This is a genomic window from Thauera sp. (assembly GCF_034003485.1).
GTDB lineage: Bacteria > Pseudomonadota > Gammaproteobacteria > Burkholderiales > Rhodocyclaceae > Thauera.
This window is the reverse complement of the sequence record NZ_JAVEYL010000012.1, coordinates 56,137-113,807: the sequence shown is the minus strand read 5'-3', so window position 1 is coordinate 113,807 and position 57,671 is coordinate 56,137. Positions and strand designations below refer to the sequence as shown.

The window sequence follows — 57,671 nt, the reverse complement described above, 5'->3', positions numbered from 1 at the left end:
GCCCAGAAACTGCACCGGGGTCGCCTCGCCGAGGTCGATGCCGTTCTCGAACAGGGCCATCAACTGGGCCTGATAGCCGCCGAGCGATGAGGGGGCGGGCGCGGCAATGCGCGCGCCGCGCAGCGCGTTCAGCTCGCGAAGCTCGGTGCGGTCGCTGCGCGCGAAGATGACGCCGCCGGTGCCGATCACACGGTTGCCGTGGGCGCGCGGGACGATGGTCGCGAGCGGGCTGGTCAGCGGATTGTGGCGGCGCAGCAGCACGTAGTCGCCTGCGTCGGTGATCACGATATCGACGGTCTGGCGCGCAAGGTGATCACGCAAGTCGGCGGGGCGCAGGGCGAGCAGGCTGACCCGGGTGTCGCCCAGGTGCTGCTCGAGGTAGGCGGTGAGCGGCTCCCATCGTTGCAGCATCTGTTCGGGCGTTCGCTGTGCGCTCACCGCGAGCACCAGCGTGTGGGCCGCGAGCGCGGCGCCCGGCCCGAGGCACAGCAGCAGCCCGCACAGCAGGCGCGCGCAGCGGCCCTGCCATGATCGTGAGGCGACAGGGCATGCGCCGCTCATCGGGCAGGCACCTCCGCGTGCGGCAGCAGGCTGGCGTCGATGAGGCGATCGAGTTGGGGAGCGCGGGCGATCTGGCCCCACTCGAGCATCATCGCGGACAGGGTCTTCACCGACTGGTGCAGTTGTCCCTGCGCATCGAGCAGGCGACGGTTTGCGTGTTCGTCGGGCAGGATCAGGCCGCGATAGCTTTGCAGTGCTGCGGGGCCGCTGTCACCGAGGCGCACCGCCAGTCGGTAGGCGGCATCGGCCGGGTTCGTGCGCAGGTGACGAAGGGCGAGGAAGTGCCCGTCGATGAGCAGGCGAAGCGCGCGCCGCTTGTTCTTGTCAGCCATCGTCTGCGCGCTCACGGCTAGGACGTCGATGATCGTGTCGGGGAGGCCGGTGCTGTCGAACAGCACCCGACCGTGCTTGCGCAGGAGCATGCCGCGCACCGGCTCGAAGCTCACCACTGCATCCACCTTGCCTTGCGTCCAGGCCGCAAGGTGCTGGTCGAAGGTCAGGGGGGTGGCGATGACGTCCGAACGGCTCATGCCTGCCGTTGCGAGCGCAGCGTGCAGCATCAGCGCGCCGACCGCGCTGTCTTCCACGCCCACGCGCCTGCCCCTCAGATCCTGCAGGCTCCTGACGTGCGGCTTGGCGACGAGGGCGTCGGCGCCGGATGAAACATTGAAAACGAGCACGACGCGCAGATCCACGCCTTCGGCGAGCAGCGTGATCGTCTCGTCCAGCGTCAGCGCCGCCGCGTCGATCGTGCCTGCACGCAGGCGCTGCATCGACTCGGTGGCCGACACCGACTCGCGCAATTGCACCGAGCGCTCGTCGATCCAGCCCTCGCGCGCGGCGAGGAACATCAACTCGTAACCCGGCCACGGATGAGCCGACACCGATAGCGGTGCAGCCGGCGGACTGCAGGCGGCCAGGGCGGGAAGACAGAGCAGGGAAAGCAGTGTGCGGAGGCTTTCGCGTCTGTTGAAGAGGGTGTGCGGCATGGGGTGTCGTGCGACGGCGCGGCTGGTCGAGTCAGCTCGACCCGGGTGCTGAGCATATAGCAGGCGCCTGCGAACGGCTGTGAATCCGTTCGCGAAGTCCGGCGTGATGAAGTTGTCGGGATAGGGGAAGTGTATCGAGACATCGCTGCCCGTTTCGGGCACCCTGTCCTGGCGTCCGCTTGAAGACACTTTCCATTACAGGAACCCGAGGCTCTCCGCTCCCGCTGACGATGCTGCGCAATTCGCTGAACCTTCGACTCTGGCTGACGATCGCGATCGCGGTACTCCCGATCCTGCTCTTCACGCTCATCGATTACGGCGAGCGCAGGGAGCAGGCGCTGGCCGCCATCCACACCGAAGTGAGCGATCGCCTGGCCGGTGCGCACCGTGAGGCGCAAGCGGCGCACCGTGCGGTTGCGCTCGCCCTGCGGATCATGGCCCGCTCCGGTGATCTGCAGTCGATGGACCCGGGCGCGTGCACCGGGATCGCACGCAGGCTGATCGGCTCGCTCGAAGGTTTCGCCAACATCGGCGCGGCCCACCCCGATGGGGCGGTGTTCTGCAGTGCCCAAGCCTCGACGGCCGCGGTCAGTGTCGCCGATCGTGCGTGGTTCCGTAATGCGATGCGGGCCGAGGGGATTTCTGCCGGCGAGTTCATCATCGGGCGCATCACCGGCAAGCCGGGGATCGTGTTCGGCTATCCGCTCAAGGACCCGTCCGGGGAGTTGCGTGCCGTGCTGTTCGCCTCGATCACGATGACCTGGTTCGACCGGTTGATCGAGGGCTTCGACCTCCCGCCCGACTGGGAGGCGAGCGTGATCAGCGCGGGCGGGTACGTGCTTGCACACCAGCCTGGTCCACTGGAGCGGCCCGATGGCGTGGTGCCCGCCGGGATGCTGGAGCGCATGTCGGAAGTGACACAGGCGGGGGGGGTCGGGCAGCTACGCGGGCTCGATGGTATGTCGCGCCTGTATGGCGTGACTTCGCCCGATTTCGCGCCCGAAAGTGGGTTCATCGCCATCGGCGCGCCGCTCGAGCGTTCGCTCGGTGCGGTGCAGGACCGCCTGTTCGTGCAACTGGCGGTGATTGCGGCAATCGCCCTGGCGTCGGCCCTGCTCGCGCGGTTTCACATCTACCGCTTCATCGAGGTGTGGGCCGCGCAGGTGCGCGGTGCGCTGGCTCGCATTGCGGCAGGACAGCTCGACACGCGTGTCGGCCACACTTCCGGGGTCAGCGAGCTCGACGAACTCTCCCTGGGGGTCGACAACATGGCGACCCAGATCGCGAAGCGGGACGCCGAGCTGCGGCGACTGTCGACCGTCATCGAGCAGAGTCCGGAGTCCATCGTCATCACCGACACCTCGGCGCGCATCATTTACGTCAACGAAGCCTTCACGCGCACCACCGGCTATTCGAGCGCGGACGTGGTCGGCAACAACCCACGCATCCTCAACGCCGGGCTGACGCCGGGTGCGACCTATGAACAGATGTGGGCCGCCCTCTGTCGTGGCGAGGTCTGGCGCGGCGAGTTCCACAACACGCGCAAGGACGGTTCGACCTACCTCGAGCTGGCGACGATCGCGCCGATCAAGGGTGCCGGCGGCGAGGTCACGCACTACGTTGCGGTCAAGGAAGACATCACGCAGCGCAAGCAGTCCGAGGCCTTGCTGCACCGTCTCGCCTACTACGACGCCCTCACCGGGCTGCCCAATCGCGCCTTGCTCCACGACCGCATCGCCCAGGCGATCCGCAGCAACTCGCGCCGAGAGTCGCACGGCATGCTGATCCTGGTCGACGTCGATCGCTTCCGGCAACTCAACGATACGCTCGGCCATGCAGCGGGCGACCGGCTTCTGCGCGCGGTGGCAGAACGCCTGCGTGGCGGTGTGCGGGATGAAGACACCGTCGCCCGCCACGGCGACGACGACTTCGCCGTGCTGATCGAGTGCATCGGCGGCACCGAAGCCGAGGCGCTCGCCCATGCCGAGCACGTTGCGCGCAAATTGCAGTGCGAACTCGAGGCGCCCTACGTCCTCGGCGAGGGCGAGGACGATCGACACCTGGTCACCTTGAGCATCGGCGTCAGCCTGTTTTTCGACGGCGAAAGCTCGCTCGAGACCTTGCTCAAGCAGGCCGAAGTGGCCCTCTACCGGGCGAAGCAGGACGGTCGCAACACCGTCTGTTTCTTCAACCCGAGCATGCAGGCCATGGTCGATGCGCATGCGCGCCTTGAGGCCAGCCTCAACAAGGCCATCGAAGCGGAGGAGTTCTGCCTGTTCTTCCAGCCCCAACTGGACCACGGCGGCAGGGTGATCGGTGCCGAAGCGCTCATTCGCTGGCCGCAGGCGGGCGGGGGGATGGTGTCGCCGGCGGCGTTCATCCCGCTCGCCGAGGACACCGGCCAGATCGTGCCGATCGGATTGTGGGTGCTCAAGGCGGCCTGTGCCCAACTGGCGCGGTGGCAGGCGAATGTGCAGACACGCCACCTGACGATCGCGGTCAATGTCAGCGCCCGTCAGTTCCACCGCCCCGACTTCGTCGCCAGCGTCGAGCGCACGGTCATGGCGGCCGGGATCGATGCCACCCGGCTCAAGCTGGAGCTGACCGAAAGCGCGATCCTTGCCGATCTGGACGAAACCGTGGGCCGCATGAACCAGTTGCGCGAGCTTGGAATCCAGTTCGCGCTCGACGACTTCGGCACCGGGTATTCATCGCTGTCCTACCTCAAGCGCCTGCCGTTCGCCCAGTTGAAGATCGATCAGTCCTTTGTCCGCGACATGGCGCAGGACGCGGGCAGCGAGGCGATCGTACTCGCCGTGCTGTCGCTGAGCCACGCCCTGGGTCTGGAAGTGATCGCCGAAGGGGTGGAGACCGCCGTCCAGCGCGAGTTCCTCCGGGAGCACGGCTGCGAGTTCTACCAGGGCTACCTGTTTGGCAAGCCCGCGCCGATCGAGGCGTGGGACGAGTTTGTCGCCATGGTGTGAGGCGGCCCCTCGCCCCTGCCCCTTAGCTGCGGGGGGCTTTCGCCGTCGCGCGGGTGACCGGCCAAGCGGCTTGGCCCATCAGGTGCGTCGCCGCCACCGCGCGATCGTCGCCGAGCATCATCAGCACGAATAGGCGCTCTGCGAGCGTGGAGCAGGCGGCCCTGCGGCGCTCGAGGAGCGGGGTGGCTTGCGGGTCGAGGACGACGAAGTCGGCTTCCTTGCCCGCGGTGAAGTTGCCGATGCGATCGTCCAGGTACAGGCTGTGCGCGCCGCCCAGGGTGGCGAGGTGGAAGGCGCTCTCCGCCGACAGTGACTGGCCGGCGAGGTGCAGCACCTTGTAGGCCTCGTTCATGGTCTGCAGCATCGAGAAGCTGGTGCCGGCGCCGACGTCGGTGCCCAGGCCGACGCGCACGCCCACTTCGCGTGCGCGCTGCAGGTCGAAGAGCCCGGAGCCGAGGAACAGGTTCGAGGTCGGGCAGAAGCTCATCGCAGTGCCGGTGTCGGCCATGCGCCGGCGGTCTTCATCGTCGACCCAGAGGCAGTGCGCGTATACCGCGCGCATGCCGAGCTGGCCGAAGCGTGCATAGACGTCGAGGTAGCTGCGCGCCTCGGGGTAGAGCTGCGCCGCCCAGGCCACCTCACCGCGGTTCTCCGCCAGATGCGACTGCAGGAACACGCCCGCATGCTCGGCGAACAGCCGGCCGGCGAGCTGCATCTGCTCGGGGCTCGAGGTGGGCGCGAAGCGCGGGGTGATCGCATAGAGCAGGCGGCCGCGGCCGTGCCAGCGTTCGATCAGCGCCTTCGATTCGGCGTAGCCGCTGGCGGCGGTGTCGCACAGGAATTCGGGGCAGTTGCGGTCCATCAGCACCTTGCCGGTGATCAGCCGCATGTGGCGCGCGCGCGCGGCTTCGAACAGCGCGTCGACCGATCCAGCATGCACGGTGGCGAAGGCGGCCGCGGTGGTGGTGCCGTTGCGCAGCAGTTCGTCGCAGAAGAAGTTCGCCACCTCGGCGGCGTGGACCGGATCGGCAAAGCGGCGCTCGGCGGGGAAGGTGTATTTCTCCAGCCATTCGAGCAACTGCTCGCCGTGGCTGGCGATGATGTCGGTCTGCGGGTAATGGATGTGGGTGTCGACGAAGCCGGGCAGGATCAGCTTGCCGCGGTAGTCGGTGATCGGCGTGCCGGCCGGCAGCTTGGCCAGCAGCGCGGGTGCCGGGCCGCATTCGGCGATGTGGCCGGCGCGCACGATCAGCGCGCCGTCGGCGAAGTGCTCGAGCGCGCGGGCGTCGTGCGCCGGGTCGGCGAGGAAGTGCAGGATTTCGCCGCGGATGACGGTCAGGCGGGTGTCGGTCATGGCGGTCGGGCGCCTCCTTTCAGGCCAGGGCGCGCCGCGCGGGGGGAGCGGCCGGCGTGGCGGCGCGCAACTGCAGCAGCGCGGCGGCGATTGCAATTGCGATCACCTCGGGTTCCTTGCCAGGCACCCCGCTCAGGCCGAGCGGGCAGTGCAGGCGGGCGATGGCGTGCTCGGCGAGGCCGCGTGCGCGCAGGCGCTGGACGAAGCGTGCGCGCTTGGCCCGCGAGCCGAGCAGCCCACACAGGCGGAAGTCGTCGCGCCCGAGGATCTGCCGCACCAGTTCGAAGTCGAGCGCATGGCTGTGGGTGAGCACCAGAAAGAGGGTGTCGGCCGGGGCCCGGCGCACCTCGGCCTCGGGGGTGTCGGTGCAGCAGACCTCGATATTGGTCCCCACGGTGGCGGGGAATTCTTCCGCGCGCGAATCGACCCAGCGCACGCGTATCGGCAGCCGCCCAAGAACCTCTGCGAGTGCGCGGCCGACGTGGCCGGCGCCGAACAGCACCACCCTCAGCGCGGGCGGCGGGCTGGCGTCGAGCACCATGGTCATGCCGTCGTCGGCGGCGCCCCTGAGCGATTCCGATGGGGCCAGGCCTGTGAGCAGCACGGCGTCGTCGGTGCCGCCGATGAGCAGCCTGCGGGCCTGCTCGACATGTACCGGATCGGTCAAGACGTGCTCGAGCGAATCCGCGTCGAAGACCTGCACGTCGGCCGCACGGTCGCAGCCAAAGCGCAGGCTTCGCCCCCAGGCACGCCCGGCGCCGGCGAGTGCGGCCGCGCGCTCTACCCAGGGCTGTCGGGTGGCGTCCACCGGCTCGAACAGCAGATGGACGACGCCACCGCAGCATTGGCCGAGGCTGGCGCCGAGGGCGACGCGCTCGAGCCGGGGGGCGGGGTCGCCAGTGCTCAGCAACGCGTGCGCAATCTCGGTCGCGCGCTGCTCCAGCCGGCCGCCGCCAATGCTGCCGTGGCTGCCGTCAGCGGCGACGATCATGCGTGCGCCGGGTGCGCGCGGCGCCGAGCCGCGGGTGGCGACAACGCTGACCAGCACGACCCGCGTGCCCGCGCGCATGAGCTCGGCGAGCGTTCCGATCCAGGCGTTCACCGTGCCGGCCTCGGGTGCCCGGCAGCATGGGCGCTCACCCAGGCTTCGAAGGCGTCGGCCGGCATCGGGCGGGCGAAGTGATAGCCCTGCGCCTCGTCACATTCGAGTCGGTGCAGATGCGCGGCCACGTTCGCGTCCTCCACCCCTTCGGCGATGGTCTTGAGGCCGAGGTTGTGCGCCATCTGCACGATGGTGTGCACCAGGGTCGCGTTGTCGGCATCCCGATCCATCTCGCGCACGAAGGACTGGTCGATCTTCAGCTTGTCGACCGCGAAGCGCTTCAGGTAGGACAGGCTGGAGTAGCCGGTGCCGAAGTCGTCGATCGACAGGTGCAGGCCGAGCGCATGGAGTTGGCGCGCTGTTTCGAGGGCCAGCTCGGAGTCGTCGATCAGCAGCGATTCGGTGAGCTCGAGCTCGAGACAGGATGCGGGCAGGCCGGATCGGGCGAGGGCATCGGCCACCGTGGCCAGCAGGTCGGGGCGGCGGAACTGCACGGCCGACATATTGACGGCCATCACCATGGGCGGCAGCCCCTGGCGCTGCCAGTCTGCCGCCTGGCGACAGGCCTCGCGCAACACCCAGGCGCCGATCGGGACGATCAGGCCGCTGTCTTCGGCGAGCGGGATGAAGCGATCGGGCGCAATCATCTGCCCGTCGGCGCGCTGCCAGCGCAGCAGCGCCTCGGCGCCGATGAGGGCACCCGTGCTCAGGTCCACCTGGGGCTGGTAATGCAGGCGCAACTCGTCGCGCTCGAGCGCAAGGCGCAGCTCGGCAAGCAGTCCGAGACGCTCGAGCGCCTCGGCGTGCATCGCCTCGTCGAAGAAGCGAAAGGCGTTGCGGCCGGCTGCCTTGGCCTGGAACATCGCGGTGTCGGCCTTCTTGTACAGGGTGTCGAAGTCCTTGCCGTCCTTGGGGTACATGGCCAGGCCGAGTGAGGCGGTCCCGGTCAGCTCATGGCCGTCGATGTTCATCGGCAGGGCGAGCGCGGCGAGTACCTGCTCGGCCAGGCTGCGGACCATGGCTTCGTCGGCGAAGTCGCACAGGAGCAGGAATTCGTCGCCGCTGACCCGGCACAGCGCGTGATGCTCGCCCAGCAGGCCTTGCAGGCGGCCGGCGACCTGGCGCAGCAGGTTGTCGCCGAGGACGTGACCGAGGGTGTCGTTGACGACCTTGAAGTTGTCGAGATCGAGGTAAGCCAGCGCGCATTCGTACGGGGCGTCGCGCGCCTGGCCGAGTCGCTGCTCGAACGTTTTCTGGAACAGCAGCTTGTTCGGCAGACCGGTCAGCACGTCGTGGTGGGCGAGGTAGTCGATGTGCGTCTCCGAACGTTTGCGCTCGGTGATGTCACGGATGAAGCAGAAGTAGCGCGGATCCACGATGTGCTTGAGGCACTTGATGCTGGCCTCGATGTCGCGTAGCTCGCCGTTCCTGCAGCGCCACACGCTGTCGAAACGCACGGCGCCCTCGCGGCGCACGCGGGCCAGGGTGTTCCGGACGCCCTGAATGTCCCCCTCTGCCTTGAGGGCGTCGACCGACAGGGTGAGCAACTGCTCGCGGCTGTAGCCGGTAAGCGTGCACGCCGCGTCGTTGACTTCGAGGATGCGGGCTTCCGAATCGATGAGCACGAAGGCGTCCATCGAGGTGTGAATCATCAGGCGGTAGCGCTCATCGGCGAGGCGATGCTCGGTGATGTCGGTGGCGATGCCGCCGGCGCCGACCAGGGTGCCGTTGTCGTCGACCAGCGGAAAATGGACCGACTCGAAGAGGCGGGTGCCCGTGCCGGCGCCGACGACCTCGGTCATCAAGTGTGGCGTGCGGCTGTTGAGCACCTTGTGGTTGTTGCGCTCGAGTTCCTCGGCGATCTCCGCTGGCCACAGGTCGAAAGCCGTGCAGCCGAGGATCTGATCGCGCGGCCGATCCACCATGCGCTCGAAGGTGGCATTGGCCAGCGTGTAGCGGCAGCGGGTGTCGATCAGGTAGATGACGCTGGGCGAGTTGTCCAGGAAGGCCGTATTCAGCGCCTGAGCCTCGCTCAGTGCGCGCGTGCGTTCGACGACCTTGCCCTCGAGCTCGGCTTCGTTCTGCTTGAGATTGCGAAAGAGCAGATCGAAGGGGGCTGCAATGCCGGTGACCAGCATGGCGCGGTACAGGAGGTAGGTGGACACCAGCAGCAGGTAATGGCCGACCTCGTTGGCGTAGTCGAACACGCCGACGTAGCGAGTGAAGGCGAACTCCGACAACACGGCGAAGAGGATCGCGCCGACGATCAGCGTGAGCACGCTGCGTTCGAAGTGCTCGCGCCGAGCCAGCAGGGCGACGAGGCTGAGGGCGAACAGGCCGATGATGACGAACTCGCTCGTCACCTTGAAGTCGGTCAGCCCCTGGCCCTCGATGAAACAGTCGGGGAAGTGGCCGGGGAACACGGCCAGTCCCAGCGTGACGGTGACCAGCGTGTAGGTGGCGACCAGCCTGTGCGCCGAGTCGCTGCGCCGGATCGAAAGTGCCGCGAACAGGAAGGAGGCGCTTTCAAGATAGCGGAAGGCGATCCACAACTGGGTTGGCAGATTGGCGTCGTAGCCGGGGAAGAGGCCCAGTCCCTTGTAGGACAGCGTGTGCAGTACCACCAGTGCGGCGACGAAGATCGAGCTGATGCCGACGATGAGCAGAAAGTTGTTCGCGCTCCAGCGCCGCGAGTGCCAGGCCAGAACGAAGATGCCACCCAGCACCACGATGCGGAAGATCTCGATCAGGGTGTGAAAGAGCAGGAAACTGTAGTTTGCGGTCAGGTGCAGGGACGCGATGACGGCGATCAGTCCGCCCAACTGGGCGGGACTCAGCACGGGCGTTTCGTCGGCAGGTGCGTGGTGTTCGAGGGCAATGGCAAGAGAAGGCATGGCTTCGCGGGTGGATCGTGCCCATGGGCCTTATGGAAGGGGGGCGAGCGCCAGGCGGTTCCGTCCGCTGCGCTTGGCTTCGTAGAGTGCAGCATCGGCACGCCCGATCAGCGCCTCCATCGACTCGCCCGGCATGCGTGTCGCCAGCCCTATCGACAAGCTTACCTGGCCGACTTCGACATGCCGGTGCTGGTGGATACGCAGCCGGATGCGTTCGGCCAGTTCGACGGCGGGGCCCCGCGGGCAGGCGTCGAGCAGGATCACGAATTCTTCGCCGCCCCATCGAATCACCGCGTCGCGGCTGCGTACCGACTGGCTCAGGATGCGCGCGGTGTCCCGAAGCACCTGATCGCCGGTCGGGTGGCCGAAACCGTCGTTGATGCGCTTGAAGTGGTCGATGTCGCACACCAGCAGGGTGAGCGGCTCGCCCGAGGTGTCGGCCCTGGTCAGCGCGTCTTCGATCAGATGCTCGCCATAGCGGCGGTTGTAGAGCCCGGTGAGCGTGTCGCGGGTGGCGGCGTGGCGCAGCGCCTGCTCCATGTCGACACGCTCGGAGATGTCCTTGCTGACGCTCACATAGTGGGTGACGCGCCCCTTCTCGTCGTAGATCGGAGAAATGCTTTGCTCGGCGTGGTAGAGCGAGCCATCGCGCCGCTGGTTGATGAAGGTGGCGCGAAAGTCGGCGCCGCGGGCCAGCGACTCACGCAGGTCGGCGTAAAAGGCCGTGTCGTGCTTGCCCGAACGGAACAGCGCCGGCGTCTTTCCCAGAAGCTCTTCGGGGGCATAGCCGGTCACCGCGGCGAAGGCGGTGTTGGCGAAGATGATGCGCTCGCGCGCGTCGGTGACCAGGATCGGGTCGCTGGCGGCGTCGAGCGCACGCGCGAGCAGGCGGATTTCGCGTTCGGCGCGCACGGATTCCGAGATGTCCCGCTGCACCGAGATGAAGTGCGTGAGCACGCCGTCGTCGTCGCGAACCGGCGTGATGTTCCAGCGCACGACATAGGTCGAACCGTCCTTGCGGTAGTTGATCGCCGTGCCTTCGAAGAAGCGGGCCTCCTTCAGGCACGCGCGCAACTCGGCGATCACCGCAGGATCCGTTTCTGGCCCCTGAAGCATCGTCAGCGGGCGGCCGTGCAGTTCGTCCGGGGAGTAGCCGGTCATGGCGCAGAACGCGGGGTTTGCGATCTGCACCCGACAGCCCGCAGCGAGGTCTGCGTCGGTGATCACGATCGCGTTCCAGGACTGCATGACCGCTGCCTGAAAGAGTCTCGACTCGGGGGGGCTCATGAGAGGGCTAGGCAGAAAAGTGCCCAATCCTAGCAGTCCGGTGCCTGGCGGCCGCAGGTTTCGCGTCCAGCGTGTGTGCCAGGTCACATCTGCGCAGGAGGATGGTGTCGTGGAGGCTCGCCCCCGGCGGCCAGTTCGGTGTCGCACTGCGTGCGCAGCGCATCGACCGCATCGAGGATGGCCTCGGGCGTGGCGGGCGCGCGCAGCGGCGGATTGGTGCGCCCGTCGCCGACCGCGGCGATGGCGTCGCGGATCGCGAACCACACCGAGAACGCGAGCAGCAGCGGTGGCTCGCCCACCGCCTTGGAGCGCAGGATGGTGTCCGCGCGGTTGGGGTTGGGGAAGAGGCGCACGTGGAACCCGGCCGGGCAGTCGTGCGCGGCCGGGATCTTGTAGGTGGAGGGCGCGTGCGTCATCAGCCGGCCGTCGGCGTTCCACCACAGCTCTTCCATCGTCAGCCAGCCCATGCCCTGGATGAAGCCGCCTTCGACCTGGCCGCGGTCGAGCGCCGGGTTGATCGAGTCGCCGGCGTCGTGCACCAGGTCGGCGCGCAGCAGCCGCCACTCGCCGGTCAGGGTGTCGATCAGCACCTCGGACACCGCCGCGCCATAGGCGAAGTAGTAGAACGGGTGGCCGGTCAGCGTCGTCGCGTCCCAGTGCAGGCCGGGCGTGGCGTAGAAGCCCTCGGACCAGAGCTGCACGCGGGCGAGGTAGGCCTGCTGCACCAGCTCGGCGAAGGCGATCGTGCGCCCGCCGACATGGACGTGGTCGTCGGCGAAGCGCACGTCGGCCCCGGCTGCGCCATCTCCCCAGGTGCGTGCGGCGAAGTCCGCCAGGCGCAGGCGGATGCGGCGGGCGGCGTCCTCGGCGGCCTTGCCGTTGAGGTCGGCGCCGGTCGAGGCCGCGGTGGCCGAGGTGTTGGCGACCTTGCTGGTGTCGGTGGCGGTGGCGCGCACGCGGGCAAGGTCGATGCCGAGCTCGTGCGCCACCACCTGGCAGACCTTGGTGTTCACCCCCTGGCCCATCTCGGTGCCGCCGTGGTTCACCAGCACCGAGCCATCGGTATACACATGCACCAGCGCGCCGGCCTGGTTGAGGTGGGTGAGGTTGAAGGAGATGCCGAACTTCACCGGGGTGAGCGCGAGCCCCTTCTTCAGCACCGGGCTCGCCGCGTTGAAGGCGGCGATCGCGCTGCGGCGGGCGCGGTAGTCGCTGTCGGTTTCCAGCTCGGCGACCAGATCAAAGATCACGTTGTCGGCGACGGTCTGGCCGTAGGGCGTGGTGTCGCGGCCAGCGCCGCCGTAGAAGTTGAGCTTGCGCACATCGAGCGGGTCGCGCCCGAGCTGGCGGGCGATGCTGTCGAGCGCGTGTTCGATCGCGATCGCGCCCTGCGGCCCGCCGAAGCCGCGAAACGCGGTGTTGGACTGGGTGTTGGTGCGCGCGAGCAGGGCGCGGATGTCGACATCCGCGAGGTAATAGGCGTTGTCGACATGGCACACCGCGCGCGTGGCGACCGGGCCGGACAGGTCGGCGGAGAAGCCGGCGCGCGCGATCATCTCGATGCGCAGCGCGAGCACGCGGCCGTCGTCGTCGAAGCCGACCTCGTAGTCGTAGTGGAAGTCGTGGCGCTTGCCGGTGATCAGCATGTCGTCGTCGCGGTCGGGGCGCAGCTTGACCGGGCGGCCGAATTTTGCCGCCGCCAGCGCCGCGACGCAGGCGAACAGCGCCGACTGCGATTCCTTGCCGCCGAAGCCGCCGCCCATGCGCCGCGTCTCGACCACCACGCGGTTGGCGGCCAGCCCGAGCGCCTGCGCGACGACGTGCTGCATCTCGCTGGGATGCTGTGTGGAGCACCACAACTGCATGCCGCCGTCCTCGCGCGGCGCGGCGCAGGCCACCTGGCCTTCAAGGTAGAAGTGCTCCTGACCGCCGACCTGCCAGCGCCCCTGCAGCCGGTGCGGGGCGGCGGCCAGGCGTGCTGCGGGGTCGCCGCGCACGAGCTGCAGCGGCGGCAGCACCAGGGACTGCTGGCGGGCGGCTTCGAGCGGATCGAGCAGGGCGGGCAGCGGCGCGTAGTCGATCACCGCGGCGCGCGCGGCGCGGCGCGCGGCGTCGTGGTGGTCGGCGATCACGGCGAAGATCGGCTGGCCGACGTAGCACACCTCGTCGCCGGCGAGGATCGGGTCGTCGTGCACGATCGGGCCGCAGTCGTTGGCGCCGGGGATGTCGGCGGCGGTGAGCACGCCGATGACGCCGGGCATCGCGCGCACCGCGTCGAGATCGAGCCGGGCGATGCGGGCGTGCGCCTGCGTGGACAGGCCGAGCGCGGCGTGCACGGTGCGGGCGAGTTCGGGCAGGTCGTCCACGTACATCGCCTCGCCGCTGACGTGCAGGTGGGCGGATTCGTGCGGGTGGGGGTGGCGCGCGGCGGGGGGGCGGTGCCCGAGGTCGGGGGCGGGGACGGGGCCGGGGCCGGGGCGGGGTGCGATCATGGCGGCGACCTCAGGCGTCCGGCGCGCGCAGGTCCGCGGCGCGGGGGTCGAAGGCGGCGAAGACCCGGGTCTGCGCCGACGCAAGCGGCGCATCGGCACGCGTCTCGAGGTGGAAGCGGCGCAGCAGGCCGGCGGCGGCGCGGCGGCGGTAGCTGGCGCTGGCGCGCAGGTCGGTGAGCGGGTCGAAGTCTGTGGCGAGGGCCTGCAGCGCGAGGGCGAGCGTCGCCTCGTTCCACGGCTTGCCTTCGAGCGCGGCCTCGGTGCGCGGCGCACGGCGCGGGGTGGCGGCCATGCCGCCGAAGGCGATGCGCGGCGCGCGCACCACGCCGTCTTCGAGGTGCAGTGCGAAGGCGCCGCACAGCGCCGAGATGTCCGAGTCGAAGCGCTTCGACAGCTTCCAGCTCCGCAAGCGCAGCCCGGCAGTGGGCAGCGGCAGCTCGATCGCGGCGACGATCTCGTCGGCGGCGAGGTCCTTCTTCATGTAGTCGAGGTAGAAATCCTCGAGCGCCAGGCTGCGCCAACCGCGCACGCCGGCGAGCACGACCCGGCTGCCGAGCGCGATCAGCGCCGGCATCGTGTCGCCGATCGGCGAGCCGTTGGCGACGTTGCCGCCGAGGGTGCCGGCGTTGCGCACCGGCGGCGAGGCGAAGCGTTCCCACAGTTCGCCGAGCTCGGGGATGGGGCCGGCGAGCGCCGCGAAGGCGTCGGTGAGGCTGAGCGCGGCGCCGATGTGCAGCACGCCCTCTTCCTCCCGCAGCCGGTGCAGTTCGGCGACTTCGCCGAGGTAAAGGATGGGGCCGAGCGCGCGGAATTGCTTGTTTGCCCACACGCCGACATCGGTGCCGCCGGCCAGCAGCGTCGCCTCCGGATGGCGCCGGCGCAGTTCGAGCAGCTCGGCGAGCGTGCGCGGGGCGAGAAAGCGTGCGCCGTCGTGCGTGTAGTCCAGGGTGGTGGCGCGTTGCAGGGTGAGCAACTGCCGGCGCAGCGCGTCGCGGTCGAGCGCCAGCGCGGGGAACTCGAACATCCGCGTCCCGGCCTCGATGATCGGCCGGTAGCCGGTGCACCGGCACAGGTTGCCGGCGAGCGCGTTGCCGATGCGGTCGGCGTCGGGCCGGCTGCCCTCTGCCGCACTGGCGTTGTAGACATCCCACAGCGACATCGCGAAGCCCGGCGTGCAGAAGCCGCATTGCGAGCCGTGACAGTCGACCAGGGCCTGCTGCACCGGGTGCAGCGCACCGCCGGCCTGGCGGCGAAGGTATTCGACGGTGAACACCGCCTTGCCGTCGAGCGTGGGGACGAAGCACAGGCAGGCGTTGATGGTGGCCAGATGCAGCACCGCGCCCTCGCCGGCGCGTTCGCCACGCAGCTCGCCCACGACCACGGTGCACGCGCCGCAGTCGCCTTCGTTGCAGCCCTCCTTGGTGCCGGTGAGGCCGCGCGCGCCGCGCAGCCACGCGAGCAGGCTGGTGGTGGGGGCGACGTCGGCGATGTCGACCGGCTCGCCGTTGAGCAGGATGCGTATCGTCTGGCTGTCCATCTTCGGATCCCGGGCTGGCGGCTCGAAGATGGTAGCGCGTTCGGTCGCCGCGCGGAGCGTCGGGGAGCGCTTTCCGGACCGACCGCTCGAATGGACAGCCAGGCTCGTGCGGCCCACGTGGGAGCAACTGTCTGTGGGAGGTCTGTGGGAGCGGGCGACGCGCGCACGCTTCGCCTTCATGCGATCACCATGGGGCGATTGCTGTGGTCACGATGCGCTAACGGTTCGGTCCTCACACGCCGTCGATCACATCTCGATCACCCCCTGGCGCTCGAGCTGCACCTCTTCGCAGTTGTGCCCCGGCCCGCTGCGGTCGATGACGATGAAGTCGCACACGCCTTCGAGCGCGAGCAGCGGGTGGTGCCAGACGCCGGTGGCGTAATTCACGCCCTGGTCACCGCGGGCGAGGAAGACCTTGAGGTCCTCGACCTTTGGCGCCTCGCCCGCGGGCGCTACCACCACCAGGTAGGGCTTGCCCGACATCGGGACGAAGGCCTGCGAGGCGAGCGGGTGGCGCTCCATCATGTTCACGGTGAAGGGCAGGGTGCGTGGCTGGCCGCGGAAGATGGAAACGATGACGCGGCCATCGGTTCCGGGCTCGATGCGGGCGAGGTCGTGGTAACGCTCGGTGTTGCCGGCGTTGATGGTGAAGTGCTGGGCGGCGGCGCTGGCCTCGATGACCTCGCCGAAGGGGGCGAAGGCTTCGCGGGTGAGCGGTTCGACGCGGAGGGTAAGGAGCTTGTGGGCGGACATGGCAAGTCTCGATAAGGCGGCGGATGTGCCGTGGGAGCAACTGTCTGTGGGAGCGGGCACGACTGGGGGTTTAGCGCGCCTCCACCTTGCCCCACAGGCGCAGGCGCGAGACGCCGCCGTCGGGGAAGATGTTGAAGCGGACGTGGGTGATCGGGCCGAGCTTGGCGAGCTCGTCGGTGAAGCTTTGGATCGTGTCCATCTCCAGCTTCTGCTCGGGCAGCAGGGTCTGCCAGAACATCGACTGGGTGGTGATCGAACGGTCGGTTCCGCCGCTCACATATGCCGCCTGCAGCGAGCAGCGATCGGGGTAGTTGCCCTTGAAGAAGGCGGTGTCGACCTCGATGCGCTCGACCGTGCCCGGCGCGCCGAGCTCGATCACGCACCAGTCGTTGCCGGGCTCGCGGCGGCGGCGGGTCTCCCAGCCGTCGCCCATGTTCATGCCGCGGCCGGGCAGCAGAAGCGCCGAGGCCGAGGAGCCGAAGCTGGCGTCGTTCCACGACACCGCGCGGCCGCCGTTCTCCATCGCGATCAGGTCGACCGCCTCGCCCGCGGCGGCCCTGGCGGCGAGCGTGCCGACCGGGCTGCCATACACGCGCAGGCGCGCGATGCCGCCGTCCGGATACATGTTCACGCGCAGGTGGGTCCACGCCGCAGTGCTGGCGCATTCGAGGATGTGATGGGTATTCGGGCCCATCGGCGAGGCGGGCAGGATCTCGGTCCAGGTCGCGGCCTTGAGTGCCTCGACGTCATCGGTGTCCGACACGCAGGCCTCGATCGACACCGCCGGGGGGTGGTTGCCGGTGAAGTGGCTGGTGTCGACGTCGAAGCCGCGGATCACACCCTTGACGCCGAGCCTGACCAGCGCCCAGTCGTGGCCGGCGACGCGCTTGCGGCGCGACTCCCAGCCGTCCATCCACTTGCCGTTGGTGTCGAACTTGCCGGGTACGAACTGGGCGGGTTCGGGGTTGAGCATGCGCGCGACCGCGGCGAAGAAGTCGTCCGAGGCGGCGAGCGCCTTCGCGCCCAGGCGCGGGTTGGCGAGGTCGACCGAGCGCTGCGCCCAGTCGGGCAGTTCGGCAGCGGGGGCGAAGACGGCGGCGCCGGGGGTGTGGCTGGCCATGGGGGTTCTCCTTTTAGGGGGGTGTTATTTCGGGTTGTAGGGGTGGCGCTCGATCCAGTGGCGGGCGACGTCGACGCGACGGCACACCCACACCCGGTCGTGCTTCTCGATGTGGTCGAGAAAGCGCTGCAGCGCGCGGAAGCGGCCCGGGCGGCCGAGCAGGCGGCAGTGCATGCCGATCGACATCATCGCCGGGCGCTCTTCGCCCTCGGCGTACATCAGGTCGAAGGCGTCACGCAGGTACGCGAAGAACTCGTCGCCGTGCGAGAAGCCCTGCGGCAGCGCGAAGCGCATGTCGTTGGTGTCGAGCGTGTAGGGCACGATCAGGTGCGGCACGGTCTCGCCATTGGTCTTCTGCACCTCGGTCCACAGCGGCAGGTCGTCGCCGTAGTAGTCGGAGTCGTACAGGAAGCCGCCGTAGTCGGCGACCAGGCGGCGGGTGTTGGGCGAGTCGCGGCCGGTGTACCAGCCCAGCGCGCGCGCGCCGGTCAGGCGCTCGATGAGCTCCATGCCGATCTTCATGTGCTCGCGCTCGACGTCCTCGGGCACGTTCTGGTAGTGGATCCAGCGCCAGCCGTGGCAGGCGATCTCGTGGCCGAGCTCCTTGAATGCGGCGGTGAGCTCGGGGTGGCGCTCGAGCGCCATCGACACGCCGAAGATGGTCAGCGGCAGGCCGCGGCGTTCGAACTCGCGCAGGAAGCGCCACACGCCCACGCGCGCGCCGTACTCGTAGATGCCTTCCATCGACAGGTGGCGGTCGGGGTAGCTGGCGGCGTTGAAGAGCTCGGAGAGGAACTGCTCGCTGCCGGCGTCGCCATGGAGCACGCAGCTCTCGCCGCCTTCCTCGTAGTTGAGGACGAACTGCACTGCGATGCGGGCGCGGCCGGGCCAGTCGGCGTGCGGCGGGGTGCGACCGTAGCCGACGAGGTCGCGGGGATAGGCGGGGTTCGAGGTCATGGTGTCGTTCCGGAAAAAGGCTGGGGTCCGAGGGGCTGGCCTGTCGAGGTGGCGTGGGAGCAACTGTCTGTGGGAGCCTCCCCGTCGGGGCCTGTCCCACAATCGGACTCATCCGGCCTGGTCGAACAGCGCATCCAGCCGGAAGCGGGCGATCTTGCCGATCTCGGCGAGGCAGGTGCGGAATTCGGTGTCGCGGTCGTTGGCCAGGCGCGCCTCGACGCGGTCCATGATCTGGTGCCGGGTGAGGCCCTTGACCGCGATCACGAAGGGAAAGCCGAAGCGCGCGCGGTAGTCCTTGTTGAGCTGGCGCAGGCGCTGGAGTTCTTCCTTGCTGCACTGGTCGAGCCCGGCGCCGCGCTGCTCGCCGGTGGATGCGGTGGTCAGTGTGCCGGCCTCGGCTTCCTTGCCGGCGAGTTCCGGGTGGGCGCAGATCAGGGCGAGCTGGTCCTTCGGGTCGGCGGTGTCGACCACCCGGCACATCGCGGCATGCAGCGCGTCGATGCTGGCGAAGGGGCCGGCGCGCCAGGCGCGCTCGGCGATCCACGGCGAGTGCTCGAAGATGCCCTCGAGGCGGGCGACGAAGGCGTCCTGCGCCAGGCGCGAGAGTTCGGCCAGCGCGGCCGTGGCGGGGGCGTTGGTGGGGCTGCTCATCGTTGTCTCCTCCTGTCGCGGTCGATGTTGCGCTGGATGTCGCAGTCGCGCTCTTGGGACGCGCCTGGGGTTCTGGTGGCGCTCAGTCCGCGGTGCGCGCGCCCTGGGCGAACCAGATGGCGATCGCTTCGCGTTCCTGCGCGGTGATGCCGGTGAGGTTGCCGAGCGGCATGTAGCCGCTGGCCACGGTCTCGGCGACCTTGGCGGCGTGCTGGGCAAGCTGCTCCGGGGTCTGCAGCAGCACGCCCTTGGGGGCCTGGGCGAAACCTTCATGGGTCGGCTTGTCGGCGTGGCAGCTCACGCAGCGCTGCGCCATGATCGACTGGATGGTGGCGAAGCTCACCTTGTCGCCGCTGGCGTCGACCTGCCTGGGCGCCATCAGCACCACCAGCAGCGCGATCAGCGCCACGCCCGCCGCCGGCAGCCACCACCTGAGCTGGCCGCGGTGGCGCAGCACGAAGAACTGGCGGATCAGCACGCCGGCCACCATCAGCACGCCCAGCACCAGCCAGCCGTTGGCGTTGGCATAGGTCATCGGGTAGTGGTTGCTGATCATGATGAACAGCACCGGCAGGGTGAAGTAGGTGTTGTGCACCGAGCGCTGCTTGCCGACGATGCCGGGCAGGGTGTCGACCGGCTCGCCGCGGCGGATCTGCCCGACCATCTTCTTCTGGCCGGGAATGATGTGGAAGAACACGTTGGCCGCCATCATCGTGCCGAGCATGGCGCCGACGTGGATGTAGGCGCCGCGGGCCGAGAACACCTGGTGCAGCACGTAGTTGGCGACCATCACGAACACGAACACGATGGCTGCGAGCAGGCCGTCCTTGCCGATCATGTTGCGGCACAGGACGTCGTAGAACACCCAGCCGGCGACCAGGAAGGCGATCGAGAGGCCGATGGCTGCCGCCGGCGACAGCGCCATCACGCGGCTGTCGATCAGGTAGCTCGAGGCGCTGATCCAGTAGATGATCGCCAGCATGCCCATGCCCGACAGCCAGGTGGTATAGGCCTCCCACTTCGACCAGTGCAGGTCCCGGGTGAGCGCTTCGCCCTTGGGGCCGGTGAGGTATTTCTGGCTGTGATAGAAGCCGCCGCCGTGCACCGCCCACAGCTCGCCAAACACGCCGCGCTGCGCGTCTTCGGGCTTTTTCGGGGCCTTGAGCGCGTTGTCCAGCATCACGAAATGGAACGACGCGCCGATCCAGGCGATGCCCGCGATCAGGTGCAGCCAGCGGACCAGCAGGTTGGCCCAGTCGAGCAGGTAGGCTTCCATGTTCTCGTCCCTGTTTCCGGGGGCATCAGCTACCGCGGTAGGTGGAATAGCTCCACGGCGACACCAGCAGCGGCACGTGGTAATGCTGGTCGGCGTCGGCGATGCCGAAGCGCAGCACGACCTCGTCGACGAACATCGGCTCGGGCAGGTTCAGGCCGAGGGCGCGGAAGTAGTCGCCGGCGGCAAACACGATCTCGTATTTGCCGGCCTCGAGTGCAGCGCCCTCGAGCAGCGGCGCATCGCAACGGCCGTCATGGTTGGTGACCGTGCGCGCGACTTCGCGGCGCTCGCCGTCGAGGCGATGGACGGTGAGCGCGATGCCGACGCCGGGCTTGCCGTGGGCGGTGTCGAGTACGTGGGTGGTGAGGCGTCCCATGTCGTTGTCTCCTTGTGCTGTCCGCGCATGCGGGCATGCGGTGAGGCGCAGTGTAAGCCGGCGCCGACGGTCGCCGGCTTGCGTCCGCTGCGGCATGAACCGATCATGCCCCATCTGCCTGCGGCGCCGGCCCCGTCCGGCTCGCCCCACCGTGCCTGTCTTCAAGGAGGACACCGATGATCGACCTGTACACCGCCGCCACCCCCAACGGGCACAAGGTCTCGATTGCGCTAGAGGAACTCGGCCTGCCGTATTCGCTGCACGTGCTCGAGCTCTCGGCCAACGAGCAGAAGGAGCCCTGGTTCCTCGCCCTCAACCCCAACGGCCGCATCCCGGCCATCGTCGACCGTGACGAGGACGACTTCGCGGTGTTCGAGTCGGGTGCCATCCTGATCTACCTCGCCGAGAAGACCGGCCGGCTGATGCCGCACGACGCCAAGGGGCGTTCGCGCGTGCTGCAATGGCTGATGTTCCAGATGGGCGGCATCGGGCCGATGATGGGCCAGGCCAACGTTTTCTATCGCTACTTCCCGGAAAAGATCCAGCCCGCGATCGACCGCTATCAGGGCGAGGTCAGGCGCCTGTTCCGCGTGCTCGACGGCCACCTCGCGAAGCACGAATACCTCGCCGGCGACTACTCGATCGCGGACATCGCCAACTGGGCCTGGGTACGCACCCACAGCTGGTCGGGGGTGGCGATCGACGATCTGACCAACCTCACGCGCTGGCGTGACCAGATCCGTGCGCGGCCGGCGGTGCAGCGCGGCATCGAGATGCCGCCTTCGAGCTTCGACCGCGATGGCGACAGCGAGGAACAGGCGAAGGCGTTTTCCGACAAGGCGCGCAACATGATCGAGACCGGGCAGTCGCGCGCCGGCGGGGTTTGAGCCCCGTGGGAGCAACTGTCTGTGGGAGCGGGCTTGCCCGCGAATGCAGCAGTTCAACGCGGGACATTCGCGGGCAAGCCCGCTCCCACGGTCCAGTGCCCACAAGGCCTGGCCAATACATGACACTTGAGGAGGTTGCATGAAGCTCTACGTTTCACCCCGCGCGCCCAACCCGCGTCGCGTGCAGATGTTCATCGCCGAGAAGGGCATCACCGGCATCGAGGAAGTGGTGGTCGAGATCGGCAAGGACGAACACCGCAGCTCCAACTACCGCGCCAAGAGCCCGCTCGCCAAGGTGCCGGTGCTCGAACTCGACGACGGCAGGTTCCTCGGCGAGACGCGCGCGATCTGCAGCTACCTCGAAGGCCGCTACCCCGAGCCCAACCTGATGGGCGAGAGCTTCGAGGACCGCGCCTTCATCGAGATGACCGACCGCCGCATGGAGCTCTACCTCTTCGGCACCATCGCCAACTGCATCCGCCACACCCACCCCGGGCTGGCGCCGCTCGAGCAGCCGCAGTTTCCCGACTTTGGCCACTCGCAAGGGCAGAAGGTGCGCGAGGTGGCGCGCTGGCTGGACGGCGAGCTCGCCAGCCAGCCCTTCGTCGCCGGCGAGCGCTTCACCATCGCCGACATCACCGCCTTCTGCGCGATCGAATTCGCACGTGGGCTGATGAAGTTCAGGCCGGGGGCAGAGGGCATGGCGCACCTGCAGGCCTGGCGCGACCGTATCGCCGAGCGGCCGAGCGCGAAGGCGTAGGCGGGCGGGGCCGCTATTGCCGGGTTGTGGCGGACCGGCCGCGGTCCAGCCAGTGCAGCAGCCTGGCGTAGAGCAGCACCGGGGTGATGGGCTTGGTGACGAAGTCGTCCATGCCCGCCTCGAGGCAGCGCGTACGGTCCTCGGCAAAGGCGTTGGCCGTCAGCGCGATGATCGGCACGGCTTGTCCCCAAGCCTGCGCGCGGATCTGGCGCGTCGCCTCGATGCCGTCGAGCACCGGCATCCGCATGTCCATCAGGATCAGGCCTGGCTTGCAGCGTTCGGCCAGCGTCACGGCTTCGCCGCCGTTGGTCGCACATTCGGCCTTGAGTCCGGCGCGTGACAGCAGGACCTGGACGATTGCGCGATTGATGCTGTCGTCCTCGGCGAGCACGATGCGGCAGCCCGCGTGGCGGGTGGCAAGGGTGTCGCGGACCTGTTCGAGGTCGGTGACCGGCGGTGGCGCCATATTGCGCGGGGCCTTGCGCAGCCTTGCGGTAAACCAGAAGCGGCTGCCGCGGCCGGGTGCGCTTTCTGCACCGGCCTCGCCGCCCATCATCGTCGCCAGGCGCGCGGTGATGGTCAGCCCGAGCCCGGTGCCGCCATGCATGCGCGAGGTCGATGCCTGGCCCTGCTCGAAGGGCTGGAACAGCCGCGCCACGTCGGCCGGCGTGATGCCGGGGCCGGTGTCCTCGACTTCGAATCGCACCCCGATCAGGCCGCCGCTTTCCTCTGCTGCTCGGCAACGTACCGTGACCTGGCCGCGGCTGGTGAATTTCACCGCGTTGACCAGATAGTTGATCAGCGCCTGGCGCAGCCGGGTCGCGTCGCCGATGACGGTGATCGCCGGCATGTCGAGTTCGGTGTGCAGGCTCAGGCCCTTTGCTTCGGCCTGGTGGGCAAGCATCGCGCTGGCCTCGCTGACCAGCTCGCGCAGATCGAACGCGGCTTCTTCGAGGGTGAGTTTGCCGGCCTCGATCTTGGACAGGTCGAGAATGCTGTTGATGACCGCAAGCAGGTGGTTACCGGCATCCTCGATGTGCTTCAGGCGCTGGCCCTGTGTCGGCGACAGGGTGTCCTGCTGCATCAGGTCCACCATGCCGAGAATGGCGCTCATCGGCGTGCTGATCTCGTGGCTCATGTTGGCCAGGAAGATCGACTTGGCCTTGCTGGAGCTCTCGGCGGTTTCCTTTGCGAGCCGGAGCTCCTCGTGTGCCCTGTGCAGCTGGCTTTCGACCTGGTGACGCCGGTTGATCTCGCGCGTCATCTGCACCGTGCGGTTGGCGAGCTTGTCGTACATCGACAGCACCGTCTCGATCAGGACCCGCATCGAACCCGACATGGTTTCGTCGGCCTCCAGCCTGGCCTGCTCGAGCGTCAGGCCGCGCTCGAGTCCATGCACGACCAGTGCCAGGCGGCGGTCTGCTTCCAGGATGTGCAGCGCAAGCCAGCGCGTCAGGAAGTTGACGATGTTCTCGATGACGGTTTCGAACGGCTTGGTGGCCTCCTCCGCCTTCAGGCGCAGGATCTCATCGATGAAGCTGGCGTGCGCATCGTGATGGCCGGCGACGCTGGGGTGGTCGCCCAGATGAGCCTGCCACACGCGTTCTTCGGTGGTGAAGTGCACTTCGACGTAATCGCGCAGCTGATCGAACACCGTATTGAGCGTCGGTGCGTCGGACTGGTACGCGAGATGGCTGACGAGGCAGTTCAGCAGGTCGACGAGTTGCTTGTGTTGCGCGTCGATGACAGCGATGCCAGTGTCGAAATTGCTGTCCCACGGGAAGATTTCCACCTTGGTGAACATTGCTGCGGTGCTCGGCAAAGGGATAAACCCTTCTGAAATGAATGGTTTAAGGTGTGCGTGGCGTTGTTGATGAGTATATGTGCAGCCACGAGGACGGGTGAGGATTCGATGTCATCGCGTGCCTTTGATCACGCGTGCTCGGCCATCGTGCCCTCGAGGCTCATTGAGCGAGGTGGCGCAAGATCTTGTTCAGGAGCACCTCGCGGTCGAAGGGCTTCACCAGGAAATCGACAGCGCCAGCCTTGAGGCTGGCCGCCAACACCTGGCGTTCGCTGTGGCCGGTGATCATCACGATCGGGATGTTGGCCATCGTGGGGCTGGCCTTGATGCGGCGGGTGAGTTCGACGCCGTTGAGATCCGGAAGTCCGACGTCCATCAGGATCAGGTCCGGTTGCTGACGGCCGAGCAGCGCGAGTGCGTCGGTACCCGACTGGGCGACGATCGAGCGATAGCCGGCATTGCTGAGCAGGCGCTCGAGCAGCTTGCACTGGAAGGTGTCGTCATCCACGACCAGGATCTTGGGCTGCGTATTGCCGGCCAGTTCGCCGAGCTGGCGGGCGGCATCAAGCTGTGGCTTGACGTCTTTCTTGAGGCCACCGATCCATTCGGTGAGCGGTACCACCGTCTTCTTCGCGTCATCGACACGTAACTGCACCTCGCGGATCACATCTTCGCGCGGCGTCGTGGCAAGCGGGGCTTGGAAGTCGGTGCCCGCGGGCACGCCATCGAGGTCGAGGTCGAAGGTGTCCGTCAGGGGAAATGCGTCCGTGACCGGGGCGAGCGGGGCGGCGGACTGGGCCGCCGCGGGGGCGGCACTCGGCGTCGTCACGGTGGCAGGTGCAGACAGGTAGGTCTCTGCGGTCGGGGTCGGGATCTGTGCGTCGGGGATGGGTGGTGGAGCAGGGTTGGTGGTGGCTGGCTGGGCGGCGACTTCCGCTTCCACCGCCTGAAGCGCCTGACTCACCGCTTCTGCATGCTGCCGACCGACCGTGATGTGATCGTCGAGCACGGCTTCCAGCTGGCTCACCGAGCGCGCGTGCGCAGCCACTTGCCGTGCGGGCGGGGCATCGCGCTGGGCCTGCAGCGAGCGACCTGCGATCAGGATCGACATGGCCAGCCGTGGGGTGTCATGGACCAGCGGCCAGTACATGACGTAGTCGTCGAAGTACTCCTTGCGGCACAACTCGAAGGCGCGGTGCACGTTGTCCTTGTTGCACAGCACGATGCTGCGGTGCGATACGGTGTGCACAATCTCGCTGTGCCGGTACAGGCCAAGCGAATAGCGTTCAGCACGCTCGAGGGTGGTGAAGGCCAGCACGACGACGTCCGGTTTGATGCGCTCGAAATCGGCGACAAAGCGGCTTTCGATGGTCGATGTATGAAGCTGCTCGAAGTGGTCCTCGAGCAGATGCACGATCTGCGCCGCATCGGCGGAGACTTCGGTGACGATCAGGACCTTCAGTGACTCGGGCTTCATGCGGGCAAGCTCGCTTGACGGGACTGCGGCGTCTCGAGGAGGTGGGGAGAGGACAACATCTTCATCGGGTACCGGGCTTCGTCTGATCAGGGGGCATGGCATTCATCAAGGCGTCCAGCGCTGTCTCCAGGCCCTTCACCAGGCACAGGATAAGGTCGCTATCGCCGTTACGGCCGGCCAACTCGATCTCCGCGCAGATTTCGCCCAGGCACATGGCGCCGACCGAACGGGAGGAAGATTTCAGGCGATGGGCGAGTTCGCCCGCCTGATGCCAGTCGCCGTCAGCGCAAGCCTGCCGGATGGATTGCACCGTGCCGACTGCCGAGACCCGGTATTCGGCAAGGAACTCTCCGATCAGTGCATCGTCCTCGCCGATCAGGCCTGGCAGGACCAGCGGATCGAACACCGGGAGTGAGGCCGGGGCGCTGGCTGGCGCCGGCGAGACCGGCAGGCCGACGTCGCTTGCCGGCATCCAGCGCGCAAGCACCTGGCGCAGTATCTCGACCTGTACGGGCTTGGTGATGTAGGCGTCCATCCCGGCGTCGATGCAGCGCTGATCCTCGCCGCGCAAGGCATTGGCGGTGACGGCGATGATGGGAAGGCGCTCGCCGTGCGCCTCCTCGCCGCGAATACGCGCTGTGAGCTCGTAGCCATCCATCTCGGGCATGTGCAGGTCGGTCAGCAGCAGGGCGTACTGCCCGTTGCGCCAGCGTGCAAGTGCCTCGCGGCCGTTCTCGGCCATGTCGCACTGCAGGCCAAGCAAGGCGAGCTGGCGCTCGATCACGCGGCGATTGATCTCGTTGTCCTCGGCGACGAGGATCGGGCCGCGTGGCGGCAGTCTGGAGGGGCATGTGGCCGAATCGACCGGCGCAGCCGGTGACCTGGCCATAGGCGGCCTGGCGCCGTATTTTGCCGCGGGGGCGTTGATGGCGCTCAGCGGCAGGGTGACGACGAAGCGCGTGCCGCGCCCGGGCAGGCTGCGGACCTCGATCTTGCCCTTGAGCATCTGTACCAGGCGGGACGAGATCGACAGCCCAAGTCCGGTGCCGCCGAAGCGGCGGGTGGTGGACGACTCGGCTTGGGAGAAGGGCTGGAAAATCTTCCCGAGGACCTCGGGTGCCATGCCGATTCCGTTGTCGGTGACCATGAAACGGATCAGCCCTTCACCGGCAATGCTGGCGCGAATCTCGACGCGACCGGGGCGTTCCAGGCCCGAGGAGAACTTCACCGCGTTACTGACCAGGTTGAGCAGGATCTGCTGCAGGCGCAGCGCATCGGCGCTGACGACTGCGGGCACGTCGTCCTCAATGCGTATGCTCAGCTTGACGGCCTTGCGCTCGGCCACCGGCTGCATGATGTCGGTGATGCCGGCGATGAAGGCGTGAACCGGCACCGGACCGATATCGAGTTCGAGATTCCCCTCTTCGATCTTGGAGAAGTCGAGAATGTCGTCGATCAGGCGCAGCAGCGTGGTGGCCGACTCGCGCATGATCTCGATCAGGTGGGTCTGCTCGACGGACGACGCCGAGTGCTCGAGCACATCGAGCAGCCCGATCACGCCGTTCATCGGCGTGCGGATCTCGTGGCTCATCGTGGTGAGGAACTCGCTCTTGGCGCGGTTGGCGACGTTGGCCGCGTCGACCGCGCGCTGCAGTTCGGTGGTCCGGCTCGCCACCAGGCCTTCGAGGTGTTCGCGGTAGCGCAGTAGCTCCTCTTCCATGCGCCGCTCTTCGGTGATGTCCTGCTTGACCGCGACGTAGTGCGTGGCTGCGCCGCTCTCGTCATGGATCGGGGTGATCGTGACGTGTTCGATGTACTCGGTGCCGTCCTTGCGGCGGTTGAAGAACTCTCCGCTCCACGACCTGCCGCTGGTCACCGTACTCCACAGGCTGCGATAGGTTTCGGGCGAGGTATGCCCGGACTGCAGCACCCGGGGGTTCTGGCCGAGGGCCTCCGCGCGTGAGTACCCGGTCTTGTTGACGAAGGCCTGGTTGACGTACTCGATCTCGGCCCGGGTGTTGGTGATGACGATGCTCTCGGGGCTTTCTTCCACGGCGCGTGACAGCTTGCGCAATTCTTCCTCGGCCGCCTTGCGTGCGCCGATATCGAGCGCGAACACGAAACGCGCCACCGTCTGGCCATTGTCGTCCTGCAAGGCGGTGACGCCGATCACCATCGGCACCAGGCTGCCGTCCTTGCGCAAATGTATGGTCTCGAAGCTGATGTTGCCCAGGCGGTCGGCTTGCGCGAGGCGGGCGGGCAGTTCGTCGCGTTCAGCGGCGGCATACACCTCCTGGACCGGCATGTGCCGCATCTCCTCGATACCGTAGCCGTGCTGGCTCGCGTAGGTGTGATTGACGTCGATGATCGTGTTGTCCGAGGCATCGTGGATGGCGATGCCGAGGTTGGAGAGCTGGAAAAAGCGTTCCCAGCGCCGGGACAGGGCTTCGGCCTGCTTGCGGTCGGTGATGTCGTGCACGATCGAGAACAGCAGCGTGTGGTCCCCGTCTGCGACCGGGCCGCTATGCACCTCGACGTCGCGGATCGAGCCGTCGGCGCGCCGGTGGCGGAACTCGAAGTGCGTGCGCTGCGCCTGGTGGGCGGCTTCGAGTTCGGCTTGCAGTGCAGCGGCCGACAGGGTATTGACCTCGCTGATGTGCATGCGCGTCAGCGTGTCCCAGGTCCATCCGTAGAACTTCTCCGCGGCGTGGTTCGCATCGACGATGCGACCGCTTCCCGGGTCGAGGATCAGCATCACCGCATGGCTGTTTGCGAAGATCGTGCGGTAGTGCGCCTCGCTGCTGCGCGGGGTGCGCTCGGCAGGCTGCTCGGGCTTCAGTTCGCTGACGTAGGACAGCAGTGACAGCGCCCGGCCCTCACCGTCACGTCGCACCGCGTTGTGCCACTCGGTGTGGGCGAGCGATCCGTCGCGCCTGCCGCTGAGACACTGCAGCCGATCGCGCGGGGCGCTGTCGTCGAGCAGGCCGACGAGTGCCTGCTGCAGCCCGGGCAGATCGTCGGCGTGGATCAATGTCCACGCGTCGATGCGTCGTCCCACGACCTCCGCGGCCGACCAGCCGAAAAGCCGCTCGGCGCCTGCGGACCAGCGCCGCACGTGAAGCGCCGGGTCCCACTCGATGATTGCGCAGGGCGCATTGTCGACGACGAAGTCGAATTCCGATTCGGCGCTGAGCGCATCGGCACTCATGGATGCTCCCCGGGAACGGCTGCGGGCCTTGCGGCCTGAACGGGACGCGGCGCGCTGGCCGGTTCATCCCCGGCAGGAGGCGGGGGCGCGGCGCCACGCAAGGGGTGCGCCTGCGCTTCGAACGCCTCGATCGTGGTCGGGCAATGGAACATGAAGCCCTGGAAGCTCGTGCAGCCGTTTCGCATGAGCGTCTCCAGTTGCCGCGGCTCCTCCACGCCTTCTGCGATCACCCGCAGCCCGAGCGTGCGCGCCAGGGCGACGATCGTCTTCACGATCGCCAGGCTGCTCGCGTTGTCGGGCAGGTCGTGGACAAAGGAGCGGTCGATCTTCAGCTCGTCGAGCGGCAGCCGCTGCAGGTAGGCGAGCGAGGAGTAGCCCGTACCGAAGTCGTCGATCGAGAAGCGGATGCCCATTTTTCGCAGCGCTTCCATGGTCTGGATCGCGCCTTCCATGTCGCTGATCAGCATCGATTCGGTCAGCTCGAAGACCAGCCTGTCGGCGGGGCAGCCCGTACGCTCGAGCAGGGCGCAGGTGTCGGCGGCGAAGTTCGACCCATAGAGCTGGATCGCACTCATGTTGACCGAAAGCCGGAGCGTGGAAAAACGAGGGTCACCCGCCCACCGCCCGAGCTGGATGCAGGCCATTTCGAGCAGCTTCTGGCCAAGCGCCTGCATGTATCCGCAGCGTTCTGCCGCCGCGATGAAAACTCCCGGGGGGACCAGGCCGCGAGTCGGGTGCCGCCAGCGCGCAAGGGCCTCGACCCCGTCGATTGTGCCGTCGGCGTCGCACTGCGCTTGATAGTGCAATTCGAACTGATCGCCGGACAAGGCTTCACGCAGATCCTTCTCGAGTTGCAGTCGTTCCGAGACGGTCCGCTGCATGACGGGATCAAAGAAGCGGATCTGATTCTTGCCCTGCCGCTTGGCCTCGTACATCGACAGGTCGGCGCTCTGCATCAGTTCGTCGACGGTCTGCTTCTGCCCCCCGAACATGGCGATGCCGATGCTGGCCGTGCACACGTTGTGCTGGTTCCCGATGGCATAAGAGGCACCCATCTGATCGAGCAGCTTTGCGGCGAGGCGCTCTGCGGTGGCTGCGGCTGCGACTTCGTCCGAGGGGAGTTGCTCGACCAGGACGACGAACTCGTCCCCGCCGAAACGAGACACCGTGTCGGTCTCGCGTACCGCGGCGCGCAGGCGTGTTGCCGCCTGCGTCAGCAGTTCATCCCCCGCATGATGGCCAAGCAGATCGTTGATGTTCTTGAAGTCGTCCAGATCGATGAACATCAGCGCCCCACGCCAGTCGTCGCGGTGGCTGTGCGCAAGCGCCTGGTGCAGGCGATCGGTCAGCAGACGCCGGTTGGCCAGGCCGGTCAGGTGGTCGTAATACGCAAGGGCGTGAATCTCTTCCTCGCTGGCCTTGCTTTGCGTGATGTCGGTGAAGCAGCCCACATAGTGGGTGACGACACCGCTGTCATCGCGGACTGCGCTGATGGACAGGCGCTCCGGGTACACGTCGCCGTTGCGGCGCCGGTTCCAGACCTCGCCCTCCCACATGTCGTGCTCGTTCAGTTGCTGCCACAGCTCGCGATAGAACGCCTCGTCGTGACGGCCCGAGGACAGGATGCTCGATGGCTTGCCGATGACCTCTTCACTCGCGTAGCCCGTGACCTGGGTGAACGCCTTGTTGACCCGCAGGATCCGGTTGCTCGCGTCGGTGACCATCATGCCCTGCTGCGACTCGAAGGCGATCGCAGCAATGCGCCGTTCCTGCTCGAGCAGGGCCCGATCAGTGACGTCCTGAACGATCAGGACCACCGTCCTGGACGCATCCTGGCCGTCGATGGCCTGGATCCGCCCCTCGAAGATGCGGCGTCCTTTCGGAGTGTCCAGCTCGTACTCGGTGATGGCCGGGGCGCCGGAGTGGATGGCCTGTTGAATGGCGCTCATGACCCGTGCGCCGACTGGCTCGGGGAGCACATCCTGCAATCGACGCCCGAGCACGGTTTCGGTTTCTCGATAAAGGAGCGCCTCGTCGTGCGTCATCACTTCCAGGTAACGTCCGTTCTCGTCGAGCACGAACAGGATGTCGGGTACCGCGCTGGCGATGGCGCGCAGGCGGGCCTTGCGTTCGCGCAATGCGCGTTCGTTGTTCTGGCGTACTTCGAGGTCCTGCAGGAGGAGACCAAGCAGGGTGGTCGCCGCGCCCATGATCAGCAGATAGGGCATCCCGAGCGTGGCGTAGATCTTCGCGATGCTTTGCCCGGGGACCAGGCCGATCATCACCATCGACAGGGCATGTAGTGCAACGCCGAACGCGAGCAGGTTGATCGGTTTGCGATCCAGCCAGCCGCGCGCCCAGGCCGTCCGGTAGGCCAGGCCGAGCGCCACCGCGAGCGCGATCACCGCGGTGCCGACGACCATCCCGCTGCCACCGAGCCACAAGCGGTAGGCGCCCGCGATCGCACCCGCAATCAGGCCGGTGACGGGGCCTCCGAACAGCGCGGCCATCGACAGCAGGACCGAGCGCCCGTCCACGATCACCCCCGGTGCGAGGTTGATCGGGATCATCATGCCGATGATGCACACCGTGCCGAAGATCACGCCCGATGCAAGCCTCGCGAGTCGCGGCCTGGTGGCGAGACAGCGCAGGCTGAACCCGTGCAGCAGGCTGAGTGCCAGCAGCAGGGCGACGGTCTGAATCAGTTCGAGGGTCATCGACGGGAGAAGGGCTCAGGGGGCGGCCGAGATCGGCAATCCGCGCAGCTTAGCGTACGCGATCGAGCGCCCCAAGCTAAGGAAGTCACGCAGGCTGCACGATATTCTTTGAGCGCCGCTCGCAAGCGGGCCGCCCCGTGCTCAGGCGTCCGGCCGATACGGCTTGCCCAGCGACACCGGCGAGTTGAGCCGGATGGTGTTGGCGTTGCGCGAGATCGCCACCAGCACCACGATGGTCGCCCAGTAGGGCAGGGACGACAGCAGCTGCGACGGGAAGTCGATCTGCAGGCCGGAGCCCTGGATGAACAGCTGCGTGATCATCACCCCGCCGAACAGATACGCCCCCACCATCACCCGCAGCGGCCGCCAGGTGGCGAACACCACCAGCGCAAGCGCGATCCAGCCGCGGCCGGCGACCAGGCCTTCGGCCCACATCGGCGTGTAGAACACCGACAGGAAGGCGCCGCCGATGCCGGCCATGGCACCGCCGAACAGCACCGCCAGGTAGCGGATGCGGATCACCGGGTAGCCGATCGCATGCGCCGACGCGGGGGATTCGCCCACCGCGCGCAGCACCAGCCCGGCGCGGCTGCGATGCAGGAACCACAGCAGCCCCCAGAACAGCGCCCACGAGAAATACACCAGCGCCTGCTGGTTGTAGAGCGCCTCGCCGATCAGCGGAATGTCGGCGATGAAGGGGATGCGGATCGGCGGCACCGCCTGCAGCGCCACCGCCTCGTAGGGCTTGCCGACGAAGGCCGCAAGGCCGACGCCGAAGATCGCCAGGGCCAGGCCCGAGGCCACCTGGTTGGCCATCAGGGTGAGCGTCAGCACGCCGAACAGCAAGGCCATCGCCATGCCCGCGCCCATGCCGGCCGCCACGCCCAGCCAGGGGTTGCCGCTCTCGTGGGTGACGGCGAAGGCGGCGACCGCGCCCATGGCCATCATGCCCTCTGCGCCCAGGTTGAGCACGCCGGCCTTCTCGCTCACCAGCAGGCCGAGTGCGACGATGATCAGCGGTGTCCCCGCCACCACGGTGGCGAACAGGATCGAGGTGAACAGGCTCGCGTCCATGGCCGTCCCTCAGTTGCCAGCCATCGCGCGGCGGCGCAGGCGCAGGCGGTAGTGGATGAACACGTCCGAGCCGAGCAGGAAGAACAGCAACATGCCCTGGAACACCATCGAGATCGAGCTCGGCAGGTTGAGGTACTGCTGCGCCTGTTCGCCGCCGATGTAGAGCAGCGCCATCAGCAGGCTGGCGAGCAGGATGCCGAAGGCGTTGAGCCGGCCGACGAAGGCGACGATGATCGCCGCGAAGCCGTAGCCGCTGCCGACCTTGTCGGTGAGCTGGCCCATCGGCCCGGCGACCTCGCCCATGCCCGCCAGCCCCGCCGCCGCGCCCCCGAGCAGCAGGCCGATCCAGATCATGCGCGTGGCCGAGAAGCCGGCGTAGCGTGCGGCGTCCGGCGCCTCGCCCGCCACCCGCATGCGAAAGCCCGCAAAGCTGCGGTTCATGAACGCGTAGCCCGCCACCAGCAGCGCGATCGCCAGCGCAAAGCCCAGATGCAGGCGCGTGCCCTCGAGCAGCACCGGCATCAGCGCGGCGTCGCCGAACATCCGCGTCTGCGGGAAGTTGAAGCCGTCCGGGTCCTTCCACGGCCCGAACACCAGCCACGACACGAACAACTGCGCCACATACACCAGCATCAGCGACACCAGGATCTCGTTGGCGTTGAAGCGCGTGCGCAACAGCGCCGGGATCGCCGCCCACGCCGCGCCGCCCGCCGCGCCGGCCACGATCATCGCCGGCAGCAGCAGGCGGCTGTCGGAGCCGTCGAAATACAGCGCGACGCCGGTGGCCGCCACCGCGCCGAGCATGAACTGGCCTTCGGCGCCGATGTTCCACACGTTGGCGCGAAAGCCGATCGCCAGGCCGATCGCGCACAGCATCAGCGGCGTGGCCTTCAACAGCAGCTCGGAGATGCTGTAAAGATCCTTGACCGGATTGAGGAAGAAGACGCGAAAGCCTTCGACCGGGTCCTTGCCGAGCGCGGAAAACACCAGCATGCCGCCGGCCAGCATCAGCACCACCGCAAGCAGCGGCGAGGCCCAGGACATCAACCGCGAGGGTTCGGCGCGGGCTTCGAGTTCAAGCATTCAGGGGCTCCGCGCGGGTGGGCAGCGGGTGGGCTTGGTCGGAGGGCGCGAGCTCGGCGCCCGGCCACATGCCGCTCATCCACACGCCGATGTCTTCGACCGTGGTCTCGGACGCGGCGCGGGTGGGCGACAGCCGGCCCTTGGCGATGACGGCGATGCGGTCGCAGACCTCGAACAGCTCGTCGAGCTCTTCCGAGATCACCAGCACCGCGCAGCCGCGGTCGCGCAGGTCGATCAGCGCCTGGCGGATGAAGGCGGCGGCGCCGACGTCCACGCCCCAGGTCGGCTGGGCGCACACCAGCAGCCTGGGCGCCTGCAGGATCTCGCGGCCGACGATGAACTTCTGCAGGTTACCGCCCGACAGCGACTTGGCCGCCGCATCGGGGCCGCCGCTCTTGACGTTGAAGGCCTCGATGCAGCGCTGGGCGAAATCGCGCGCGCGCCGGAAGCGCAGGAAACCGCCGGCGAGCAGGCCCTGGCTGTGGGCGGCGGTCAGCAAGGCGTTGTCGGCCAGCGACATGCCCGGCACCGCGCCGCGGCCCAGGCGCTCTTCCGGCACGAAGGCGAGGCCGAGCTTGCGGCGCTGCCCCGGCGCCAGCCGGCCGGCCTCGACGCCGCAGATCTGCACCGGGAATTTCTCGCTCAGCGGCTCTTCGCCGGAGATGACGCGCAGCAGCTCCTGCTGGCCGTTGCCCGACACGCCGGCGATGCCGACGATCTCGCCGGCGCGCACGTCGAGGTGGATGTCCTTGAGGTCGGTGCCGAAGGGGTCGTCCGACGCATGCGACAGGCCCGCCAGGCGCAGGCGCAGCTCGCCGTCCGCCCTGGCCGCGCCGTGCTCGCAGTGCGGCAGGTCCTTGCCGATCATCAGCCGCGCCATCGATTGCGGGGTTTCCTGCGCGGGGATGCACTCGCCGGTGACCTTGCCGCCGCGCAGCACGGTGGCGGTGTGGCACAGCGCCTGGATCTCGTCGAGCTTGTGGCTGATGTAGAGGATGGCGCAGCCCTCGGCTGCGAGCTGGCGCAGGGTCTCGAACAGCTTGCGCACCGCCTGCGGGGTCAGCACCGAGGTCGGCTCGTCCATGATCAACAGGCGCGGGTTCTGCAGCAGGCAGCGGATGATCTCGACGCGCTGGCGCTCGCCCACCGACAGCGCGTGGATGTGGCGGCGCGGATCGACCGGCAGGCCGTAGCGCTCCGACACCTCGGTGATGCGCTGTGCCAGGTCGTCCAGCGCCGGCTTGCCGGGCAGGGCCAGCGCCACGTTCTCGACCACGGTGAGCGTCTCGAACAACGAGAAGTGCTGGAACACCATGCCGATACCCAAGCTGCGCGCATGCGCCGGGTTGTCGACCTGCACTTCCTCGCCTTCCCAGAAGATCTGCCCGGCGCTCGGGCGGGTGACGCCGTAGATGATCTTCATCAGCGTCGATTTGCCAGCGCCGTTCTCGCCCAGGATGGCGCGGATCTCGCCCGGCTGCACCGTCAGGTCCACCTGGTCGTTGGCGACCACGGTCGGATAGACCTTGCTGATGCCCTTCAACACCAGACGAGGCGTACCAGCGGGGAGCGTGCCGTGGGTGGGGCGTCCGGTCATGGCGTGGGGGGGAGCGTGGGCGGAAAAGTGAGCGGGGGAATGATCGGTTGGCAATCGCGCGTGCGGCGGCAGGCACGGCCGCAAGATACGCGCCGGAATGCGCTCGAGGCAAGCCGCAGAAACCGCAGTACGCGGGCGCGGGATGAACCGGGTTGATTAGCTGAGTTTATGTGATGGATCCGAATGTTCGAATGGACGTTCTAGGGAATCCTGCTAAACTTCGTTTGTTGATGTTGCGGTGCAGCATATTTGCTGCGGTGCGCCTGTCGCCGGAATCGTCCGCGACCGCCACCAGGAAAACCGCTGCGCCCCGTTCGGCGCACGAACCTCCACCGAACGCTTTTTCAAGGACTGACACCATGACTTCCATCACCACCGCTCGTGCACTTTCCCTCGCCGCTCTCGCGGCCGTCTCCTTTGCCGGTGCAATGCCCGCCGCGCATGCTCAGCCGCAAGGCCCCATCCAGCTTGCGCTGGCTTCGCCCGCCGATCAGGTCGTTCGTGCCGCCGCAGCGCGTCCGCTGGCGGTGATGCTCGACCAGCCCACCGGCGGCCGCTTCGTCTATCTGCCCGAGCAGGGCTGGACCTTCGCCGGCCGCCAGGTCGATGCGCCCACCGCTGCCACGGTCGCCGATGCCGGCCAGCCGGTCAGCCTGTTCATCGACGAGCCGTCCGGCTTCGTCTTCAATTACGTGGTGGATCAGGGCTGGGTGTTTGCCGGCAAGATGGATGCGGTGCGCTGAGTCCTGATTGATTTTCCTATTCGCCGCGCCCCGGGCCCTTTGCCGGTGCGGCGGATGCCTTCAGCGTCATGGCCGCAGCGCCGTCTTCCTGAGGCGCTGCTTCGCCTTCGAGCGATAGCGCCTGCGCGCGCTTCAGGTCCTCGGGCGCGAGCTTGATCGCAACGCTGTCGCGTTCCTGCACACCATCCATGTTCAGCGCCGCTGCGGCGCGGTTGAACCAGACGTAAGCCTGCACCGAGTCCTGTTCGACGCCGACGCCGCTGCGGTGCAGGCGGCCGAACTCCACCATCCCCTCGGCGTCGCCCGCCCGCGCTGCGTTGCCCAGCCAGTGCGCGGCAAGATCGTAGTTCTGCGGCGTACCCACGCCGCTCTTGTAAAGCTTGCCCAGGTGGATCATGGCGCCGGTGTGGCCGCCTTCGGCCGCGCGCCTGAGCCAGTCGACCGCTTCCCGGGTGGCTTCCTTGCCGCGCTCGGGGTCGAGCAGCGCGGCGCGCGCGAGCCGGAACTGGGCTTCGTGGTCGCCCTGGCGAGCTGCCTCGAGGGTCGGCGCCACGGCCGCGATGCGTTCGGCTTCGTCGAGCGCCTGCTCGTCGCCCGCCACCACGAACAGCGTCGCCCCGACGATTCCGAGCACGAGTAACGCCGCACCACCGGCAACCACCAGCGGCCACTTGCGCCGGCCGGCCCGTGTGCTCGCGCGTGCCAGGAAGCGGTGTCCGCATTGGCCGCAGCGATAGGGGTGCAGGCCGGGGTTGCCGATGCGCTCGTCGTGCGAGCGCCAGCGCGAAAGCCGCGTATCGGTCGATCCGCAGGCGGTGCAGGCGGTCTGGGTGGGTGTGCTCATCTGCTTGCGCCCCGTCAGCTCTTCCAGATCCACACGATTGCAATCACCACGATCGTCAGGATCAGGGTCGAACCCCCCACGGCCGCGACGATCGGGTTGTGGAACAGCACGCTCCTCGGCGCAGGGCCAAAGAAGCGATGCACGCAAGACATGCAGCGCCAGGCGATTTCACCCTTGTGCTCGCGTTTTTCGTCTTCGGAGCGCCAGGGCGACTCACGACAGTCGGTGCCGTCGCAGCGGGGGCAGGTGGGCATGGGGCGATCTCGCACGCGTCGTGAGTCGGGGCCGGAGGGTGCATTGGGGCGAATTGATGCGTCGAATTATAGGGGCAAAGATACCGCGCCTGTTCCGGCACCGGGTTGCGTCCTGCAAACCGTTTGCCCTTGTGCGTGGCCCCGGAGCCGGAATGTGAAAAGGACGGGCAAGCCTCTCGAGCTGCCCGTCCTTTTACTTCATCGAACAACGGTCCCGGTGCGGCTCGGTCCTCAGCCGCAGGTCCCCACCGCGCCGCAGGCGGTGCAGAAGTCGCAGCCGTCCTTGCGGATCACGGTGTGGTTGCCGCACTCGGTGCACAGCGCGCCCTGCATCAGCTTGGGCTCGCTGTCGTCGCGCGGCGACTCGAGGATGCCCATCTCGCGCGTCGGGTAGCCCTTTTCGTCGAGCACGCCGAGCATGGCATAGCGGTGGATGATGAGCTGGGCGAGGTAGGCCACCGTGCTCGGCCAGTTCTGCTGGCGGCGGGTGCCGGGGACGAAGGCCATGAAGTCGCCGAGCGGCTCGGGGTAGTCGAGCAGTTTGCGCAGCTTCATGCCGATCCAGGCCGGGTCCATGACGCGCATGTCGAGCGACAGGATACGGGTGAGGCCGTCCAGCGCGCGCGGGTAGTTGCCCGACAGCCACACCGAATACGGGCGGGTGACGCCCGCGGCGTAGTCGTCCTGCGGCGGCAGGGTGATTTCCTTCAAGCCGAGCACGAAGTCTTCGCCGGTGGCCGGGTTGTAGATGTCCACCGTCCACGACAGCGTGCCGTCGGTGCCGGTCTTGGGCTCTTCCAGGCTGAACAGCGTGTCCAGCACCGGGTTGTGCTCGTCTTCCTTGTCGAACACGCCGAGCTTTTCGCAGCGGTAGCGCACGACCTGGGCGAAGGCGGACACGGTGCCGGGCATGAGCTTCTTCTCGCCGTGGGGCGGAAGCGGCATCTCGAAGGCCTTTTCACCGAGGTTGCGTGCCAGGGTGTCGAGCTTCAGCTTGAGCCAGGCGCGGTCGTTGGCGCGCATGTCCATCGACAGGGTCTTGGCCACGGCACCCAGGCCGCGCGGCTGGTCGGCGCCATTGACCCACACCTCGAACGGGAAGCTGCCGCCGTTGTTGCCGACTTGGCCGACGAAGAGTGCGAAGTCGCCGGTCGGGGTGCTGAGCATGTAGGTCCAGGCCATGTTGCCGTCGGGCATCTCGGGGCGGCCGGGCCAGCGCAGGCTGGCGAGCACCGGGGCGGGCAGGCTCTTGATCGACAGGCGCTTGTTGGCATCGACGATCTCGACGTCGTGCGGCTGCTTCTGCTCGGCGGTCGGGGTGACCGACAGCACCGAACCCAGCACGGCGTTGGGGCGATAGGTGGCCAGGCCCTTGAGGCCGTCCTTCCAGGCGGTGAGGTAGAGGTCCTCGAACTCGGCGTAGGGGTAGTCCTCGGGCACGTTCACCGTCTTGGAGATGGACGTGTCGATGTACGGGGCGACCGCGGCGACCATGTCCTTGTGCGCCTGCGCGGAGATCTCCAGCGCGGTGACGAAGGATTGCGGCAGCGCGTCGACGTTGCCGCCGAGGTGCTTGTACAGGCGCCACGCGTAGTCCTCGACCGCGTACTCCTTGAAGGTGCCGTCGGCCATGCGCTTGCGCCGGGTGTACGTATAGGAGAACGGCGGCTCGATGCCGTTGGAGGCGTTGTCGGCAAAGGCCAGGCTGATGGTGCCGGTGGGCGCGATCGACAGCAGGTGCGAGTTGCGGATGCCCTGCTTGCGGATCTTGTCCTTCACGTCGGCCGGCAGGCGCGAGGCGAAGTTGCCGCCCGACAGGTACATGTCGGCGTTGAACAGCGGGAAGGCGCCGCGTTCCTTGGCCAGATCGGACGAGGCCAGGTAGGCGCGGTTGCGCATGAACTCGGAGATCTTGCGGCCTTCTTCGCGCGCCTCGGGCGTGTCGTAGCGCTTGCCGAGCATGATCAGTGCATCACCCAGGCCGGTGAAGCCCAGGCCCACGCGGCGCTTGGATTGCGCTTCGGCGTGCTGCTGCGCGAGCGGCCAGTGGGTGGCCTCGAGCACGTTGTCGAGCATGCGGATCGAGACGTCGACCACCTTGCCGAAGCCGGCGTAGTCGAACTCGGCCTTGTCGCTGAACGGGTTCCTGACGAAGGGCGTAAGGTTGATCGAGCCCAGGCAGCAGCAGCCGTAGGGCGGCAGCGGCTGTTCGGCGCAGGGGTTGGTGGCCTCGATGGTCTCGCAGTAGTACAGGTTGTTGTCCTGGTTCATGCGATCCAGGAACAGGATGCCCGGTTCGGCGTGGTCGTAGGTCGAGCGCATGACCTGGTCCCACAGGTCGCGCGCGCGCACCTTGCGGTACACCCACATGCCGTCCTCACGCTGGTAGGCGCCGGCCTGCTTCAGTTCTTCGGTGGGCTCGGCCTTGTGCGCGAGTTCGACGAAGCCGTCGGCCTCGACAGCTTGCATGAAGGGGTCGGTGACGCCGACCGAGATGTTGAAGTTGGTGAGGTCGCCGTGGTCCTTGGCGTGGATGAATTCCTCGATGTCCGGATGGTCGCAGCGCAGCACGCCCATCTGCGCGCCGCGGCGGGCGCCGGCCGATTCCACCGTCTCGCACGAGCGGTCGAACACACGCATGTACGACACCGGGCCGGAGGCGTTGGAGGCCGTGCCCTTGACCAGCGCGCCCTTGGGGCGGATCGAGGAGAAGTCGTAGCCGACGCCGCCGCCGCGGCGCATGGTCTCGGCGGCTTGGGCGAGCGCGGTGTAGATGCCGGGGCGGCCATCGACCGCCTCGGTCACCGAGTCGCCGACCGGCTGCACGAAGCAGTTGATGAGCGTGGCAGCGAGCGTGGTGCCGGCGGCGCTGTTGATGCGGCCGGCGGGCACGAAGCCCTTTTCCTGCGCCTCGAGGAACTTCGACTCCCAGTGCGCGCGCTTGTCTTCGGATTCGATCGCGGCCAGCGCGCGGGCGACGCGACGGCGCACTTCGGCGACGGTCTGCTCATCGCCCTTGGCGTACTTTTCAACCAGGACCTCGCCCGAGATCTCCTGCATCGGCAGGTTGGCGGCGGTGGGTTTTACGGTGCCTTGGGAGGGCGCACTGCTGGGTGCGGCGGTGGACGCGCTGGAGGTCTCGCTCATGGTCTTTTTCTTCATCCGTTGTGGTTCATGGAACGGACTGAAGAATAGCGCGGAAGCTGCGAATGCGCAAAAAAATTAAATCGTTTAAAAACAATGGCTTGTTGTTTTTGTTTGTATCTTAAAGATTTTTGATGCACTACATCTAGTAGCTATTTGCACCCTGATCCTGGCAGGAATCCCTGTGTTTACGCGGGTTTGCGTGCGCGGCCAGGGCGATTTCAGCGCGGGAAGAACAGCGCCAGATACGCGGCGAGGTTCAATTCGGCCTCCTCGCGGATCGCGCCCAGCTGTTCGGGGTCCAGCCCGATCAGCGGCCACACGTCTGCGGCGACGGCCGTGGCCGCAGACGTGCTTGCCTCGCCCTTCGTGTCGGCCTCGGCGATCCGGCGCGCCAGGTGCAGCGCGGCGGCGTCGGGGGCGAAGGCGCCGCCCAGGCGGGGCAGCATCTGGGTGCCAATTGCGCCGGCGAAGCGGTCCGGCAGTTGCCAGCGATCCATCAGCGCGGCGCCCACTTCGGCGAAGTCGCAGCCGACGATGCGGCGCTCGGCTGCTTCGAGCGCGTCCTTGCCGGCCTCGGCTTCGCGCTGCGCCATCGCCGCGAGCTCGGGCACCGTCTGGTAGAGCACGAGGTGGCCGATGTCCGACAGCACGCCGATCACGAACATGCGCTCGCCCATCGGCTGCGCGGCCGTCTGTGCCGCGGCACGCGCCGCCAGGCCGGTGAGCAGGCTGCTGCGCCAGAAACGCTGCATGTCGAGCCGTGCCGGCCGGATGCCGGCGAAGGTCGCCTGCAGCGACATTGCCAGCACGAGGTCGTGCACCTGATGCAGGCCGAGCAGGGTGACGGCGCGCAGCACGTCATCGATGCGCCCGCGCGGGCCGTACAGCGCGCTGTTGACCAGGCGCAGCAGGCGCGCGCTCAGCGCAGGGTCGGCGCCGACCAGGCGTGCAACCTCGGCGATCGAGCCGTCGGGGGAATCGACCTGTTCCCGGACGCGCTCGTAGACATCGGGCAGCGAGGTCAGCATCTCGATCTGGCTGACGAGTTCCTGGGCGGAATGCATGGCGACTTCCTTTGAGGCTTGAGCGGATCAGGGGTTCGGTGCCTGGCCCGGGCTGGGGTTCGGGGGCGTCTGGCGCGCGCCGCGTGGGCTGAAAACCAGGGGCTGGGCGGGTGGCAGTTCGGGCTGCAGGGTGGCGTGTTCGATGCCGAAGCGGGTCTGCAACAACTGGCGCTCGGCTTCCAGGACGGCCGGCCAGCGTGATGCCTGGGCCAGCACGACATGAGCCGAGAGCGCGGTGCCGCGCGAATCGAGGCTCCAGATGTGCAGGTCGTGCACCGAGCGTACGCCGTCGACGGTCGCCATCGCGCGCCCGACCTCGGGCAGCGACAGGCCATCGGGCACGCCCTCGAGCAGGGTATGCACCACGCGGCGCAGCAGCGACAGCGTGGAGAACAGGATCAGCCCGCAGATCAGCATGGTCAGCATCGGGTCGATCGGCGTCCATCCGGTATAGAGGATGACGATGCCCGAGGCGAGCGCCGCGACCGAGCCGAGCAGATCGCCGATCACGTGCAGCAGGGCGCCGCGGGTGTTGAGGTCGCCTTCGCCGCGGGTGAGCAGCCAGGCGACGACGATGTTCAGTACCAGCCCGCCGAGCGCGACCAGGATCACCGCCTCGCCGGCGACTTCGCGCGGATTGATCAGGCGCTCGACCGCGTGCCACACCAGGCCGCCGACCACGGCGAGCATGAACAGGCTGTTGACGAATGCCGCCAGTGCCTCGACCCGACGCAGGCCCCAGGAGTGGCGATTGCTCGGGGCGCGCTGCGCGACCCGGGCGGCGATCGCGGCCAGGCCGAGCGACATGGCGTCGGTGAGCATGTGGCCGGCATCGCCGAGCAGCGCAAGCGAGCCCGACCACCAGCCAGCGACCGCCTCGACCGCGGCGAAGCCGAGGGTGAGCGCGAGCGCCAGCGGCAGGAAGCGGCTGGCGGAATGGTCGTGGTGGTGGTTATCGTGGGGGGCATGATCGTGAGGAGGGTGCGCATGGCGCTGCTGGCCATGCTCATGTCCGTGCGCGGCGGTGTCGTCATGGTCGTGGTCGTGCGCCTGCTGCATCGAATCGCTTCCTGTCGATCGGGAAGTGTCGATTATGCCCCCGTTGCTTTCGCGGGCAAGCCTCCTTCCACGGCCCTGCCTGCCCGCGCGGATGGGCGTTCCCTGGCCGGAGTGGCATTCACGCAATAGGTAAAACCATCTAGTGCCCTGCCTCATCTCCCCAATTTTTCTATGGGTATCGAAAGCCTAGAGTGGCTTCCACGCCAATGGCCCGTGGAGTACCGCAATGAACAAGGCTTTCCAATCCCCCGATTCCGCCGCCTGCGCCGCATCGGCGCCGGCATCGGCCTCGCGGCGCAACTTCCTGCGCGGCGTGCCGGTCGTGACCGCCGCGGCGGTGATGGCGCCGATGCCGGCGATCGCCGCCACCGGCAAGCAGCAGTGGGCGATGCTGATCGACGTACGCAAGTGCATCGGCTGCCAGGCCTGCACCGTGTCCTGCATCCAGGAAAACGCCGTGCCCGAGGGCAGCTTCCGCACCGTGGTGTCGACCTACAGCGTCAAGCTCACCGACAGCGCCCAGCCCGCCGGCACCTACGTGCTGCCGCGCCTGTGCAACCACTGCGACAACCCGCCGTGCATCCCGGTGTGCCCGGTGAGCGCCACCTACAAGCGCGAGGACGGCATCGTCGCGGTCGATGGCGACCGCTGCGTGGGCTGCGCCTACTGCGTGCAGGCCTGCCCCTACGACGCGCGCTTCATCAACCACGAGACCAACAAGGCCGACAAGTGCACCTTCTGCGCCCACCGCGTGGATGCCGGCCTGTTGCCCGCCTGCGTCGAGACCTGCGTCGGCGGCGCGCGCATCTTCGGCGACATCAACGATCCTGAGGGCGAACTCGCCCGCCGCCTGAAGGAGGCGCAGCCGCAGCTCAAGGTGCTCAAGCCCGAGCTCGAGACTGCACCGCGGGTGTTCTACATCGGCCTCGACGAGCGCTTCACCGGCAAGGTCGAGGGTCAGGGCACGCTGTGGAAGCCCCGCAACCTGCCGCACGCCTGAACCGCACGCGAGGAGATCCATCATGAACCCGAACATCGTCGAAACCATCAATGTCGCGCGCGAAGTCGCGTGGCTGCCGTGGGCGGTGCAGTACTTCTTCCTTATTGGCCTGTCCTACGGCGCCTACCTGCTGTCGCTGCCGGGCATCGTCTTCCGCCGCCCGGGCTGGGCGGGCATCTCGCGCCTGGCCCTGCTCGGCGCGCTGGTGTGCGGACTGGCTGCGCCGGTGGCACTGCTCGCCGACCTGCACCAGCCGGGTCGTTTCTGGCACTTCTATGCCTACTTCACACCCACCTCGTGGATGTCGTGGGGCGCCTTCTTCATCCCGGTGTATCTGGGCGGACTGCTCACTTATGCCTGGCTCGCCTTCCGCCCCGACCTGGCGCGCCATGCGCAAAGCGGTGGCAAGCTTGCCGGCCTGGCGGGTCTGCTCGCCTACGGTGGTCACGAGAGCCGTGGGGCGCTCAAGGCCGCGGCGCTGCTCGCCTTCGTCGGCGCGGCGCTGGTGGCGCTCTACACCGGGGCCGAGGTCGCGGTGGTGCAGGCCCGTCCGCTGTGGAACACGCCGCTGCTGCCGCTGCAGTTCTTCATCACCGCCTTTGCCGGCGCGGTCGGCCTGGCCTTGCTGTTCAACCGTTTCAGCGTGCGTGACGCGGCCGCCAACCGCCGCATGGCCGGCGTGCTGGCCGCGACGCAGGTTGTGGCGCTGGCCGTGGGTGCGCTGTGGCTGGCGCTCGGCGTCTCCGGCATCTCGCCAGTCCATGCCCAGGCCCTGGCCGAAGTCGGCCCCTCGGCCAACTGGCAGCTCTCCGCCGCGTGGGCAGTGGCTGCCACCGTGCTCACCCTGGTGCTGGCGTGGAAGTGGCCCGGCTCCGGCCTGCTGATCGGCCTGCTGGCGCTGCACTCGGCGTGGATGATGCGCTGGTCCATCTTCATCGGCGGCCAGGAAGTGCCCAAGACCGGCGCCGGCTACTACACCTATTCGCTGCCGCTCGGCCCCGAGGGCCTGATGGGCATCGTCGGCACCGCCGGGCTGTGGGTCTTCCTCTTCATCCTCATCACCACCTTGCTGCCGCTCGACCGCCTCGCGGCCGGCAACACCGACAAGGCTGCCGCCTGAGCGCGGGCGACCAAGGAGAAACATCATGAAAATCGAACGTCGTGAAATCGTCGCCGCCGGTGGCCTGGCCGCCTTTGCCGCCGGCTTCTCGCAGACCCTGGGCCGCATGGTGTCCAACTTCACCGGTCCTGAGGACAAGAAGATCGCCGAAGGCCGCCACATCCACGGCTGCTCGGCCGAACCGGAATACAGCGTCGATCCGGTGACCGGCGAGTTCACCCCCAACCCCAACCAGCAGGTCAGCTACACCGCCTGCCTGGGCTGCACCACGCAATGCGGCGTGCGCGTGCGGGTGGACAAGGCCAGCGGCCAGGTCATCCGCGTGGTCGGCAACCCCTACAGCCCGCTGTCGACCGAGCCCCACCTGCCGATGAAGGCGTCGGTGAAGGAGAGCCTGATCGCCCTGTCGCGCTTCCAGGACCAGGGCCTGGCCGGGCGCTCGACCGCCTGCGGGCGCGGCAACGCGGCCATGGATCAGATGAGCTCGCCCTTCCGCGTGCTCACCCCGCTGAAGCGCGTCGGTGCGCGCAATTCCGGCCAGTGGCAGCCGATCTCCTTCGAGCAACTGGTGAAGGAGGTGGTGGAGGGCGGCGACCTGTTCGGCGAGGGCCACGTCGAGGGCCTGGCCGCGCTGCGCGACCTCGAGACCCCGATCGACCCCGCGGCGCCCGAGCTCGGCAAGCGGGTGAATCAGGTGGGCGTGCTCACCAGCGTCAACGATGGCCGCGAAAACTTCAGCCGCCGCTTCTGGAACCAGTCCTTCGGCACGCTTAATCACGTCGGTCATGGCTCGTACTGTGGCGGTGCCTACCGCTCTGGCTCGGGCGCGCTGTTCGGTGATCTCAAGAAGATGCCGCACGCCAAGCCCGATCTGTCGAACGCCGAGTTCGTGCTCTTCATCGGCACCGCGCCGGGCAACGCCGGCAACCCGTTCAAGATCTTCGGCTCCAAGCTCGCCAAGGGCCGCGCCGCGGGGCGGCTGGACTACGTGGTGGTCGATCCGGTGCTGAACAATTCGAACAACCTTGCCGCCGCTGATCATGGGCGCTGGGTGCCGATCCGCCCGGGTACCGACGGCGCGCTGGTGATGGGCATGATGCGCTGGATGTTCGACAACGATAAGGTCAATGCCGCCTACCTCGCGTGGCCCAACCTCAAGGCCGCGCAAACCGCCGGCGAGCCGTCCTTCACCAACGCCGGCTGGCTGGTGATCGCCGAGGAAGGGCATCCGCGCCAGGGCCGCTTCGTGCGTGGCTCGGATATCGGCATGGAGGTTGCCGCCGAGGACAGGTACAAGGACGCCGACCCCTATGTGATCGCCACCGCCAGCGGCGAACTGGTCGCGGCTGAGACCGCAATGGTGCCGGCCGTGCTCGAAGCCACGCGGGTGATCGAGCTCGGCGGCAAGCCGGTGACGGTGAAGACGCCCTTCGAGCTGCTGCGCGAATCTGCGCGCCGCTTCGCGCTGGCGGAGTATTCCGCCGCCTGCGGTATTCCGGAAGCAGTCATCGCCGGGCTGGCCGAGGCGTTCACCCGCCACGGCCGCAAGGCGAGCGCGGTGGCGCATGGCGGCATGATGGCCGGCAACGGCTTCAGTAACGCCTATGCGGTGGTCACGCTCAACGCGCTGATCGGCAACCTCAACTGGAAGGGTGGCTTCATCGTCAATGGCGGTGGTTTCAAGGACAACGGCGCCGGCCCGCGCTACGACCTCGCCGGTTTCCCCGGCCAGGTCAAGCCCGCTGGCACGCCGATCGGGCGCAACGTGCCCTACGAGCGCTCGAGCGAGTTCAAGCGCCGCCAGGCCGAGGGCAAGCCCTATCCGGCCACCGACGCCTGGTTCCCCAACGCGCCGGGCCTCGGCACCGAGTGGTTCACCGGCGCGCTGCGCGGCTACCCCTACACGCTCAAGGCGCTGGTGCTGTGGAGCTGCAACCCGCTCTACGGCATCCCCGGCATCCGCCCGCTTATCGAGGACGGGCTGAAGGACCCGACGAAGCTGCCGCTCATCATCGCGGTCGACCCGCTGATCAACGAGAGCAATGCCTTCGCCGACTACATCGTGCCCGACTCGATCATGTACGAGAGCTGGGGCTTCCCGGCGCCGTGGGCGGGCATCCCGACCAAGGCCACGACCGCACGCTGGCCGGTGGTGGAGCCCAAGGCAGCGACCACCGCCGATGGCCAGCGCATCGGCATGGAGACCTTCTACATCGCGCTCGCCAAGGCCATGGGCCTGCCCGGCTTCGGCGCCGACGCGATCGCCGACATGGACGGCAAGCGCTACCCGCTCGATCGCGCCGAAGACTGGTATCTGCGCGGCGCGGCCAACATCGCCTTCGCTGGCAAGGCGCCGGTGGGTGACGCCACCGACGAGGATATGGCACTCACCGGGGTCGAGCGCATCCGTCCGCTGATGGAGGCTACGCTGAAGCCCGAGGAGTGGCGCAAGGCGGCGATGATCTTCACCCGCGGCGGGCGCTACCAGGGCGCTGGCGAGGCGCAGGATGCCGAGCACCCCGAGTGGCAGACCAACCGCTTCAACAAGCCGCTGTGGGTGTGGAACGAGCTCATCGGCACCGCGCGCAACACCATGACCGGCCAGCGCAGCAGCGGCTGCGCGACCTGGATGCCGCCGTCCTTCTTCGACGGCACGCCGATGCGCGAGATCCACACCGAGGCCGACTGGCCGCTGCAGGTGGTGAGCTACAAGTCTGCGCTGCAGAACTCCTACAGCATCGCCACCCGCATCACCGGCCTGCACCCGGACAACCCGGTGATCGTGCATCCGGCCGATGCCGAGAGGCTGGCGCTGAAGACCGGCGACAGCGCGCGCATCCGCACCCCGGGCGGGGCGGCCGAGTGCACCGTGATCGTGCATGAGGGCGTGATGCCGGGGGTGATGGCGATCGAGCACGGCTACGGCCACCGCGAACTGGGGGCGCGCGCCCACCGCATCGGCGATCACACGCAGCCCGATCGCCCCGACCTGCGCGCCGGCATCAACCTCAACGACCTCGGCCTCACCGACCCGACGCGCGGCGACAAGGTCATCTGGGTGGATTCGGTGTCCGGCACCGCGGTGCGCCAGGGCCTGCCGGCGCGGCTCGAGCGGGTGTGAGGCCGTGCGGCGGAGCGGGGGCGCAAGTTACCCGCTCCGCCGCGCCTTCAGTCCAGCGCCGCCGGGTCCGCGCGCAGCATCAGGCGTGCAAGCTCGGCGGCGCTGCCGACCCCGGTCTTTTCCATGACGTGATGACGGTGCACATGCACCGTCTTTTCGCTGATGTCGAGCTCGCGCCCGACCAGCTTGTTGGGCAGGCCGAGCGCCACCCGGCGCGCGACCTCCAGCTCGCGCGGCGACAGGCGGTCGAGCAGGGCCTGCGCCTCGGTGCAGCGCGCCCTCTGCTCGCGCGCCGCGCAGCCGAGCTTCACCGCGCGCCCGACGGCGTCGATCAGCGCCTGATCCTTGAACGGCTTTTCCAGGAAGTCGCAGGCGCCGTGCTTCATCGCCTGCACCGCGAGCTCGACGTCGCCGTGGCCGGTGATGAACACGATCGGCACCTGCCAGCCGCGCTGGCGCATTACCTGCTGCAGCTCCAGCCCGCTCATCATCGGCATGCGGATGTCGAGCACCAGGCAGGCGGTGGCGGCGGGCTCGGGGGTGGCGGCGAGGAAGTCTTCGGCCGAGGCGTGGCTGGCCACCGCCCAGCCCATGGATTCGAGCAGGAACACCAGCGAGCGGCGAAAGGCGGCGTCGTCGTCGATGACGTGGATCAGGAGGTCTTCGGTCGGGGTCATGGCGAGTTCTTATGCGGTGGGCGTGCCGGTGGGCGTCGGGCGTTGTGCGGAAGCCGCAAGCGGCAGGCTGAGGATGAACAGCGCGCCAACGGCGCCGACGTGCTGTGCGGCGGTGGGAGGTGAGGCGGGAGGTGAGCCGGTAGGTGCCGCGGGCGATGCGTCGGACGGCTCGTCGCAAGCCGCCGCCGTGAGCCGGCCACCGTGGGCCTCGGCGATGCTGCGGCAGATCGACAGCCCGAGCCCGAGCCCGTCGGCCTTGGTGGTGAAGAAGGACTCGAACAACTGCGCGCGCGCGGTCTGATCGAGCCCGCTGCCGTAGTCGCGGACCAGGATGCGCAGGTTGCCTGCCGCGGCCTCGAGCCGGATGTCGATGCGCTGGCGCTCGGCCGGCAGGCCGCGGCTGGCGTCCCAGGCGTTCTTCAACAGGTTGAGCAGCACCTGCTGGATCTGCAGGCGGTCGGCGTCGATCAGCGTGCCGGCGGGCAGGGCGTCGTCGACCGCGACCGGCGGCGCCTGCGCGAGCATGCCGCGAAACAGGGTGACGGCCTCGTCGACCAGCTCGCGCGGCGCCACGCGCTCGCGGCTGGCGGTGCGTTTGCGGGCGAAGCTGCGGATGCGCCCGAGGATGCCGGCGGCGCGCTCGGCCTGGCCGGTGATCTCGCTGGCGGCCTCGCGCACCGCGGCCTCGGTCAGGCGCTGGTGGTCGGCGCGGCGGGTGAGGCTGTTGGCGTAGTTGGTGATCGCGGCCAGCGGCTGGTTGAGCTCGTGCGCGAGCGTGCCTGACAGCTCGCCGAGCACCGACAGGCGCGACATGTGCTCGGCCTGCTCCTGCGCGCCGCGCATGCGCGCCGCCATCGCCTCGCGCGCGGCGAGCGCCTCGCGCAGCGCGGCGGTGCGGGTCTGCACGAGGTATTCCACACGCACGGTGTACAGGATCCAGCTCAGGATCAGCAGCGCGAAGCCGCCCACCCAGGGCCAGTAGCGCTCGGCCAGCACCATCAGCGTGGGCCCGCGCAGGTAGGCGTAGGGACCGATCTCGAGACGGCGGAAGAGTTCATGCACCGACTGGTAGTCGGCAGGCACGGTCCACGCGATGCCGTCGCGGTCCGCGCGCATGCCGAGCAGCGCGATCGCGACCATGCGCGACAGTTCGGGTGGCGTGTGGCGCAGCGCGGCGAGCGGCCAGTCCGGATAGAGCCGGGTCGACGTCGCGCACGGAAAACCCGGCTCGGCGCGCGGCGACAGCACCCGGAAGCGTGCCGCCCACTCGGGTTGGTCCTCGAGCAGGCAAGTGCGGATCACGCCGGCATCGGCCAGCCCGGCGTCGAGCGCATCGATCACGCCGCCCATCGGGAAGCCGACCTCGCGCAGTTCGGCGAGCTCGGCCTCGGGGTCGATGCCGAGCGCATCGAGCTCTCCCCACGCCACCTGGTAGCCGCCGAATCCGCCACGGCCGACGATCGCGAGCCGGCGGCCACGCAGGTCTTCCAGGGTGTGCAGGCTGCTGGCAAGCGGCACGATCACCGCGGAGCCCAGGGCGCGCTCGGGCGCGCGCGTGCCGCCCGTGTCCAGGGTGAGGATGCGGCTGGCGCCGAGTACCGCCTCGAGCTCGATGTAATGCCCAGGGTTGGTGATGATGAAGTCCAGTTCGCCGCGGCGCGCGGCTTCGCGCAGGCCGTCGTGGTCCAGGTGGATGAGGGCAGGGGCGTAGCTGGGCAGTGCGGCTTGCAGCCTGCGCACCACCGGCGACCATTCTTCCACGGTAGCGTCGGAGCCGAGGAAGGCGAGCACGCCGATGCGCAGCGCCTGCCCGGGGGCGGCCGCATGGGCATGCATGAAGCCGGCACAGGTGAGGACGGCAAGTGCGATCGCGGCAAGGCGCGTACGGATCACTGTAAGCATCGGCGCAACATCGCTTGCCGCGCGGTGTGCGTCAAGTGCACACCGCGGCCTACGCGTGGGATGCCCGCGGATCGGTTGCGGCGGGCGTGAATTCGATCCGCAAGGTGGAGGTGTCGGTATCTGGCGATGTATCTTTGACGCCGTCCATAAGATGATCCCGATCGAGATGAACAAGGCGAGGGCGACATGAGGCTGCTGACCTGGAACATCCAGTGGGGCCGCGGTGCGGACGGCAGGGTGGACCTTGCGCGCACGGTGGCGGCCATCCGCGCGGCGGGCGAGGTCGATGTGATCTGCCTGCAGGAGGTGGCCTGCAATTTCCCGGGCCTCGCGGGCGGTGCGCGCGAGGCCGAGCCGGCGTACCTTGCGGCGGCCTTTCCCGGCTACGAGGCGGTCTTCGCGGCGGGCATGGACGTGCCCGACGGCGAGGGCGGGCGGGCGCGCTTCGGCAACCTGCTGCTGTCGCGCCTGGCGGTGGGGCAGGTCTTCCGCCACCTGTTGCCGGCGCCGGCCGACCCGGCATTCCCGGCGATGCAGCGGGTGTGCGTGGAGGCGGTGGTGAGCGCCCGGCGCGGGCCGCTGCGCGTGCTGACGACACATCTGGAGTACTACTCGCAGCGCCAGCGCCGCGCCCAGGTCGAGGCCCTGCGCGCGCTGCACGCCGAGGCCGCCGGACAGGCCGCGGCGCCGGCGGCGGGCAAGGAGTCGAATCCGGCCTTCGCCGCGCGGCCGCGGCCGGCGTCGGCGGTTCTTTGCGGGGATTTCAACTTCGAGCCGGATTCAGCCGAGCATCGGTTGATGCAGGCGCCGATCGGGGCGGGCGTGCCGGCGTGGTGCGACGCCTGGCGGGTGGCCGCGCCGGGTGCGCCGCATGCGCCGAGCGTCGGCCTGCACGGGGCGGACTGGCCGGACCGTGCCTACTGCTGCGACTTCTTCTTCGTGACCACGGATCTGGCGCCGCGCATGCGCGCGCTGCAGGTGCTGTCCGAAACCGCGGCGTCCGATCATCAGCCGGTGGTGCTGGAACTTGACGACTGAGGCGCGCACCGCCATGTGCGGCGGGCGCGGGCTTCAGCCGGGCGCAGGGTTCAGCCGGGCGGCAGGGGCTCGATCAGGTCGCGGTAGGCGTGCCAGGTGGCGTGGCCGATGATCGGCATCAGCACCACGAGGCCGATGTTGAAGGTGGCGAAGCCGATCGCGGTGAGCACGACGATCAGGGCCGCCCACACCAGCATCGGACCGGGGTTGTTGAGGAGCGCGCCGAAGCTCGCCAGCATCGCGGTGATTGCGTCCTGGTTGCGGTCGAGCATCAGCGGCACCGACACCACGCTGGCTGCAAAGGCGATCGTCGCGAATACCAGCCCGACGCCGACATACGCGCCGAGGAACTCGAGGTTGCGCAGGCTGAGGATCTGCTCGATCAGGCTGTCGAGGCTCGGCATCTCGTCGGTATAGAACAGCGCGAACACCACCATCGACGCGCGCGCCCACACCAGCAGCACGACGCCGAGCACGACCGCGAACACGCCGATGTTGCTCATGTTGCGGCGCCACACGGTGAGCGTGGGGCCGAGCGCGCACGGCTCGCCGCGTTCGCGCCGACGGCTGAGCTCGTACAGGCCCATCGCGACCAGCGGCCCGACGAGCAGGAAGCCCGAGGCGAGCGCGGCGATGTATTCGTAAGCGTGGAGAAACATCACCACGGTCAGTACGCCCATCGCCGCGAAGCACAGGCCGTAGAACAGGCTCGGGCCCGGGGCGGCGCGCAGGTCGGCCGCGCCGCGGGCGATCCACCGGAACGGGGCGCCGAGCGAGACCTCGCGCACGGTGGGAAAGGGCAGGCCGGGGTCGTCGTCAGTCCGCGGCTTGGCTTGCGTCGAGGGGTCCGGCTCCGTCATGTGGATCTCCTGTGGGTGTTGCAATGACCGCGGAGCGGGAGAAGTGTTTCAGGACGCCGCCAGCATCGTGTCGACGAGTTGCCGGGGCGCTTCCTGCATCAAGGCGTGGCCCAACCCGGGCAGGACGACCAGGCGTGCGTCGCACGCGGTGAAGGCCTCGCGCAGCGGCACGACCGCGTCGGCCGGGGTCATGCGGTCGCAGTCCCCCGTCACGAGCAGCACCGGGCAGCGTACGCGGCTGGCGGCCGCCAGCCCGTCCTGCCAGTCGTCGCAGGCGACGAGGTCGGTCGCGAGCACCGCCGCGCCCTGCTTCTGCATGCGTTCGAGGTTGGCGGCTTCGAGCTCGTGGCGACGCTGTTCGCCGAGCATCTCGGCGGGGGCGAAGGAGAACTTGTTGATCAGTGCCCAGCCCTTGGGCGGGTCGTTGCGCACGGCATCGAGTACGAAGGGCGCGACCGGCATCGGTGCCAGGCTGCCGAGCAGGTAGAGCGCATGCACGCGGTCGGGCGCACGCGCGGCGACGGCAAGCGCGACCAGCGAGCCCATGCTGTGCCCGGCGATGCGAAAGCTGTCGAGGCCGAGCACATCGGCCAGGGCGATCACCCAGTCCGCCATTGCGTCGATGCTGGGCAGCGCTTGCCCACCGGAGGCGCCGTGGGCCGGCAGGTCGGGGGCGATGACACGGTGGCCGGCGCTGGCCAGCCCGCGTGCGAGGGGGTCCCAGACACCGTGGTCGTGTCCGGCGCCGTGGATCAGCAGCAGCGGCGGGCCGCTCGGTTCGCCATGGATCGCCACGGCCACCGGCTGGCCGCATACCTGAATGTCTTTCATGGAGTCGATTGTCTTGTCAGTGATGGGGCGGGTGCGCAGACCCCGTGTGCGGGCGCCATGCGCTGAGCGCGACGACGGCCGATGCTGCGCTCAGGCGCGCTCGTCGGGGTTCAGCATGTGCTCGATGGCGATGATGCGGTCCTTGAGCGCGAGCTTGCGCTTCTTGAGGCGGCGCAGCATCAGCTCGTCGCCGGTGGGCGAGGCAGCGAGCGTGACGATCGCGTCGTCGAGGTCGCGATGTTCGAGGCGCATCTCTTCCAGGCGCAGGCGCAGGCTGGTTACTTCGTCGAATGCTTTGTCGTTCATGCTTGCGTCCCCTGTGTGTCTCTTTTGAATTGTTTTTGCACTGCGTTCTGCCGGGTGCCGGTGCGCGCCGTGGCTCGGCGAGAATGGTATGCGCCGGCGGGGTGGATGACAACTTCGTTCCCGCCCGCGTTCCCGGGCGGCATGCCAGCGCTTGCGGGCGTGGCGCGTGCAGGATGGATTCCTTACCATTCGCCCTTCGCCAACAAGGAAACTGCGCAAGTGAACAAAGCCTTCGTGAAGGAAAGCGATGGCGCCGACGACGACGGGGACGAGGAACTCGCTCCCGCGCAGCGCCTGCCCGCAGGCAGCAAGAACTACATGACGCGGCGCGGCTACGATGCGCTGCGTGTCGAACTCGACCAGCTCGTGCGCTTCGAGCGCCCCAAGCTGGTCGAGACCGTGGCCTGGGCCGCCGGCAACGGCGACCGCTCCGAGAACGGCGACTACATCTACGGCAAGAAGCGCCTGCGCGAGATTGACCGCCGCATCCGCTTCCTGATCAAGCGCATCGAGAGCGCCGAGGTGGTGGACCCCGAGCGCCAGCAAGGGCTGGAGCAGGTCTTCTTCGGTGCCACGGTGAGCTTCTGCGACCTCGAGACCGAGGACGAGCAGACCTGGCAGATCGTCGGCGTGGACGAGGCCGATGCCGCGCAGGGGCGCATAAGCTGGATCTCGCCGCTGGCGCGCGCGGTGCTGAAGGCGCGCGTGGGCGACGTGGTGCGCTTCCAGAGCCCGGCGGGCATGCGCGAGATCGAGATCACCGACGTGCAGTACCTGTGAGCGCAGGGCGGCGCGCGGCAGGGGCTTGAAAGCCGGGCGGGCGTCCCCATTTGCGGACGCACTGATCCGTAACCCTAGCTGGAGCCTTATTCATGTCCGAAACCGCAGCCGCCGCCCAGACGATGAACTTCCAGGCCGAGGTGAAGCAACTGCTTCACCTCATGATCCACTCGCTGTATTCCAACCGCGAGATCTTCCTGCGCGAGCTCGTCTCCAACGCCTCGGATGCCTGCGACAAGCTGCGCTTCGAGGCGCTCGACAATGGCGCCCTGTACGAGAACGACAGCGAACTGAAGATCCGCATCGGCTTCGACGCCGAGGCCAGGACCATCACCATCGCCGACAACGGCGTCGGCATGAGCCGTGACGAGGCGATCGCGCACCTGGGCACCATCGCCAAGTCGGGCACGCGCGAATTCTTCGGTCAGCTCACCGGCGACCAGAAGAAGGACGCCAACCTCATCGGCCAGTTCGGCGTGGGCTTCTACTCCGCCTTCCTCGTCGCCGATCGCGTCACCGTGCTCACCCGCCGCGCCGGACTGGCCGCGGGCGAGGGCGTGAAGTGGGAATGCTCGATGGTGGGCGACGAAGCCGGCGCCTACACCGTGGCGCAGATAGACAAGGCCGGCCGCGGCACCGAGATCACCCTGCATCTGCGCGAGGGTCAGGAAGACCTGCTGTCGTCGTGGAAGCTGAAGAGCCTGATCCGCAAGTACTCCGATCACATCGTGCAGCCGATCGTGATGAAGAAGGAGGAATGGAGCGAGGAGCAGAAGGCGCAGGTGTTGACCGACGAGGACGAGACGGTCAACCAGGCCAACGCGCTGTGGACCCGCGCCAAGAACGACATCACGGAAGACGAGTACAAGGGTTTCTACAAGCACGTCGCGCACGACTTCGAGGACCCGCTGGCGTGGACGCACTCGCGCGTCGAGGGCCGCCACGAATACACCAACCTGCTCTACGTTCCGAAGAACGCCCCCTTCGACCTGTGGGACCGCAGCGCCAAGCACGGCATCAAGCTCTACGTGAAGCGCGTCTTCATCATGGACGACGCCGAGAAGCTGATGCCGACCTACCTGCGCTTCGTGCGCGGCGTGGTCGATTCGGCCGACCTGCCGCTCAACGTGTCGCGCGAGATCCTGCAGGAATCCAAGGACATCGACACCATCCGCGCCGGCTGCACAAAGAAGGTGCTGACGCTGCTCGAGAGCCTGGCCAACAGCGACGAGGCCGCCGACAAGGAGAGGTACGCCGAGTTCTGGAAGGCCTTCGGCAAGGTGTTGAAGGAAGGCGTGGGCGAGGACTTCGCCAACAAGGACAAGGTCGCCGGCCTGCTGCGCTTCGCCTCGACCCAGCTCGACACCGCGGAAGAGGTCGTCTCGCTCGCCGACTACATCGGCCGCATGAAGGAAGGCCAGGACAAGATCTACTTCGTCACCGCCGAGACCTTCAACGCCGCGAAGAACAGCCCGCACCTCGAGGTCTTCCGCAAGAAGGGCATCGAAGTGCTGCTGCTCACCGACCGCGTCGATGAGTGGGTGACCGGCAACCTCACCGAGTTCGACGGCAAGGCGCTGGTGTCGGTCGCCAAGGGCGGGCTGGATCTGGGCGCGCTCGAGGACGAGGCCGAGAAGCAGGAAGTCGAGAAGGCCGCCGACGAGTACAAGGAACTGCTCGACAAGATGAAGGCGAGCCTGGGCGAGCGCGTGAAGGACGTGAAGGTGACGCTGCGCCTGACCGATTCCCCCGCCTGTCTGGTGGCCGACGAGCACGATCTGGGCATGAACCTGGCCCGGATCCTCAAGGCGGCAGGCCAGAACGCACCGGTCTCCAAGCCCATCCTCGAGATCAACCCCAGCCACCCGGCGGTGCTGCGCCTGAAGTACGAGGACAAGCACTTCGACGACTGGGCGGCGGTGCTGTTCGACCAGGCGCTGCTTGCCGAAGGCGGCGCACTCGACGACCCGGCGACCTTCGTGAAGCGCATCAATCAGTTGATGCTGGCGATGAGCGGAAACTGAGCGGTCCATTCCCGGGCCGTCAATCAAACGGGCGGCGCGCCACAAGGCGGTCGCCCGTTTCAACTTCGAGAAATGCGATGAAGATCAAAGCGCTAGCCCTGTCGTTCGGCCTTGCCGCCCTCGCCATGCACGCCGGCCCGGCCGTGTCCTCGGATGCCGCAACTGCCGCGCCCCTGCAAGCGATTGCCGCGCTCGACGTGCCGCGCTACATGGGGACCTGGTACGAAATCGCCAAGTACCCGAACTGGTTCCAGAAAAAGTGCATCAGCGACACGCGCGCCGACTACAGCCTGCAGCCGGATGGCCGGGTGCAGGTGATCAACCGTTGTCGTGAGCAGGGCGGCGAGCTGTCCGAAGCCGTCGGCATGGCGCGCCAGATCGGCGCGGCCGACTCGGCACGACTGGAGGTGCGCTTCGCGCCAGCCTGGCTGTCGTTCCTGCCGATGGTGTGGGGCGACTACTGGGTCATCGATCTCGATCCGGACTATCAACTGGTCGCGGTCAGCGAGCCCGGGCGCGAATACCTGTGGGTGCTGTCGCGCACGCCGGTGGTCGATGCGCAGGCCTACGAGGCCCTGCTGGGGCGGCTGGCGGCACGCGGCTTCAATCTGGGCAAGCTGGAGCGGACGCAACAGCAGGGCAAGTGACCCCGCGTGGCGCTCGCCATCTCCGGGTTTTTGGCGGGGTCCGCGCGCCTGCGCCGCGCGGACCCCGGATAGAGGCGACGTGCATATAGGGGCAAACCATAGGTTGACGCCCCCCTCCCCAGCCGGAACACTCCATCGCTACAAAAACAAACGAAGGCTGGGGAGACACCCTTGAGCGAGTTCATCCTCGAGACCCGCGGACTCACCAAGGAGTTCAAGGGTTTCGTCGCAGTATCCGGCGTCGACCTGCAGGTGCAGAAGGGGCACATCCACGCCCTCATCGGCCCCAACGGCGCTGGCAAGACCACCGTCTTCAACCTGCTGACCAAGTTCCTGCCGCCGACTTCGGGGTCGATCCTGTTCGAAGGTCGCGACATCACCCGCGAGGCGCCGGCGGTCACTGCGCGCCGCGGGATGGTGCGCTCGTTCCAGATCTCGGCCACCTTTCCCAACCTTACCGTGCGCGAGAACGTGCGCATCGGGCTGCAGCGCAAGCTCGGCACCGAATTCCACTTCTGGCGCTCGGCAAAGTCGCTCGATGTGCTCAACGACGAGGCGATGGCACTGCTCGAGGCGGTCGATCTGACATCCTTCGCGGATACCGTCACCGCTGAGATGCCCTACGGCCGCAAGCGCGCGCTCGAGATCGCCACCACGCTCGCGCTCGAGCCGAGCATGTTGCTGCTCGACGAGCCGACCCAGGGCATGGGCAATGAGGACATCGCGCGCGTGGTCGACCTGATCCGCAAGGTGTCGGCCAATCGCACCATCCTGATGGTCGAGCACAACCTGTCGGTGGTCGCCAACCTGTGCGACCGCATCACCGTGCTCACCCGCGGCAGCGTGCTCGCCGAGGGTACCTACGCCGAAGTGTCGAAGAACCCCAAGGTGCTCGAGGCCTATGTCGGTTCCGACGACATGAGCGACGCCCACCACTGATCCCCCGCGACCGACAGCCATGACCAGTGCCTTCACCCCTCATCCGGAGATGCTCCGGATCCACGACCTGCACGCCTTCTACGGCGAGTCGCACATCCTGCATGGCATCGACCTCAAGGTTGCGCGCGGCGAGTGTGTGACGCTGCTCGGGCGCAACGGCTCGGGGCGCTCGACCACGCTCAAGTCGGTGCTCGGCCTCGTGGGCCGGCGTACCGGCTCGATCATGGTCAACGGCCGTGAGGTCATCGCCGAGCCGACGCATCGCATGGCGCGCTACGGCATCGGCTACGTGCCCGAGGAGCGCGCCATCTTCGCTTCGCTCAGCACCGAGGAGAACCTGATGCTGCCACCGCAGGTGGCGAGCGGGGCGATGTC

General features: G+C 68.0%; 45 protein-coding genes (2 of these 45 only partly in view). 13 read left to right on the top strand and 32 right to left on the bottom strand.

Annotated elements, in window-relative coordinates; translation table 11 throughout:
- Together RBT54_RS08910 and RBT54_RS08905 are read right to left on the bottom strand one after the other, a co-directional pair.
- Nucleotides 1-561: the 5' end (the start) of a diguanylate cyclase domain-containing protein gene (locus RBT54_RS08910; protein ID WP_320366287.1), read on the bottom strand. The gene continues 1,125 nt to the left of window position 1, outside the view; the window shows 561 of its 1,686 coding nt (coding positions 1-561); its start codon is at nt 559-561; the stop codon falls past the left edge of the window.
- Complete coding sequence (locus RBT54_RS08905; RefSeq protein WP_320366285.1) at nt 558-1,550, bottom strand: ABC transporter substrate-binding protein; 993 nt, start codon at nt 1,548-1,550, stop codon at nt 558-560. Before RBT54_RS08905 ends, RBT54_RS08910 begins: the two co-directional genes overlap by 4 nt.
- 230 nt (nt 1,551-1,780) lie before the next feature.
- Between RBT54_RS08905 and RBT54_RS08900 the strand changes: the two genes are divergently transcribed.
- Entirely contained in the window at nt 1,781-4,534 is a 2,754-nt protein-coding gene (locus RBT54_RS08900; RefSeq protein WP_320366283.1) for an EAL domain-containing protein, read from the top strand.
- Nucleotides 4,535-4,556: 22 nt separating this feature from the next.
- Here the strand turns inward: RBT54_RS08900 and guaD are convergent, their stop codons facing one another.
- The 12 genes from guaD to uraH form a co-directional block, all read right to left on the bottom strand.
- Entirely contained in the window at nt 4,557-5,888 is a 1,332-nt protein-coding gene (gene guaD, locus RBT54_RS08895; RefSeq protein ID WP_320366281.1) for a guanine deaminase, read from the bottom strand.
- A 19-nt stretch (nt 5,889-5,907) separates the two neighbouring features.
- Complete coding sequence (xdhC, locus tag RBT54_RS08890) at nt 5,908-6,990, bottom strand: xanthine dehydrogenase accessory protein XdhC (RefSeq protein ID WP_320366279.1); 1,083 nt, start codon at nt 6,988-6,990, stop codon at nt 5,908-5,910.
- Nucleotides 6,987-9,884 carry an EAL domain-containing protein gene (locus tag RBT54_RS08885; RefSeq protein ID WP_320366277.1) on the bottom strand — a complete coding sequence of 966 codons (2,898 nt, stop codon included), beginning with the start codon at nt 9,882-9,884 and terminating at the stop codon, nt 6,987-6,989. The genes xdhC and RBT54_RS08885 overlap by 4 nt, the downstream gene beginning before the upstream one ends.
- A 30-nt stretch (nt 9,885-9,914) precedes the next feature.
- On the bottom strand, nt 9,915-11,171 hold the full coding sequence (locus tag RBT54_RS08880) for a diguanylate cyclase (protein ID WP_320366275.1): 1,257 nt from the start codon (nt 11,169-11,171) through the stop codon (nt 9,915-9,917).
- 83 nt (nt 11,172-11,254) lie between these two features.
- Entirely contained in the window at nt 11,255-13,663 is a 2,409-nt protein-coding gene (xdhB, locus tag RBT54_RS08875; RefSeq protein ID WP_320366273.1) for a xanthine dehydrogenase molybdopterin binding subunit, read from the bottom strand.
- 10 nt (nt 13,664-13,673) lie between these two features.
- The gene (gene xdhA / locus RBT54_RS08870; RefSeq protein WP_320366271.1) at nt 13,674-15,200 is read right to left on the bottom strand and encodes a xanthine dehydrogenase small subunit; all 1,527 of its coding nucleotides are present in this window, start codon (nt 15,198-15,200) and stop codon (nt 13,674-13,676) included.
- 246 nt (nt 15,201-15,446) lie between these two features.
- Complete coding sequence (locus RBT54_RS08865; RefSeq protein WP_320366269.1) at nt 15,447-15,953, bottom strand: ureidoglycolate lyase; 507 nt, start codon at nt 15,951-15,953, stop codon at nt 15,447-15,449.
- Nucleotides 15,954-16,023: 70 nt separating this feature from the next.
- On the bottom strand, nt 16,024-17,073 hold the full coding sequence (alc, locus tag RBT54_RS08860; protein ID WP_320366267.1) for an allantoicase: 1,050 nt from the start codon (nt 17,071-17,073) through the stop codon (nt 16,024-16,026).
- A 24-nt stretch (nt 17,074-17,097) separates the two neighbouring features.
- Nucleotides 17,098-18,030, bottom strand: coding sequence for an allantoinase PuuE (gene puuE, locus RBT54_RS08855; protein ID WP_320366265.1), 933 nt, complete (start codon nt 18,028-18,030; stop codon nt 17,098-17,100).
- Between the two features lie 108 nt (nt 18,031-18,138).
- Nucleotides 18,139-18,681, bottom strand: coding sequence for a 2-oxo-4-hydroxy-4-carboxy-5-ureidoimidazoline decarboxylase (uraD, locus tag RBT54_RS08850; protein WP_320366263.1), 543 nt, complete (start codon nt 18,679-18,681; stop codon nt 18,139-18,141).
- Nucleotides 18,682-18,763: 82 nt separating this feature from the next.
- On the bottom strand, nt 18,764-19,957 hold the full coding sequence (locus RBT54_RS08845; protein WP_320366261.1) for a urate hydroxylase PuuD: 1,194 nt from the start codon (nt 19,955-19,957) through the stop codon (nt 18,764-18,766).
- Between the two features lie 25 nt (nt 19,958-19,982).
- The gene (gene uraH, locus RBT54_RS08840; protein WP_320366259.1) at nt 19,983-20,333 is read right to left on the bottom strand and encodes a hydroxyisourate hydrolase; all 351 of its coding nucleotides are present in this window, start codon (nt 20,331-20,333) and stop codon (nt 19,983-19,985) included.
- Between the two features lie 176 nt (nt 20,334-20,509).
- On the opposite strand from uraH, the gene RBT54_RS08835 reads away from it, so the two are divergent.
- Both RBT54_RS08835 and RBT54_RS08830 read left to right on the top strand, forming a co-directional pair.
- The gene (locus tag RBT54_RS08835; RefSeq protein WP_320366257.1) at nt 20,510-21,220 is read left to right on the top strand and encodes a glutathione S-transferase family protein; all 711 of its coding nucleotides are present in this window, start codon (nt 20,510-20,512) and stop codon (nt 21,218-21,220) included.
- A gap of 139 nt (nt 21,221-21,359) precedes the next feature.
- Nucleotides 21,360-21,980 carry a glutathione S-transferase family protein gene (locus RBT54_RS08830; protein ID WP_320366255.1) on the top strand — a complete coding sequence of 207 codons (621 nt, stop codon included), beginning with the start codon at nt 21,360-21,362 and terminating at the stop codon, nt 21,978-21,980.
- A 13-nt stretch (nt 21,981-21,993) separates the two neighbouring features.
- Here the strand turns inward: RBT54_RS08830 and RBT54_RS08825 are convergent, their stop codons facing one another.
- The 8 genes from RBT54_RS08825 to RBT54_RS08790 all read right to left on the bottom strand — a co-directional run bounded on the left by RBT54_RS08825 (nt 21,994) and on the right by RBT54_RS08790 (nt 35,310).
- Complete coding sequence (locus RBT54_RS08825) at nt 21,994-23,784, bottom strand: bacteriohemerythrin (RefSeq protein ID WP_320366253.1); 1,791 nt, start codon at nt 23,782-23,784, stop codon at nt 21,994-21,996.
- A 160-nt stretch (nt 23,785-23,944) separates the two neighbouring features.
- Nucleotides 23,945-25,261 (bottom strand): response regulator, encoded by a 1,317-nt coding sequence (locus tag RBT54_RS08820; protein WP_320366251.1) that lies wholly within the window; start codon nt 25,259-25,261, stop codon nt 23,945-23,947.
- 61 nt (nt 25,262-25,322) lie between these two features.
- Entirely contained in the window at nt 25,323-28,469 is a 3,147-nt protein-coding gene (locus RBT54_RS08815) for a PAS domain S-box protein (RefSeq protein ID WP_320366249.1), read from the bottom strand.
- Entirely contained in the window at nt 28,466-31,186 is a 2,721-nt protein-coding gene (locus tag RBT54_RS08810) for an EAL domain-containing protein (protein ID WP_320366247.1), read from the bottom strand. Before RBT54_RS08810 ends, RBT54_RS08815 begins: the two co-directional genes overlap by 4 nt.
- A gap of 141 nt (nt 31,187-31,327) precedes the next feature.
- Nucleotides 31,328-32,260, bottom strand: a complete 933-nt coding sequence (locus RBT54_RS08805; protein WP_320366245.1) for an ABC transporter permease — start codon at nt 32,258-32,260, stop codon at nt 31,328-31,330.
- A gap of 9 nt (nt 32,261-32,269) precedes the next feature.
- A complete protein-coding gene (locus RBT54_RS08800; protein ID WP_320366243.1) occupies nt 32,270-33,343 on the bottom strand; it encodes an ABC transporter permease in 1,074 nt (357 codons plus the stop codon).
- A complete protein-coding gene (locus RBT54_RS08795; RefSeq protein ID WP_320366241.1) occupies nt 33,336-34,940 on the bottom strand; it encodes an ABC transporter ATP-binding protein in 1,605 nt (534 codons plus the stop codon). Before RBT54_RS08795 ends, RBT54_RS08800 begins: the two co-directional genes overlap by 8 nt.
- Before the next feature lie 166 nt (nt 34,941-35,106).
- Nucleotides 35,107-35,310, bottom strand: a complete 204-nt coding sequence (locus RBT54_RS08790; protein WP_320366239.1) for a hypothetical protein — start codon at nt 35,308-35,310, stop codon at nt 35,107-35,109.
- Here RBT54_RS08790 and RBT54_RS08785 point away from each other — a divergent pair.
- Nucleotides 35,300-35,683, top strand: a complete 384-nt coding sequence (locus RBT54_RS08785; protein WP_320366237.1) for a hypothetical protein — start codon at nt 35,300-35,302, stop codon at nt 35,681-35,683. The two genes, RBT54_RS08790 and RBT54_RS08785, sit on opposite strands and share 11 nt — an antisense overlap.
- A 16-nt stretch (nt 35,684-35,699) precedes the next feature.
- Here RBT54_RS08785 and RBT54_RS08780 read toward each other — a convergent pair whose 3' ends face one another.
- From RBT54_RS08780 to RBT54_RS08760, 5 genes are all read right to left on the bottom strand, one after another.
- Nucleotides 35,700-36,527, bottom strand: coding sequence for a tetratricopeptide repeat protein (locus RBT54_RS08780; protein WP_320366235.1), 828 nt, complete (start codon nt 36,525-36,527; stop codon nt 35,700-35,702).
- A gap of 14 nt (nt 36,528-36,541) precedes the next feature.
- Nucleotides 36,542-36,781: a hypothetical protein gene (locus RBT54_RS08775; protein ID WP_320366233.1), complete on the bottom strand. Its 240-nt coding sequence runs from the start codon at nt 36,779-36,781 to the stop codon at nt 36,542-36,544.
- Nucleotides 36,782-37,012: 231 nt separating this feature from the next.
- Nucleotides 37,013-39,928, bottom strand: a complete 2,916-nt coding sequence (locus RBT54_RS08770; protein ID WP_320366323.1) for an adenosylcobalamin-dependent ribonucleoside-diphosphate reductase — start codon at nt 39,926-39,928, stop codon at nt 37,013-37,015.
- A gap of 218 nt (nt 39,929-40,146) precedes the next feature.
- A complete protein-coding gene (locus RBT54_RS08765; protein ID WP_320366231.1) occupies nt 40,147-40,992 on the bottom strand; it encodes an HDOD domain-containing protein in 846 nt (281 codons plus the stop codon).
- Nucleotides 40,993-41,019: 27 nt separating this feature from the next.
- Complete coding sequence (locus RBT54_RS08760; protein ID WP_320366229.1) at nt 41,020-42,051, bottom strand: cation diffusion facilitator family transporter; 1,032 nt, start codon at nt 42,049-42,051, stop codon at nt 41,020-41,022.
- A gap of 226 nt (nt 42,052-42,277) precedes the next feature.
- On the opposite strand from RBT54_RS08760, the gene dsrO reads away from it, so the two are divergent.
- Genes dsrO through RBT54_RS08745 form a run of 3 tightly spaced genes read left to right on the top strand, consistent with a single transcriptional unit; the run spans nt 42,278 to nt 47,292 of the window.
- Nucleotides 42,278-43,051 (top strand): sulfate reduction electron transfer complex DsrMKJOP subunit DsrO, encoded by a 774-nt coding sequence (dsrO, locus tag RBT54_RS08755; protein WP_320366227.1) that lies wholly within the window; start codon nt 42,278-42,280, stop codon nt 43,049-43,051.
- Between the two features lie 22 nt (nt 43,052-43,073).
- Complete coding sequence (gene nrfD, locus RBT54_RS08750; protein WP_320366225.1) at nt 43,074-44,171, top strand: NrfD/PsrC family molybdoenzyme membrane anchor subunit; 1,098 nt, start codon at nt 43,074-43,076, stop codon at nt 44,169-44,171.
- A 25-nt stretch (nt 44,172-44,196) separates the two neighbouring features.
- Complete coding sequence (locus tag RBT54_RS08745) at nt 44,197-47,292, top strand: molybdopterin dinucleotide binding domain-containing protein (RefSeq protein WP_320366223.1); 3,096 nt, start codon at nt 44,197-44,199, stop codon at nt 47,290-47,292.
- Between the two features lie 47 nt (nt 47,293-47,339).
- Here RBT54_RS08745 and RBT54_RS08740 read toward each other — a convergent pair whose 3' ends face one another.
- The gene (locus RBT54_RS08740; RefSeq protein ID WP_320366220.1) at nt 47,340-47,969 is read right to left on the bottom strand and encodes a response regulator transcription factor; all 630 of its coding nucleotides are present in this window, start codon (nt 47,967-47,969) and stop codon (nt 47,340-47,342) included.
- Between the two features lie 9 nt (nt 47,970-47,978).
- On the bottom strand, nt 47,979-49,871 hold the full coding sequence (locus tag RBT54_RS08735) for a PhnD/SsuA/transferrin family substrate-binding protein (RefSeq protein WP_320366218.1): 1,893 nt from the start codon (nt 49,869-49,871) through the stop codon (nt 47,979-47,981).
- A gap of 186 nt (nt 49,872-50,057) precedes the next feature.
- Between RBT54_RS08735 and RBT54_RS08730 the strand changes: the two genes are divergently transcribed.
- A complete protein-coding gene (locus tag RBT54_RS08730; protein WP_320366216.1) occupies nt 50,058-50,909 on the top strand; it encodes an endonuclease/exonuclease/phosphatase family protein in 852 nt (283 codons plus the stop codon).
- Between the two features lie 50 nt (nt 50,910-50,959).
- On the opposite strand, the gene RBT54_RS08725 is transcribed toward RBT54_RS08730, so the two are convergent.
- From RBT54_RS08725 to RBT54_RS08715, 3 genes are all read right to left on the bottom strand, one after another.
- Nucleotides 50,960-51,769 (bottom strand): DUF2189 domain-containing protein, encoded by an 810-nt coding sequence (locus tag RBT54_RS08725; protein ID WP_320366214.1) that lies wholly within the window; start codon nt 51,767-51,769, stop codon nt 50,960-50,962.
- Between the two features lie 48 nt (nt 51,770-51,817).
- The gene (locus tag RBT54_RS08720) at nt 51,818-52,600 is read right to left on the bottom strand and encodes an alpha/beta hydrolase (RefSeq protein ID WP_320366212.1); all 783 of its coding nucleotides are present in this window, start codon (nt 52,598-52,600) and stop codon (nt 51,818-51,820) included.
- A gap of 90 nt (nt 52,601-52,690) precedes the next feature.
- Nucleotides 52,691-52,906 (bottom strand): YdcH family protein, encoded by a 216-nt coding sequence (locus RBT54_RS08715; RefSeq protein ID WP_320366210.1) that lies wholly within the window; start codon nt 52,904-52,906, stop codon nt 52,691-52,693.
- 219 nt (nt 52,907-53,125) lie between these two features.
- Between RBT54_RS08715 and greB the strand changes: the two genes are divergently transcribed.
- The 5 genes from greB to RBT54_RS08690 form a co-directional block, all read left to right on the top strand.
- A complete protein-coding gene (gene greB / locus RBT54_RS08710) occupies nt 53,126-53,686 on the top strand; it encodes a transcription elongation factor GreB (RefSeq protein WP_320366208.1) in 561 nt (186 codons plus the stop codon).
- Between the two features lie 92 nt (nt 53,687-53,778).
- Nucleotides 53,779-55,710, top strand: a complete 1,932-nt coding sequence (htpG, locus tag RBT54_RS08705) for a molecular chaperone HtpG (RefSeq protein ID WP_320366207.1) — start codon at nt 53,779-53,781, stop codon at nt 55,708-55,710.
- 77 nt (nt 55,711-55,787) lie between these two features.
- Nucleotides 55,788-56,357 carry a lipocalin family protein gene (locus tag RBT54_RS08700; protein ID WP_320366206.1) on the top strand — a complete coding sequence of 190 codons (570 nt, stop codon included), beginning with the start codon at nt 55,788-55,790 and terminating at the stop codon, nt 56,355-56,357.
- 171 nt (nt 56,358-56,528) lie between these two features.
- Nucleotides 56,529-57,296 (top strand): ABC transporter ATP-binding protein, encoded by a 768-nt coding sequence (locus tag RBT54_RS08695; protein WP_320366204.1) that lies wholly within the window; start codon nt 56,529-56,531, stop codon nt 57,294-57,296.
- A gap of 19 nt (nt 57,297-57,315) precedes the next feature.
- Nucleotides 57,316-57,671, top strand: the beginning of a protein-coding gene (locus RBT54_RS08690; protein WP_320366202.1) for an ABC transporter ATP-binding protein. The gene runs 367 nt beyond the window's last position; the window shows 356 of its 723 coding nt (coding positions 1-356); it begins with the start codon at nt 57,316-57,318; its stop codon lies beyond the right edge, outside the window.

Coding starts and splice junctions, on each gene's coding strand:
- RBT54_RS08905 (WP_320366285.1), bottom strand. CDS start 1,550: ATGCCGCACACCCTCTTCAACAGACGCGAAAGCCTCCGCACACTGCTT.
- RBT54_RS08900 (WP_320366283.1), top strand. CDS start 1,781: ATGCTGCGCAATTCGCTGAACCTTCGACTCTGGCTGACGATCGCGATC.
- guaD (WP_320366281.1), bottom strand. CDS start 5,888: ATGACCGACACCCGCCTGACCGTCATCCGCGGCGAAATCCTGCACTTC.
- RBT54_RS08885 (WP_320366277.1), bottom strand. CDS start 9,884: ATGCCTTCTCTTGCCATTGCCCTCGAACACCACGCACCTGCCGACGAA.
- RBT54_RS08880 (WP_320366275.1), bottom strand. CDS start 11,171: ATGAGCCCCCCCGAGTCGAGACTCTTTCAGGCAGCGGTCATGCAGTCC.
- xdhB (WP_320366273.1), bottom strand. CDS start 13,663: ATGATCGCACCCCGCCCCGGCCCCGGCCCCGTCCCCGCCCCCGACCTC.
- xdhA (WP_320366271.1), bottom strand. CDS start 15,200: ATGGACAGCCAGACGATACGCATCCTGCTCAACGGCGAGCCGGTCGAC.
- RBT54_RS08865 (WP_320366269.1), bottom strand. CDS start 15,953: ATGTCCGCCCACAAGCTCCTTACCCTCCGCGTCGAACCGCTCACCCGC.
- alc (WP_320366267.1), bottom strand. CDS start 17,073: ATGGCCAGCCACACCCCCGGCGCCGCCGTCTTCGCCCCCGCTGCCGAA.
- puuE (WP_320366265.1), bottom strand. CDS start 18,030: ATGACCTCGAACCCCGCCTATCCCCGCGACCTCGTCGGCTACGGTCGC.
- uraD (WP_320366263.1), bottom strand. CDS start 18,681: ATGAGCAGCCCCACCAACGCCCCCGCCACGGCCGCGCTGGCCGAACTC.
- RBT54_RS08845 (WP_320366261.1), bottom strand. CDS start 19,957: ATGGAAGCCTACCTGCTCGACTGGGCCAACCTGCTGGTCCGCTGGCTG.
- uraH (WP_320366259.1), bottom strand. CDS start 20,333: ATGGGACGCCTCACCACCCACGTACTCGACACCGCCCACGGCAAGCCC.
- RBT54_RS08835 (WP_320366257.1), top strand. CDS start 20,510: ATGATCGACCTGTACACCGCCGCCACCCCCAACGGGCACAAGGTCTCG.
- RBT54_RS08830 (WP_320366255.1), top strand. CDS start 21,360: ATGAAGCTCTACGTTTCACCCCGCGCGCCCAACCCGCGTCGCGTGCAG.
- RBT54_RS08825 (WP_320366253.1), bottom strand. CDS start 23,784: ATGTTCACCAAGGTGGAAATCTTCCCGTGGGACAGCAATTTCGACACT.
- RBT54_RS08820 (WP_320366251.1), bottom strand. CDS start 25,261: ATGAAGCCCGAGTCACTGAAGGTCCTGATCGTCACCGAAGTCTCCGCC.
- RBT54_RS08815 (WP_320366249.1), bottom strand. CDS start 28,469: ATGAGTGCCGATGCGCTCAGCGCCGAATCGGAATTCGACTTCGTCGTC.
- RBT54_RS08810 (WP_320366247.1), bottom strand. CDS start 31,186: ATGACCCTCGAACTGATTCAGACCGTCGCCCTGCTGCTGGCACTCAGC.
- RBT54_RS08805 (WP_320366245.1), bottom strand. CDS start 32,260: ATGGACGCGAGCCTGTTCACCTCGATCCTGTTCGCCACCGTGGTGGCG.
- RBT54_RS08800 (WP_320366243.1), bottom strand. CDS start 33,343: ATGCTTGAACTCGAAGCCCGCGCCGAACCCTCGCGGTTGATGTCCTGG.
- RBT54_RS08795 (WP_320366241.1), bottom strand. CDS start 34,940: ATGACCGGACGCCCCACCCACGGCACGCTCCCCGCTGGTACGCCTCGT.
- RBT54_RS08785 (WP_320366237.1), top strand. CDS start 35,300: ATGACTTCCATCACCACCGCTCGTGCACTTTCCCTCGCCGCTCTCGCG.
- RBT54_RS08790 (WP_320366239.1), bottom strand. CDS start 35,310: ATGGAAGTCATGGTGTCAGTCCTTGAAAAAGCGTTCGGTGGAGGTTCG.
- RBT54_RS08780 (WP_320366235.1), bottom strand. CDS start 36,527: ATGAGCACACCCACCCAGACCGCCTGCACCGCCTGCGGATCGACCGAT.
- RBT54_RS08775 (WP_320366233.1), bottom strand. CDS start 36,781: ATGCCCACCTGCCCCCGCTGCGACGGCACCGACTGTCGTGAGTCGCCC.
- RBT54_RS08770 (WP_320366323.1), bottom strand. CDS start 39,928: ATGAGCGAGACCTCCAGCGCGTCCACCGCCGCACCCAGCAGTGCGCCC.
- RBT54_RS08765 (WP_320366231.1), bottom strand. CDS start 40,992: ATGCATTCCGCCCAGGAACTCGTCAGCCAGATCGAGATGCTGACCTCG.
- RBT54_RS08760 (WP_320366229.1), bottom strand. CDS start 42,051: ATGCAGCAGGCGCACGACCACGACCATGACGACACCGCCGCGCACGGA.
- dsrO (WP_320366227.1), top strand. CDS start 42,278: ATGAACAAGGCTTTCCAATCCCCCGATTCCGCCGCCTGCGCCGCATCG.
- nrfD (WP_320366225.1), top strand. CDS start 43,074: ATGAACCCGAACATCGTCGAAACCATCAATGTCGCGCGCGAAGTCGCG.
- RBT54_RS08745 (WP_320366223.1), top strand. CDS start 44,197: ATGAAAATCGAACGTCGTGAAATCGTCGCCGCCGGTGGCCTGGCCGCC.
- RBT54_RS08740 (WP_320366220.1), bottom strand. CDS start 47,969: ATGACCCCGACCGAAGACCTCCTGATCCACGTCATCGACGACGACGCC.
- RBT54_RS08735 (WP_320366218.1), bottom strand. CDS start 49,871: ATGCTTACAGTGATCCGTACGCGCCTTGCCGCGATCGCACTTGCCGTC.
- RBT54_RS08730 (WP_320366216.1), top strand. CDS start 50,058: ATGAGGCTGCTGACCTGGAACATCCAGTGGGGCCGCGGTGCGGACGGC.
- RBT54_RS08725 (WP_320366214.1), bottom strand. CDS start 51,769: ATGACGGAGCCGGACCCCTCGACGCAAGCCAAGCCGCGGACTGACGAC.
- RBT54_RS08720 (WP_320366212.1), bottom strand. CDS start 52,600: ATGAAAGACATTCAGGTATGCGGCCAGCCGGTGGCCGTGGCGATCCAT.
- RBT54_RS08715 (WP_320366210.1), bottom strand. CDS start 52,906: ATGAACGACAAAGCATTCGACGAAGTAACCAGCCTGCGCCTGCGCCTG.
- htpG (WP_320366207.1), top strand. CDS start 53,779: ATGTCCGAAACCGCAGCCGCCGCCCAGACGATGAACTTCCAGGCCGAG.
- RBT54_RS08700 (WP_320366206.1), top strand. CDS start 55,788: ATGAAGATCAAAGCGCTAGCCCTGTCGTTCGGCCTTGCCGCCCTCGCC.